At 74.5% G+C, this 57,671-nt stretch carries 49 protein-coding genes (2 of these 49 cut by a window edge); 21 read left to right on the top strand and 28 right to left on the bottom strand.

Going from position 1 to position 57,671, the window contains the following annotated elements:
- The 3 genes from QNH85_RS14055 to glpK form a co-directional block, all read left to right on the top strand.
- Window positions 1–435 carry the 3' portion of a glycerol-3-phosphate dehydrogenase/oxidase gene (locus QNH85_RS14055; RefSeq protein WP_282947382.1) on the top strand. Its footprint begins 1,383 nt before the window's first position, so only the last 435 of its 1,818 coding nucleotides appear in the window; its start codon lies off the left edge, out of view; the stop codon is at window positions 433–435.
- 118 nt (window positions 436–553) lie between these two features.
- The gene (locus QNH85_RS14060) at window positions 554–1,300 is read left to right on the top strand and encodes an MIP/aquaporin family protein (protein WP_428830411.1); all 747 of its coding nucleotides are present in this window, start codon (window positions 554–556) and stop codon (window positions 1,298–1,300) included.
- Window positions 1,301–1,416: 116 nt separating this feature from the next.
- The gene (glpK, locus tag QNH85_RS14065) at window positions 1,417–2,937 is read left to right on the top strand and encodes a glycerol kinase GlpK (protein WP_282947384.1); all 1,521 of its coding nucleotides are present in this window, start codon (window positions 1,417–1,419) and stop codon (window positions 2,935–2,937) included.
- A 99-nt stretch (window positions 2,938–3,036) separates the two neighbouring features.
- On the opposite strand, the gene eda is transcribed toward glpK, so the two are convergent.
- From eda to QNH85_RS14105, 7 genes are all read right to left on the bottom strand, one after another.
- Complete coding sequence (gene eda, locus QNH85_RS20060) at window positions 3,037–4,926, bottom strand: bifunctional 4-hydroxy-2-oxoglutarate aldolase/2-dehydro-3-deoxy-phosphogluconate aldolase (RefSeq protein ID WP_428830412.1); 1,890 nt, start codon at window positions 4,924–4,926, stop codon at window positions 3,037–3,039.
- Between the two features lie 171 nt (window positions 4,927–5,097).
- A complete protein-coding gene (locus tag QNH85_RS14080) occupies window positions 5,098–5,886 on the bottom strand; it encodes an IclR family transcriptional regulator (RefSeq protein ID WP_282947387.1) in 789 nt (262 codons plus the stop codon).
- Between the two features lie 31 nt (window positions 5,887–5,917).
- Entirely contained in the window at window positions 5,918–7,315 is a 1,398-nt protein-coding gene (gene mgtE / locus QNH85_RS14085) for a magnesium transporter (protein WP_282947388.1), read from the bottom strand.
- 454 nt (window positions 7,316–7,769) lie between these two features.
- On the bottom strand, window positions 7,770–8,594 hold the full coding sequence (locus tag QNH85_RS14090) for an ABC transporter ATP-binding protein (RefSeq protein ID WP_282947389.1): 825 nt from the start codon (window positions 8,592–8,594) through the stop codon (window positions 7,770–7,772).
- Entirely contained in the window at window positions 8,591–9,670 is a 1,080-nt protein-coding gene (locus QNH85_RS14095) for a FecCD family ABC transporter permease (RefSeq protein WP_282947391.1), read from the bottom strand. The genes QNH85_RS14090 and QNH85_RS14095 overlap by 4 nt, the downstream gene beginning before the upstream one ends.
- Window positions 9,667–10,659: a FecCD family ABC transporter permease gene (locus QNH85_RS14100; RefSeq protein WP_282947393.1), complete on the bottom strand. Its 993-nt coding sequence runs from the start codon at window positions 10,657–10,659 to the stop codon at window positions 9,667–9,669. The genes QNH85_RS14095 and QNH85_RS14100 overlap by 4 nt, the downstream gene beginning before the upstream one ends.
- Window positions 10,652–11,698 carry an iron-siderophore ABC transporter substrate-binding protein gene (locus QNH85_RS14105; RefSeq protein WP_282947394.1) on the bottom strand — a complete coding sequence of 349 codons (1,047 nt, stop codon included), beginning with the start codon at window positions 11,696–11,698 and terminating at the stop codon, window positions 10,652–10,654. Before QNH85_RS14105 ends, QNH85_RS14100 begins: the two co-directional genes overlap by 8 nt.
- A gap of 188 nt (window positions 11,699–11,886) precedes the next feature.
- Here QNH85_RS14105 and recQ point away from each other — a divergent pair, with 188 nt between their 5' ends.
- Window positions 11,887–13,953: a DNA helicase RecQ gene (recQ, locus tag QNH85_RS14110; RefSeq protein ID WP_428830413.1), complete on the top strand. Its 2,067-nt coding sequence runs from the start codon at window positions 11,887–11,889 to the stop codon at window positions 13,951–13,953.
- The gene (locus QNH85_RS14115; protein ID WP_282947395.1) at window positions 13,953–14,921 is read left to right on the top strand and encodes an AEC family transporter; all 969 of its coding nucleotides are present in this window, start codon (window positions 13,953–13,955) and stop codon (window positions 14,919–14,921) included. Before recQ ends, QNH85_RS14115 begins: the two co-directional genes overlap by 1 nt.
- Window positions 14,922–14,929: 8 nt before the next feature.
- Here QNH85_RS14115 and QNH85_RS14120 read toward each other — a convergent pair whose 3' ends face one another.
- Entirely contained in the window at window positions 14,930–15,853 is a 924-nt protein-coding gene (locus tag QNH85_RS14120; RefSeq protein WP_282947472.1) for an alpha/beta hydrolase, read from the bottom strand.
- Window positions 15,854–15,855: 2 nt separating this feature from the next.
- Window positions 15,856–16,896 carry an L-glyceraldehyde 3-phosphate reductase gene (gene mgrA, locus QNH85_RS14125; protein ID WP_282947396.1) on the bottom strand — a complete coding sequence of 347 codons (1,041 nt, stop codon included), beginning with the start codon at window positions 16,894–16,896 and terminating at the stop codon, window positions 15,856–15,858.
- A 129-nt stretch (window positions 16,897–17,025) separates the two neighbouring features.
- On the opposite strand from mgrA, the gene QNH85_RS14130 reads away from it, so the two are divergent.
- The 3 genes from QNH85_RS14130 to QNH85_RS14140 all read left to right on the top strand — a co-directional run bounded on the left by QNH85_RS14130 (window position 17,026) and on the right by QNH85_RS14140 (window position 19,714).
- On the top strand, window positions 17,026–17,490 hold the full coding sequence (locus QNH85_RS14130; RefSeq protein ID WP_213280729.1) for a tRNA (cytidine(34)-2'-O)-methyltransferase: 465 nt from the start codon (window positions 17,026–17,028) through the stop codon (window positions 17,488–17,490).
- A 107-nt stretch (window positions 17,491–17,597) separates the two neighbouring features.
- Window positions 17,598–19,121, top strand: coding sequence for an amino acid permease (locus QNH85_RS14135; protein WP_282947397.1), 1,524 nt, complete (start codon window positions 17,598–17,600; stop codon window positions 19,119–19,121).
- 8 nt (window positions 19,122–19,129) lie between these two features.
- A complete protein-coding gene (locus tag QNH85_RS14140; protein ID WP_282947399.1) occupies window positions 19,130–19,714 on the top strand; it encodes a YdeI/OmpD-associated family protein in 585 nt (194 codons plus the stop codon).
- 48 nt (window positions 19,715–19,762) lie between these two features.
- Here QNH85_RS14140 and QNH85_RS14145 read toward each other — a convergent pair whose 3' ends face one another.
- On the bottom strand, window positions 19,763–20,407 hold the full coding sequence (locus tag QNH85_RS14145) for a hypothetical protein (RefSeq protein ID WP_282947401.1): 645 nt from the start codon (window positions 20,405–20,407) through the stop codon (window positions 19,763–19,765).
- Between the two features lie 73 nt (window positions 20,408–20,480).
- On the opposite strand from QNH85_RS14145, the gene QNH85_RS14150 reads away from it, so the two are divergent.
- The 6 genes from QNH85_RS14150 (at window position 20,481) to QNH85_RS14175 (ending at window position 27,466) form a co-directional block, all read left to right on the top strand.
- Window positions 20,481–21,485 carry an ATP-binding cassette domain-containing protein gene (locus QNH85_RS14150; protein ID WP_282947403.1) on the top strand — a complete coding sequence of 335 codons (1,005 nt, stop codon included), beginning with the start codon at window positions 20,481–20,483 and terminating at the stop codon, window positions 21,483–21,485.
- Window positions 21,482–22,369 (top strand): ABC transporter permease, encoded by an 888-nt coding sequence (locus QNH85_RS14155; RefSeq protein WP_282947405.1) that lies wholly within the window; start codon window positions 21,482–21,484, stop codon window positions 22,367–22,369. Before QNH85_RS14150 ends, QNH85_RS14155 begins: the two co-directional genes overlap by 4 nt.
- A 135-nt stretch (window positions 22,370–22,504) precedes the next feature.
- On the top strand, window positions 22,505–24,346 hold the full coding sequence (locus tag QNH85_RS14160; RefSeq protein WP_282947474.1) for a gamma-glutamyltransferase family protein: 1,842 nt from the start codon (window positions 22,505–22,507) through the stop codon (window positions 24,344–24,346).
- 144 nt (window positions 24,347–24,490) lie between these two features.
- The gene (locus QNH85_RS14165) at window positions 24,491–24,976 is read left to right on the top strand and encodes a MarR family winged helix-turn-helix transcriptional regulator (protein WP_282947407.1); all 486 of its coding nucleotides are present in this window, start codon (window positions 24,491–24,493) and stop codon (window positions 24,974–24,976) included.
- 120 nt (window positions 24,977–25,096) lie between these two features.
- Window positions 25,097–26,806, top strand: coding sequence for an MFS transporter (locus QNH85_RS14170; RefSeq protein ID WP_282947409.1), 1,710 nt, complete (start codon window positions 25,097–25,099; stop codon window positions 26,804–26,806).
- Between the two features lie 192 nt (window positions 26,807–26,998).
- Window positions 26,999–27,466, top strand: a complete 468-nt coding sequence (locus QNH85_RS14175; RefSeq protein WP_282947410.1) for a MarR family winged helix-turn-helix transcriptional regulator — start codon at window positions 26,999–27,001, stop codon at window positions 27,464–27,466.
- Between the two features lie 59 nt (window positions 27,467–27,525).
- Here the strand turns inward: QNH85_RS14175 and QNH85_RS14180 are convergent, their stop codons facing one another.
- The 4 genes from QNH85_RS14180 to QNH85_RS14195 all read right to left on the bottom strand — a co-directional run bounded on the left by QNH85_RS14180 (window position 27,526) and on the right by QNH85_RS14195 (window position 31,457).
- A complete protein-coding gene (locus QNH85_RS14180) occupies window positions 27,526–28,437 on the bottom strand; it encodes an NERD domain-containing protein (protein ID WP_282947412.1) in 912 nt (303 codons plus the stop codon).
- A 65-nt stretch (window positions 28,438–28,502) separates the two neighbouring features.
- Window positions 28,503–28,919, bottom strand: a complete 417-nt coding sequence (gene msrB, locus QNH85_RS14185) for a peptide-methionine (R)-S-oxide reductase MsrB (RefSeq protein WP_282947414.1) — start codon at window positions 28,917–28,919, stop codon at window positions 28,503–28,505.
- 206 nt (window positions 28,920–29,125) lie between these two features.
- A complete protein-coding gene (locus tag QNH85_RS14190) occupies window positions 29,126–30,733 on the bottom strand; it encodes a DEAD/DEAH box helicase (protein ID WP_282947416.1) in 1,608 nt (535 codons plus the stop codon).
- 82 nt (window positions 30,734–30,815) lie between these two features.
- Window positions 30,816–31,457: a PilZ domain-containing protein gene (locus tag QNH85_RS14195; RefSeq protein WP_282947417.1), complete on the bottom strand. Its 642-nt coding sequence runs from the start codon at window positions 31,455–31,457 to the stop codon at window positions 30,816–30,818.
- A gap of 323 nt (window positions 31,458–31,780) precedes the next feature.
- Between QNH85_RS14195 and QNH85_RS14200 the strand changes: the two genes are divergently transcribed.
- The 4 genes from QNH85_RS14200 (at window position 31,781) to QNH85_RS14215 (ending at window position 36,366) form a co-directional block, all read left to right on the top strand.
- Window positions 31,781–33,682: a putative bifunctional diguanylate cyclase/phosphodiesterase gene (locus QNH85_RS14200; RefSeq protein ID WP_282947419.1), complete on the top strand. Its 1,902-nt coding sequence runs from the start codon at window positions 31,781–31,783 to the stop codon at window positions 33,680–33,682.
- Between the two features lie 151 nt (window positions 33,683–33,833).
- Entirely contained in the window at window positions 33,834–34,460 is a 627-nt protein-coding gene (locus tag QNH85_RS14205) for a hypothetical protein (protein ID WP_282947420.1), read from the top strand.
- 24 nt (window positions 34,461–34,484) lie between these two features.
- On the top strand, window positions 34,485–35,219 hold the full coding sequence (locus QNH85_RS14210; protein ID WP_282947422.1) for a S24/S26 family peptidase: 735 nt from the start codon (window positions 34,485–34,487) through the stop codon (window positions 35,217–35,219).
- Window positions 35,220–35,703: 484 nt separating this feature from the next.
- Window positions 35,704–36,366, top strand: coding sequence for a phosphoribosyltransferase (locus QNH85_RS14215; protein WP_282947424.1), 663 nt, complete (start codon window positions 35,704–35,706; stop codon window positions 36,364–36,366).
- Here QNH85_RS14215 and QNH85_RS14220 read toward each other — a convergent pair.
- From QNH85_RS14220 to QNH85_RS14245, 6 genes are all read right to left on the bottom strand, one after another.
- Window positions 36,359–37,378 (bottom strand): glycosyltransferase family 2 protein, encoded by a 1,020-nt coding sequence (locus tag QNH85_RS14220; protein WP_282947426.1) that lies wholly within the window; start codon window positions 37,376–37,378, stop codon window positions 36,359–36,361. The genes QNH85_RS14215 and QNH85_RS14220 overlap by 8 nt on opposite strands.
- A complete protein-coding gene (locus QNH85_RS14225; protein WP_282947427.1) occupies window positions 37,375–38,031 on the bottom strand; it encodes a hypothetical protein in 657 nt (218 codons plus the stop codon). The genes QNH85_RS14220 and QNH85_RS14225 overlap by 4 nt, the downstream gene beginning before the upstream one ends.
- A gap of 20 nt (window positions 38,032–38,051) precedes the next feature.
- Window positions 38,052–40,451: a glycoside hydrolase family 3 C-terminal domain-containing protein gene (locus QNH85_RS14230; protein ID WP_282947429.1), complete on the bottom strand. Its 2,400-nt coding sequence runs from the start codon at window positions 40,449–40,451 to the stop codon at window positions 38,052–38,054.
- 138 nt (window positions 40,452–40,589) lie between these two features.
- Window positions 40,590–43,601 (bottom strand): glycoside hydrolase family 3 protein, encoded by a 3,012-nt coding sequence (locus QNH85_RS14235; protein WP_282947431.1) that lies wholly within the window; start codon window positions 43,599–43,601, stop codon window positions 40,590–40,592.
- A 166-nt stretch (window positions 43,602–43,767) separates the two neighbouring features.
- Entirely contained in the window at window positions 43,768–44,187 is a 420-nt protein-coding gene (locus QNH85_RS14240) for a hypothetical protein (RefSeq protein ID WP_282947433.1), read from the bottom strand.
- Window positions 44,188–44,304: 117 nt separating this feature from the next.
- A complete protein-coding gene (locus QNH85_RS14245) occupies window positions 44,305–46,704 on the bottom strand; it encodes a glycoside hydrolase family 3 N-terminal domain-containing protein (RefSeq protein WP_282947435.1) in 2,400 nt (799 codons plus the stop codon).
- A gap of 405 nt (window positions 46,705–47,109) precedes the next feature.
- Here QNH85_RS14245 and glf point away from each other — a divergent pair, with 405 nt between their 5' ends.
- Window positions 47,110–48,276: a UDP-galactopyranose mutase gene (glf, locus tag QNH85_RS14250; protein ID WP_282947438.1), complete on the top strand. Its 1,167-nt coding sequence runs from the start codon at window positions 47,110–47,112 to the stop codon at window positions 48,274–48,276.
- A gap of 3 nt (window positions 48,277–48,279) precedes the next feature.
- On the opposite strand, the gene QNH85_RS14255 is transcribed toward glf, so the two are convergent.
- The 4 genes from QNH85_RS14255 to QNH85_RS14270 all read right to left on the bottom strand — a co-directional run bounded on the left by QNH85_RS14255 (window position 48,280) and on the right by QNH85_RS14270 (window position 51,635).
- The gene (locus QNH85_RS14255) at window positions 48,280–49,608 is read right to left on the bottom strand and encodes an ATP-binding protein (RefSeq protein WP_282947440.1); all 1,329 of its coding nucleotides are present in this window, start codon (window positions 49,606–49,608) and stop codon (window positions 48,280–48,282) included.
- Window positions 49,605–50,318 carry a LytR/AlgR family response regulator transcription factor gene (locus QNH85_RS14260; protein ID WP_282947442.1) on the bottom strand — a complete coding sequence of 238 codons (714 nt, stop codon included), beginning with the start codon at window positions 50,316–50,318 and terminating at the stop codon, window positions 49,605–49,607. Before QNH85_RS14260 ends, QNH85_RS14255 begins: the two co-directional genes overlap by 4 nt.
- Window positions 50,319–50,535: 217 nt before the next feature.
- Window positions 50,536–51,270, bottom strand: coding sequence for an alpha/beta fold hydrolase (locus tag QNH85_RS14265; protein ID WP_282947443.1), 735 nt, complete (start codon window positions 51,268–51,270; stop codon window positions 50,536–50,538).
- 95 nt (window positions 51,271–51,365) lie between these two features.
- Window positions 51,366–51,635, bottom strand: coding sequence for an acylphosphatase (locus QNH85_RS14270; protein ID WP_282947445.1), 270 nt, complete (start codon window positions 51,633–51,635; stop codon window positions 51,366–51,368).
- A 227-nt stretch (window positions 51,636–51,862) separates the two neighbouring features.
- Here QNH85_RS14270 and QNH85_RS14275 point away from each other — a divergent pair, with 227 nt between their 5' ends.
- Window positions 51,863–52,114, top strand: coding sequence for a DoxX family protein (locus QNH85_RS14275; protein ID WP_346016326.1), 252 nt, complete (start codon window positions 51,863–51,865; stop codon window positions 52,112–52,114).
- A 70-nt stretch (window positions 52,115–52,184) separates the two neighbouring features.
- On the opposite strand, the gene QNH85_RS14280 is transcribed toward QNH85_RS14275, so the two are convergent.
- Window positions 52,185–53,588 (bottom strand): FAD-binding oxidoreductase, encoded by a 1,404-nt coding sequence (locus QNH85_RS14280; protein WP_282947447.1) that lies wholly within the window; start codon window positions 53,586–53,588, stop codon window positions 52,185–52,187.
- 136 nt (window positions 53,589–53,724) lie between these two features.
- Between QNH85_RS14280 and QNH85_RS14285 the strand changes: the two genes are divergently transcribed.
- Window positions 53,725–54,849 (top strand): LuxR C-terminal-related transcriptional regulator, encoded by a 1,125-nt coding sequence (locus QNH85_RS14285; RefSeq protein WP_282947449.1) that lies wholly within the window; start codon window positions 53,725–53,727, stop codon window positions 54,847–54,849.
- Window positions 54,850–54,851: 2 nt separating this feature from the next.
- Here QNH85_RS14285 and QNH85_RS14290 read toward each other — a convergent pair whose 3' ends face one another.
- The 3 genes from QNH85_RS14290 to QNH85_RS14300 form a co-directional block, all read right to left on the bottom strand.
- Window positions 54,852–55,289 carry a hypothetical protein gene (locus tag QNH85_RS14290; RefSeq protein WP_282947451.1) on the bottom strand — a complete coding sequence of 146 codons (438 nt, stop codon included), beginning with the start codon at window positions 55,287–55,289 and terminating at the stop codon, window positions 54,852–54,854.
- Window positions 55,290–55,312: 23 nt separating this feature from the next.
- Window positions 55,313–56,449: a GNAT family N-acetyltransferase gene (locus QNH85_RS14295; protein ID WP_282947453.1), complete on the bottom strand. Its 1,137-nt coding sequence runs from the start codon at window positions 56,447–56,449 to the stop codon at window positions 55,313–55,315.
- A gap of 295 nt (window positions 56,450–56,744) precedes the next feature.
- On the bottom strand, window positions 56,745–57,671 hold the end of the coding sequence (locus tag QNH85_RS14300) for a glycoside hydrolase family 15 protein (RefSeq protein WP_282947455.1). Its footprint extends 936 nt past the window's final position; the window shows 927 of its 1,863 coding nt (coding positions 937–1,863); the start codon falls outside the window, past its right edge — the gene reads right to left on this strand; its stop codon occupies window positions 56,745–56,747.

Below are 57,671 nucleotides of genomic sequence, written 5' to 3' on the forward strand. Positions count from 1 at the left end.
GAGATGGTCGACGACGAGCCCGGTCTCGGTCAGCCGCTCGCCGGGGCGCCCGCGTACATCGGCGCCGAGATCGCCTACGCCGTCACCCACGAGGGCGCCCTGCACCTCGACGACGTGCTGATGCACCGCACCCGCCTGAACTACGAGCAGGCGGACAAGGGCGTCGGCGCGCTGGACGAGATCGCGGACATCATCGCGCCGCGGCTGGGCTGGGACGCCGCCACGCGCGAGCGGGAGATCGCCGCGTACCGCGCCCGCGCGGCCGCCGAGGAGGCCGCCGCGCAGCAGCCGGACGACGCCGCGGCACGCGCGGCCCGGGAGGCGGCGGAGGACATCGCGCCCCTGCTGCCCCTGGACGCCGCGCCCGTCCACGGCGGCCACAAGCCTGGTTCCTCGCACCAGACCCCTGCCGCTCCCGGGCCGGCAGGGACATGATCAGGTCCTAGGGCCGATCAGACCCCAGGGCCCGCGGTCCCCCGGCCGCACTCCGGTTCGCCGGAACCCCTGAGCGAGACAACGACAACGACGTCCGTCTACACGAAAGAGGTCGACCGTGGAGTCCATCTCGATCGGAGAGGCAGTCCTCTCCGAGTTCCTCGGCACCGCCGTCCTGCTCCTGCTCGGAGCCGGCGTGGTCGCCAACGTCATCCTGCCGCGGACGAAGGGGTTCGGCGGCGGATGGCTGCTGATCAACTTCGGCTGGGGCCTCGCGGTGTTCACCGGCGTGTACGTGGCCTTCAAGTCCGGTGCGCACCTCAACCCCGCGGTCACCCTCGGCCTCTGGGCCGCGGGCAAGGACGAGTTCGCCCCGGGCGTCGAGGTCAACGCCGTCAACGGCTTCCTCTACATCGCGGCGCAGTTCGCCGGTGCCGCGGTCGGTGCGGCGCTCGCCTACCTCACCTACAAGAAGCACTTCGACGAGGACGCCGAGCCGGGCATCAAGCTCGCCGTCTTCTCCACCGGCCCGGAGCTGCGCTCCTACGGCTGGAACTTCTTCACCGAGGTCGTCGGGACGTTCGTGCTGGTGTTCTGGGTCGCGATCAGCGGGAACACCCCGGCGGACATCGGCCCGCTCGGCGTCGCGCTCGTCGTGGTCGCGATCGGCGCGAGCCTCGGTGGCCCCACGGGCTACGCCATCAACCCGGCGCGTGACCTCGGTCCCCGCCTCGCGCACGCGCTGCTCCCGATCCGCGGCAAGGGCTCGTCGGACTGGTCGTACGCGTGGGTGCCGGTGCTCGGCCCCGCCGTCGGCGGCATCCTCGGCGGCCTGCTGGCGAACGTCATCAACTACGTCGCCTGACGCGCACGGGGTGCTCGCCCCCGCACCGCTGCCGGGGCGAGCACCCCACCCGCGGCACCGCGCCGCCCTGCGGCACCCGCCGCGGGGGCGGGACCGAACGACGCGAAGGAAGCACCATGTCCGAGCAGTACGTCATGGCGATCGACCAGGGCACCACCTCGACCCGCGCGATCATCTTCGACCACGGCGGGCAGATCGTCTCCGTCGGCCAGACGGAGCACCAGCAGATCTTCCCGCGGGCCGGCTGGGTCGAGCACGACCCCAACGAGATCTGGACCAACACCCGCGAGGTCGTCGGCCTGGCCCTGTCGCGCGCGAACAAGACGCACGCCGACCTCGCCGCGGTCGGCATCACGAACCAGCGCGAGACCGCGGTGGTGTGGGACCGGACCACCGGCCAGCCGGTGTACAACGCCATCGTCTGGCAGGACACCCGCACCCAGAAGATCGCCGACGACCTGGCGGCCCTGGGCGGCGGCGCGGACCGGTACAAGGAGCGCGTCGGCCTGCCGCTCGCGACCTACTTCTCCGGCCCGAAGATCCGCTGGATCCTGGACAACGTCGAGGGCGCCCGCGAGAAGGCGGAGCGCGGCGAGCTCGCGTTCGGCAACACCGACTCCTGGGTGCTGTGGAACATGACCGGCGGGGTCGAGGGCGGCGTGCACGTCACCGACGTCACCAACGCGTCGCGCACCATGCTGATGAACGTCGACTCCCTCACCTGGAACGAGGAGATCGCGGCGGAGATGGGCGTGCCGCTGTCGATGCTCCCCGAGATCCGCTCCTCCTCCGAGGTGTACGGCCACGGGCGTCAGGGCGGGCTCGTCCCGGGCGTGCCGATCGCGGGCATCCTCGGCGACCAGCAGGCCGCGACCTTCGGCCAGGCGTGCTTCGAGGTCGGCACCGCGAAGAACACCTACGGCACCGGCAACTTCATGCTGCTGAACACCGGCACCGAGCCCGTGCAGTCCAAGAACGGCCTGCTCACGACGGTCGCCTACAAGATCGGCGACGCCCCGCAGGTCTACGCGCTCGAGGGCTCGATCGCCGTCACCGGCTCGCTGGTGCAGTGGCTGCGCGACAACCTGGGCATGTTCACCGACGCCCCGGACATCGAGTACCTGGCGAGCAAGGTCGAGGACAACGGCGGCGCGTACTTCGTGCCGGCGTTCTCGGGCCTGTTCGCGCCGCACTGGCGGTCGGACGCCCGCGGCGCGCTGGTCGGGCTCACCCGGTTCGTCAACCGCAATCACATCGCCCGCGCGGCGCTGGAGGCGACCGCCTTCCAGACGCGCGAGGTGCTCGACGCCATGAACGCGGACTCCGGCGTCGACCTGACCGAGCTGAAGGTCGACGGCGGCATGACCGCCAACGACCTGCTCATGCAGTTCCAGGCCGACATCCTCGACGTCCCCGTCATCCGGCCGCAGGTCGCGGAGACCACGGCGCTCGGTGCCGCGTACGCCGCGGGCATCGCCGTCGGGTTCTGGAACGGCGAGCAGGACGTCATCGACAACTGGGCCGAGGGCAAGCGCTGGACCCCGAACCTGGACTCGGGCGAGCGCGACCGGCAGTACCGGCTGTGGAAGAAGGCCGTGACGAAGACCTTCGACTGGGTGGACGACGACGTGCGCTGACGCGCCCGGGTCCTCCCGCCGACGCACGACGGCCCCGTCCCTCCGCGCGAGGGGCGGGGCCGTCGTGCGTGCCCGTGCGGGCTGTGCGCGCCGTGCGGGTCAGCGGTCGACGCGCGCGCCGCCGCCCGCCGCGAGCTTGAGCACCTCGGCCTTCGACGCCATCGTCGTGTCCCCCGGCGTCGTCATCGCCAGCGCGCCGTGCGCCGCGCCGTACTCCACGGCCGTCTGCAGCGGCTGCCCGTCGAGCAGGCCGTAGATCAGCCCGGAGGCGAACGAGTCGCCGCCGCCCACGCGGTCCAGGATCTCCAGCCCCGGCCGGTGGGTGGCCTGGACGAGCCCGGACTCCCGCGACCAGGCGATGGCGCCCCAGTCGTTGACCGTCGCGGTGCGGACCGTGCGCAGGGTGGTCGCGATGACCTGGACGTCGTCGAAGTCCCCGGCGACGCGTTCGATCATCCGGGCGAACGAGTCGACCTCGATCGACGAGAGGTTCTCGTCCACCCCGTCGACGGCGAACCCGAGCGCCGCGGTGAAGTCCTCCTCGTTGCCGATCATCACGTCCACGTGGCGCGCGATCTCGCGGTTGACCTCCTGCGCGCGGGCCTGCCCGCCGACCGAGCGCCACAGGCTCGGCCGGTAGTTCAGGTCGTACGAGACGACCGTGCCGTGCCGCTTCGCCGCGGTGACCGCCTCCAGCGTCGTCGCGGCCGCCGTGTCGGACAGGGCCGCGAAGATCCCGCCGGTGTGCAGCCAGCGGACGCCGAGCTCGCCGAACAGGTGGTCCCAGTCGACGTCCCCCGGGGCGAGCCGGCTCACCGCGGTGTGGCCCCGGTCCGAGACGCCGACCGCGCCCCGCACGCCGAACCCGCGCTCGGTGAAGTTCAGGCCGTTGCGCGCCTCGCGGCCGATGCCGTCGTACGGCAGCCACCGGATGAGCGACGTGTCGACGCCGCCCTGGAGCACCAGGTCCTCCACCAGCCGGCCGATCTCGTTGTCCGCCAGCGCGGTGACCACCGCGGCCCGCAGCCCGAACGCGCGGCGCAGGCCACGGCTGACGTTGTACTCGCCGCCGCCCTCCGAGACCCGCAGCTGGCGGGCCGTGCGGATCCGCCCCTCCCCCGGGTCGAGGCGGAGCATCACCTCGCCGAGCGAGACGGCGTCGTAGCGGACATCAGCGACGGGGCGGATCTGCAGGGGCACGGGTTCCTCTTCCAGGCGGGCGGTGGCGGGTCGGCGGTGGCGAGTCGGGGTGGCGGGTCGGGGGTGGCGGGTCGGCGGTGGCGGGTCGGGATGGCGGGTCGGGGGTGGCGGGTCGATCAGGGCGACCGCGGTCAGGCGGGCGTCAGCACGTCCGGGCGCAGGCGGGTGGCGAGCGCGACGGCGTCGGCGACCAGCGCCTGCACCCCGTCCAGGTCGCCCGCCGTCGTCGCGGCGGTCGCGCGGGACCATCCACGAGCCGCCGACCGCCGCGACGCACGGCAGGGCGAGGTACTCGTGCAGGTTCGACGGGCCGACGCCGCCGGTGGGGACGAAGCCGACGCCGCCGAACGGGGCCGCGAGCGCCGCGATCGCCCCGCTCCCGCCGGACGTGCCCGCGGGGAAGAACTTCACGGTGCGCAGTCCCAGGTCGAGCGCGGCCTGCACCTCGGTCGCCGTGACGGCCCCGGGCAGGACGGGCACGCCGTGCTCCTGGGCCCGCTCGACCACGGCCCGGGAGGTCCCGGGCGACACGAGGTACCGGGCCCCGGCGGCGACGGCCGCGTCGACCTGCTCGGGCGTGACCACGGTGCCCGCGCCGACGAGCACGTCGCCCCGGTCCGCCATCGCGCGGATCGCGTCGGGTGCCGCCGCGGTGCGGAACGTGACCTCGGCGACGGGCAGCCCGCCGGCGACGAGCGCCTGGGCCAGGGGACCCGCGTCGCGCGCCTCGTCGAGGACGACCACCGGCACGAGCCGGTGCGCGGCGAGCTGGGTCAGGACGTCGGTCATGCGAGCCTCCGTTGCGCTGAGCGCAACATTCGCTGCGCTCTCCGCAACGGATCGTGGCACAGCACGACCCCGCGGATCAACGTCGGCGCACGGCGAGGACGCGCATGCCGACGGCGCGCACGACGAGGACGCGCGCGCCCCGAGGGGCGTGCGCGCGGGACGCGGGGTGCGTCAGGCCGGGAGGGCGAGGCCGTCCGGCAGCAGGGGCGGCAGGACGCGCAGCACCTCGGCGTGCAGGGCGGCCATGCGGCGGGGGTCCATCCGGTCCGCGGGGGCGGTGATGCTCAGCGCCGCCGCGGGCCGGCCGCCGCGCAGCAGCGGCACGGCGAGGCAGGCGATCCCGGGCTCGTTCTCCTGCACCTCGACGGCGTAGCCGCGCTCGCGCGCCCGGTCGAGCTCCGTGGCGACCTGGTCCAGGGCCACCCGGCCGGCCGGCTCGACCGCCCGCACGTACCCGTCCAGGGCGGCGCGGGTGGTCCCGGCGAACGCGAGCATCGCGCGACCGAGGGCCGTGGTCGCCGCCCAGTTGCGGCGCCCGACCGCGGACCACACCCGCACGGCGCGCTCCGGCTCCACCTTGTCCAGGTAGACCACCTGCACGCCGCTGAGGACGCCGAGGTGCACGAGCTCGTCCGTGGCGGCGCACACCGCGACCAGCGCCCCGTGCAGCCGGGCGGGCAGGTCCTCCTCCGCGAGGTACCGGTCGGCGAGCCGCAGGGCCGCGGCACCGAGCGCGTACCGCCCGGTCCCGGGGTCCTGGGCGACGTAGTCCCGGTGCCGGAGCGCCGCGAGCGACCGGTGCACGGTCGTCTTGTGCACGCCGAGCGCCGCGGACAGGTCGGCGAGCGCCGCCCCGGCGGGACCGGCGGCCGCGACGACCTCGAGCACGCGCAGGGCCCGGTCGACGCCCTCCACCGGCGGCGTCGCGCCGGCGACCCGGTCGTCCGTCTCGTCCTGCACGCGCCCACCCTAGGGTCTCGGCGCGGGTGCCTCAGCCGCCCAGCGCCGTGATGAGGACCCGCGCGACCGAGAAGTAGATGATCAGCCCGGTGCCGTCGACCAGCGTCGTGATGAGCGGGCCCGAGCCGACCGCCGGGTCGACCCCCACCCGCCGCAGGACCAGGGGCAGCACCGACGCGATGAGCGAGGACCACACGATGATCGCCGCGGCGGAGACCGCGACGGTCAGCGCGACCTCGCCCCCGACGCCCTGCCACCAGGCGCGCAGCCAGCCCGCCCCGGCGATCGTCACCGCGACCATGACCCCGGTCGTGAGCTCCTTGCGCACCACCCGGCCCGCGTCCCGCAGCCGGACGCTGCCGGTCGCCATCGCGCGGATCACCGTCGCCGTGATCTGGGTGCCGGCGTTCCCGCCCGCCCCGATGAGCAGCGGCACGAAGAAGCTGAGGGCCAGGACGGTCGCCAGCTCGTCCTCGTACGCCTCCAGCACGCTGCCCGTGATCATCGACGCGACGAACAGCACGAGCATCCACACGATCCGCTTGCGCCACAGCAGGAACGGCGAGGCCCGCAGGTACGGCACGTCCATCGGCTCCGCCCCGCCCTGCCGGACGGCGTCCTCGGTGGCCTCCTGCTCGACGATCTCGGCGACGTCGTCCGGCGTGAGCACGCCGAGCAGCCGCCCCTCGTCCACGACGGGCAGCGCGGCCAGCCGGTGCCCGTGCAGCAGCCGGGCGGCGTGCTCCCGGTCCGCGGTGGGCTCGACGGCGACGAGGTCCTCCCGCATCAGGTCCGCGACCAGCCGCCCGGGCGCGGCGAGCACCAGGTCGCGGAACGACACGACGCCGAGTAGAGCCGCCCCCGCGGCGTCCGCCGGGGCGGTCGTGACGTAGACCTCGCCGCTGCGGGCCGTCGCGTCGGGCTGCGCCCGCAGGGAGTCGACGGCCTCCCGCACCGTCATCGTGGGGCGGACGGTCACGACCTCCGGGTTCATCCACGCGGCGGCGGCGTCCGCCGGCCACGCCAGGAGCCCGCGCACCACGGCGGACCGGGCCACGGGCATGGCCCCGAGCAGCCGGGCGCGCACGTCGTCGGGCAGCACCCGCAGCACCTCGGCCGCCTCGTCGGCGCCGAGGCTGTCCACCAGCCCGGCACCGACCGCGGCGGGCACCACGAGCAGCACCTCGGCGGCGGCGTGCGGGTCGAGCGAGCCCAGGAGGTCGGCGGCGGTCGCCGGGTCGAGCAGCCGGACGAGGTCGCGGACCTGGGCGTCGGACAGGTCGGCGACCTGGTCGGCGGGGGCGCGGCGGTCGGTGGTCGACGCGAGCCAGAGCTCCACGGCGCGCGGGGTGCCGACGGCGACGACGTCGTGCAGGTCGAGGGCGGGCGCCGGGCGGCGCGCGTGCAGGACGGGGGTGGGCAGGTTCATGACGAGCTCCTGACGGGGCGGGCCACGCGACGGGGCGTCCCGGCGCTCCGCGGGCGGGACCCGGTGCGGCACCGTCATCGGCGCGGCGGCCCGCTGCTGCGGGGCGGCGCGCCATCGGCGGCACGGCACGGGACACCGGTGGGCGGTGGCACGGCGGACGTCACGGCGCGTCGTCGATGACGGGGGCCGGTGACGGGTGAGGGCGCCGCGCGGTGGCGGCGCGGGTGCTCCGTCGACGCCGCGACGACCGGCGCGGCAGGAGCCCGTCCGCCGTCGAGGACGGCTCAGGCCTGCGCGCGCAGCACGACGGGCGTCGACGGATGCCGACTGCTCGCGGTGTCGTCCATCGCGTCCACCTCCTCGCCGTCGTGCGGGCGGGCCGGTCGGCCCGACCCGAACCCTAGACTCCGGCCGGGAGCCTGCCAACCCGTCGCGGTCCGCGTCGACGCGCGGGTCAGCGTCGGCGTGCCGTCCGGGCGAGCGGCACCACCAGCGGCGCGCCGACCTGGGGGTCCGGCACGATCTCGCACGCGAGGCCGAAGACGTCCTGCACGAGCTCCGCGGTGATCACCGCGGCGGGCTCCCCCTGCGCGACGACGGCGCCGTCGCGCATGACGACGAGGTGCGTCGCGTACCGGGCCGCCTGGTTGAGGTCGTGCAGCACCGCGACGACCGTGCGGCCGTCGTGGTGCAGGTCCTGGCACAGGTCCAGCAGGTCGATCTGGTTCGCGATGTCCAGGAACGTGGTCGGCTCGTCCAGCAGCACGTACCGCGTGTCCTGCGCGAGCACGAGCGCGAGCCAGACCCGCTGCCGCTGCCCGCCGGACAGGTCGGCGACCGGCCGGTCCGCGAGGTCGGCGACCCCGGTGGCGGCGAGGGCCGCGTCGACGATCCCGGCGTCCTCGGGGCGCCACTGCCGGAGCACGGAGTGGTAGGGGTGCCGCCCGCGCCCGACGAGGTCCCGGACCCGCACCTGGTCGGGCGCGACGGGCGACTGCGGCAGGAACGCGAGGCGGCGCGCGACCTCCTTGCTGCGGTACGTGCCGATCGGCCGCCCGTCCAGCAGCACCTCCCCGGCGTCGGGCCGGTGCGTGCGGGCGAGCGCCTTGAGGAGCGTCGACTTGCCGCAGCCGTTGGGGCCGACGATCGCGGTGAAGCCGCCGGTCGGCACGTCGAGGTCCAGGTCCCGCGCCACGACGAGCCGGTCGTACGCGAGGGTCAGCCCCCGCGCCGCCAGGCCCGCGGTCCTCGTCCCCGCGTCGGTCGCCGTCGTCGTCACATCCGTCCCTTCCGCCACTCCGCCAGGAGCAGGAACCCGAGGTAGGCCCCACCGACCGCGCCGGTGAGGATGCCGACCGGCAGCCCGTCGGCCCAGGGCGCCTGCTGCACCACCAGGTCGGCGACCACCATGACCAGCGCGCCGGTGACCGCCGCCGCGAGGACCCCGGCGCCGGCCGAGCCGGTGAGCCGGCGCGCCACCTGGGGCGCGGTCAGCGCGACGAAGGCGATCGGGCCGGCGACGGTGGCGGCCGCCGCGGCGGCCAGCACCGCGACCAGGATCGCCAGCGCGCGGGTCCGCCGGGCCTGCCCGCCGAGCGTGTCGGCCAGCTCGTCGCCCATCTCGATCAGCCGGAGCCGGTCGGACAGCACCAGGGCGAGCGGGAGGACCACCAGCAGCGCGAGCCCGATCAGCCGCGCGTCCGCCCACGACGCGGCGGCGACCGACCCGGTGAGGTACGCGGCGAGCTGCGCGGCCTGGTCCCGCAGCACCGTCGAGACCACGTACTGCGTCACGGCGCTGGCCATCGCCGCCACGCCGATCCCCGCGACGATGACCCGGCCGGGCGAGCCGAAGCCCGTGCCGGTGGCCAGCGCGACCAGCAGCATCGCCACGCCGGCGCCGGCGAGCGCCCCGAGCGGGACCGGGACGACGCCCGGCCAGAGCAGCGCGGCGAGCGCGGCCCCGGCTCCCGCGCCCGCGCCGAGCCCGATGACGTCCGGGCTGCCGAGCGGGTTCCGCGTCACCGTCTGGAACAGGGCCCCGGAGAGCCCGAGCGCGGCGCCGACGCCGGCGGAGACGACGAGCCGCGGCCCGCGGAGCCGGTGCAGCACGAAGCCCGCCTTGCCGCCCGGGTCGTGCAGCAGCGTCCCGGGCAGGTCCGCGAGCGGGATGCCGAGCCGGCCGAGGGTCAGCGTGGCCACGCCGGCCGCCAGCAGCGCGAGCACCAGCACGCCGCCCCACGTGAGCGCGCGCGGATTCACCGGCAGCGCGAGCACGCGGCCCACGCGCAGCACCCGGGCGGGCCGGCCGGCCGGCGGCGCGGCGGCCCGGGTCACCGGGGGCGCCGCGGTCACGAGCCCACCCGCGCGCGCCGGACGGCGTGGAGCAGGAACGGCGCGCCGACGAACGCGGTGACGACGCCGACCATGAGCTCCTCGGGACGCGCGACCACCCGGCCGACGATGTCGGACCCCACCAGCAGCACGCCGCCGAGCACCACCGCGAACGGCAGCTGCCACCGGTGGTCGGCACCGGCCACCGCGCGCACGACGTGCGGCACCGCCAGGCCGACGAACACGATCGGGCCGATGGCCGCGGTCGCGGCGGCGCTGAGCACCGCCGCGGCGAGGATGCCGCCGGCGCGCACCCACGCCGTGCGGGCGCCGAGCGCGGTCGCCGTGGCCTCGCCGAGCGCGAGCACGTTGAGGCCGGACGCGAGCACGGCCGCGAGCAGCAGGCCGGCGACCACGAACGGCGCCACGTCCGCGAGCGCCGACAGGTCCCGCCCGGCCAGCGACCCGACCACCCAGTACCGGTAGGAGTCGAAGACCTGCGGCCGCTGGAGCGTGACGCCCTGGATGTACGAGCCGAGCACCGCGGACACCACCGCCCCGGTCAGCACGAGCGGCACGGCGCTGCCCTCGGTGCGCCGCCCGCCGACGAGGTACACGACCAGGACGGTGAGCAGCGCACCCGGCAGGGCCACCCACACGGTCGCGCGCCCGCCGCCGAAGCCGAGGAACGCCGTCGCGGTGACCACGGCGGCCGACGCCCCGACGTGCACGCCGAGCAGCCCCGGGTCGCCGAGCGGGTTGCGGGTGATGCCCTGGATGAGGACGCCGGACACCGCGAGCGCCGCGCCGACGACGACGCCGAGCAGCGTGCGAGGGATCCGGCTGTCCACGACCGTCCGGACGTACTCGTCGCCGTGGCCCTGCAGCGCGGCCAGCACGTCGGCGACCGACGTCACCCTGCTGCCGGCCACCAGTCCGACGAGGCAGACCGCCACCAGCAGCAGGGTGCAGCCGAGGAGGGCGGCGGTCCGCCTGCCGGTGTCAGCCAAGCTTCGCGACGGCCTCGTCGATCAGCGCGGTGTACTCGTCGATCCCCCACGGCACGGTCAGCGGCGTGATGATCGAGGAGCCGGTGACGAACGGCTGGTCGGACGGCGCCACGACGGAGTCCCGGGCGATCGCGGGGATCGACTGGTACAGCGGCTGGGCGACGACCTCCTCCTTCGACTCCGGGCTGGAGTAGAAGGTGAAGACCAGGTCGGAGTCCTTCAGCTGGTCCGCGTTCTCCAGGCCGATGACGGCGGAGTCGGTGCCCTCGGTCTCCTCGAAGGTCTCGACGACCGGGTCGACCTGCAGGCCGAGGCCGCGGACCATGGCGACGCGCTGCTCGTCGGGCAGGAAGACGCCGAGCGTGCCGGGGCCGGTCGTGTAGATGAACGAGAACGTGAGGTCGGCGTACTCCGGGTGCTCCGCCGCGGCGTCCGCCCACTCCTGCTCGATGCCGTCGATGAGGCCCTGGGCCTCGTCCGCGTGGCCGAGGGCGGTGGCGACCGTCTCGATCTGCTGGTCCCAGTCGGTGCTCCACGGCAGGTCGGGGTAGGCGACCGTCGGGGCGATGTCGGACAGCAGGTCGAACTGCTCCTGCGTGATGCCGGACCACGGGGCGAGGATCACGTCGGGCTCGAGCTCGAGGATCGTGTCGACGTCGATCTCCTCGCCGCCGGTGAACTGGACCGGCAGCTCCGCGCCGAGGTCCTCGACGGCGTCGTGGATCCAGGGCAGGTACCCGGTCTCGTCGCTGCCCCAGGGGTACTCCTCGATGCCGACCGGCACCACGCCGAGCGCGATGGCCGTCTCCGCGGAGCCCTGGCCGAGCGTGACGACGCGCTCCGGCTGCTCCTCGATGACCGCCTCGCCGAGCGCGCTCTCGATGGTGACCGGCTCGAAGTCGCCGGACGCCGCGCTGCTCGCGTCGCCCGAGGCCGGGTCGTCGGAGCCGCCGCAGGCGGTCAGGGCCAGGGCGCCGACCACGAGGGTGACGGCGAGCGCGGGGCGGCGGCGCAGCGAGCGCGCAGAGGTCGGGTGCATGGAGAGCCTTTCGGTGCAGGGGCGCTGGTCGGGAGCGTGGCTGCCCGCCGCGGGCGTCCGGCCGGCGATCCGCCCGGAGCGCCAAGGTTAGCGTCGCCTTACCTTACTCATGGCCGGCGCGGTGGAGAAGCCCGGCTCCCGCGACGCCCCTGGGGACGACGGGGGCGGGTCGTCCTGCCGCCACTAGGCTGGACGGCGTGACGCAGGCATGGGACGACGAGTGGCCGCTGCCCGAGGAGCCGCCGTACGACCCGGCCGACGAGCCGCCGTACGAGCCGGCGTACTCCCGCGCGGCCGCAGCCGCCGGTGACCCGGCCGAGCCGCGCCCCGTCCCCCGCCCGGCGCACTCCACCACCGCCGGCCGGCCCGCCGTCGACGTGCTGCGCGAGGTCTGGGGCTACGACGCGTTCCGCGGCGAGCAGGCCGAGATCATCGACACGGTGGTCGCGGGCGGCGACGCGCTCGTGCTCATGCCCACCGGTGGCGGCAAGTCCCTGTGCTACCAGGTGCCCGCGCTCGTCCGGGAGGGCACCGGGGTCGTCGTCTCGCCGCTGATCGCCCTCATGCAGGACCAGGTCGACGCGCTCTCGGCCCTCGGGGTGCGCGCCGGGTTCCTCAACTCCTCGCAGGACCTCGCCCAGCGCCGGGCGGTCGAGCGGGCCCTGCTCGACGGCGAGCTCGACCTGCTCTACCTCGCGCCGGAGCGCCTGCGCGTCCCGGAGACCCTCGCGCTGCTCGACCGCTGCGCCCTCAGCCTGTTCGCGATCGACGAGGCGCACTGCGTGTCGCAGTGGGGGCACGACTTCCGCCCCGACTACCTGGGCCTGTCCGTGCTGCACGAGCGCTGGCCCGGCGTCCCCCGGATCGCGCTCACCGCCACCGCGACCGACGCCACCCGCACCGAGATCGCCCAGCGCCTGGAGCTCACGGACGCCCGGCAGTTCGTCGCGTCCTTCGACCGGCCGAACATCCAGTACCGGATCGTGCCGAAGGCCAGCCCCCGGCAGCAGCTGCTCGAGCTGCTGCGCACCGAGCACCCCGGCGACTCCGGCATCGTCTACTGCCTGTCCCGCAGCTCGGTGGAGCAGACGGCCGAGTTCCTCTCCGCCCAGGGCATCACCGCGCTGCCGTACCACGCCGGTCTCGACCGGCAGGTCCGCGCGCGCAACCAGTCCCGGTTCCTGCGCGAGGACGGCCTGGTGATGGTCGCGACCATCGCGTTCGGCATGGGCATCGACAAGCCCGACGTGCGGTTCGTCGCGCACCTCGACCTGCCGAAGTCCGTCGAGGGCTACTACCAGGAGACCGGCCGCGCCGGACGCGACGGGCAGCCCTCGACGGCGTGGCTCGCGTACGGCCTGCAGGACGTCGTGCAGCAGCGCCGGATGATCGACACCTCCGACGGCGACGCCGCCCACCGCCGGCGGCTGTCCGCGCACCTCGACGCGATGCTCGCGCTCTGCGAGACCGTCAGCTGCCGCCGCGTGCAGCTGCTCGCCTACTTCGGGCAGGACGCCGAGCCGTGCGGCAACTGCGACACGTGCCTCGCACCGCCGCAGACCTGGGACGGCACCGTCCCGGCGCAGAAGCTGCTGTCCACCGTCGTCCGCCTCGAGCGCGAGCGCGGCCAGCACTACGGCGCCGGCCACCTCGTCGACATCCTGCTCGGCAAGCACACGCCGCGGATCGACCAGCTCGGGCACGCCTCGCTGCCGGTGTTCGGCATCGGGTCCGACCTGAGCGACACCCAGTGGCGCGGCGTCGTGCGGCAGCTGCTCGCCCAGGGGCTGCTCGGCGTGGACTCCGACGGCTACGGGACGCTGCGCCTGACCGAGGCGAGCGCCGCGGTGCTGCGGGGCGAGCGCCCCGTCCCCCTGCGGCACGACACCGCCGCCCGCTCGGCGCGCGGCTCCCGCTCCTCGGGCGGGGGACGCCGCGGGGGCGCTGCCGGTGGGGCCGCGGGTGGGGCCGCCGCCCCGGAGCTCGGGGACGACGCCGCCGCGCTGTTCCAGCGGCTCCGCACCTGGCGGGCCGCCGCGGCCAAGGAGCAGGGCGTCCCCGCGTACGTCGTGTTCCACGACGCGACGCTCCGGGACATCGCCGTCGCCCGGCCCGCCGACCTCGACGCGCTGTCGCAGGTGAGCGGCGTCGGCGCGGCGAAGCTCGACCGGTACGGCCCCGGCGTCATCGCGACGGTCGAGGGCCGCCCGGCGGGCGAGGACGACGTGGAGGCGGCGGGCGGCACCGACGCCTGATGCTGGCCGTCCTGTCCGCGCTCGGCACGATCGCCGTCGTCGTCGCCGCGGGCTGGTTCGTCGGGCGGACCGGCGCGCTCGGTGAGGGCGCGCAGCGGGTGCTCGCGGGCACCGCGTTCACGGTCGCGACGCCCGCGCTGCTCATCGACACGCTGGGGCGGGCCGACCTCGGCCTCCTGGTGTCCCGGTCCGCGCTCGTCACGTTCGCCACCACGACCGTCGTCGCGCTGGTCGCGGCGGCGGTGCTCGGGCTGGTCCGCCGCCGGCCCGCGGGCGACCTCGTGGTCGGCGTCCTGGCGTCGTCCTACGTCAACGCCGGCAACATCGGCATCCCGCTGACGGCCTACCTGCTGGGCAGCATCGTCAGCGTGGTGCCGCCGACGCTGTACCAGCAGCTCGTCCTCGGGCCGCTGGCGCTCGTCGTCCTCGACGCCCGCACCCGGCGCGCGCGGGCGGTCGGCGACGCGGCCGTCGCCGAGCCGGTCCCCGCCGCCCGGCTCGGCACCCTGCGGTCGGTGCTGCGCCGCACCCTGCGGAACCCGGTGATCATCGGCACGCTCGTCGGGATCGCCCTGGCCGCGCTGCCGTGGACCCTGCCGGACGTCGTGCTCCAGCCGTTCGCGCTGCTCGGGGCCGCCGCACCGCCGCTCGCGCTGCTGACGTTCGGCATGTCGCTCGCCGTCCCCCGGGTCGGGGCGGAGGCCGCGCCGCGCGGGGACGTGGCGCTCGTGGCGGTGCTCCGCTCCGTGGTGCACCCGGCGCTGGCCATCGGGCTCGGCACGCTGCTCGGGCTGCGCGGCGAGGCGCTGCTCGCGGTCGCGGTGGTGTCCGCGCTGCCGACCGCCCAGAACGTGCTGGTCTACGCGATCCAGTACCGGCAGGGCACCGCGCTGGCCCGCGACGCCGGGCTGGTCACCACCGTGCTGGCGATCCCGTCGCTGCTGGTGATCGCCGCGCTGCTGGGCTGACCCCCGGATCAGCCGCGCGGCCCGGACCCCGCCGCGGCGTCCCCTGCTGCTGCGGCGTCCGCGGCGGCGACGGCCGCGTCGAGCGCCGCGAGGTACACGTCCAGCGCCTCGCGGCGGATGTTGTGCCCCGCCCCGGCCACCGGCACGTGCGTGAGCAGCCCGTCGGGCGCGGCGCCGAGCACCTCGACCGCCCGTGCGGCCTGCCGCGGCGTGACGACGCCCCGCCCGGGCTCGGCGGTGAGCAGGGTGACGGGCACCCGGACGCCGTCGAGCGCCTCGACCCAGTCCCGGCCCACCCAGTCGTGCGGCACCTCCGCGAGCCTCGGGTCGAGCTGGCTCTTGGCCTCCGCCCAGCCCAGCACCTCCGCCTCGGACCAGCCGGGGTTGTCGATCCGGCCCCGGGCGGCGATCTGCTCGACCGTGCGCCCGGCGACCTCCGCGATCGCGGGCGCGAGCCACGCGGGACGCCCGCCCACCGGTTCGCCACCCTCCGGCTCGCGGCGCTCCGGCGCACCGGCGTCGCCCGCGATCCCGACCACCTCGGCGCCGTCGCCCACCGTGCGGGCCGTCCCGCGGTCGTGCCACGCCGGGTCCTCCAGCACCAGCCCCGCGACGAGCTCCGGCGCGACCAGCGCGAGCTCCTGCGCCGTGACCCCGCCCATGGAGTGCCCGACGACCAGCGCGGGCCCGAGGTCCAGCGACCGGAGGGCCAGCGCGGCGTCGGCCGCGAGCGCGGCGATCGTGAACGGCTCGTCGGGCAGCGTGCTGCCGCCGTGCCCGCGGGCGTTCAGCGCGACGACGGTCCGCCCGGCGTCCTCGTACCGGTGCAGCACCGTCGGCCAGCACGCGGCCGAGTCCGTGAGGCCGTGCAGCAGCACGACCGGCACCGGCGCACCGGGTGCCGGCGCACCCGGCGCACCGCCCGCCGCCATGCTCACCGGCGGGCCGTGCCGTCGACGGCGTGCGGCTCGATCGCGGCGATCTCCTCGTCCGTGAGCGGCGCGGCGGTGAGGGCGGCGACGTTGTCCTCCAGCTGCTCGACCGACGACGCGCCGATGATCGCGGACGTGGCGCGCTGGTCGCGCAGCACCCACGTGAGCGCGAGCTGCGCCAGGGACTGGCCACGCGCCTCCGCGATCGCGTTCAGGGCCCGCGCCCGGGACAGGTACGTCTCGCTGATCGCGTCGGCGGACAGGAACCGGCTGGTGGCGGCGCGCGAGCCGGCCGGGACGTCGCCGGAGAGGTAGCGGCCGGTCAGCAGCCCCTGCTGCAGCGGGGAGAACACGATCATCCCGACGCCGAGGTCCCCGACGGCGTCGAGCAGCGACTCCGACTCGCCCTCGGCGACCCGCTCGACGTGCCGGTTGAACATCGAGTAGCTGGGCTGGTGGATCAGCAGCGGGGTGCCGAGGTCCGCCAGGATGCGCGCGGCCTCGCGGGTGCGGGACGGCGAGTAGTTCGAGATGCCGGCGTACAGCGCCTTGCCGCTCGTCACGGCGGTGTGCAGGGCGCCCATCGTCTCCTCGAGCGGCACGGACTCGTCCGGGCGGTGCGAGTAGAAGACGTCGACGTAGTCGAGCCCGAGCCGGGTGAGGGACTGGTCGAGCGAGGACAGCAGGTACTTGCGGGAGCCGCCGTCGCCGTACGGGCCCGGCCACATGTCGTAGCCCGCCTTGGACGAGATGACGAGCTCGTCGCGGTACGGCGCGAGGTCCTGGGCGAGGTGCCGGCCGAAGTTCGCCTCCGCGGAGCCGTACGGCGGGCCGTAGTTGTTCGCGAGGTCGAAGTGCGTGATGCCGAGGTCGAACGCCCGCCGGATGACCGCGCGCTGGGTCTCCATCGGGGTCACGTCGCCGAAGTTGTGCCACAGGCCCAGGGACAGCGCGGGCAGGTCCAGCCCGCTGCGGCCGGTGCGGCGGTACGGCATCCGGTCGTACCGGTCGTCGGCGGCGCGGTACGGGGGCATGGTCGGCATCGAGGTCCTCTCGGGCAGTGCACGGGGTCGTCAGCTGCCCACGCTAACGCCCACCTGCGACATCACCCACCGTCCGGTGCCGGTGGGGTGCCGGTGGGTGCCGGCCGGCGCCGGTGAGAGGATCGCCCGGTGCTGCACGTCGTCTTCTTCGAGCCCCGCATCCCCGGCAACACCGGCAACGCCATCCGGCTGGCCGCCGCCACCGGGGCGACCCTGCACCTGGTCGAGCCGCTCGGCTTCGTCATGGACGAGCCGCGGCTCAAGCGGGCGGGCCTGGACTACCACGACCTCGCGCACGTCGTCGTGCACCCGGACCTCGACGCGGCGATGACGGCGCTGGCCGGCTCGCGGGTGTTCGCGTTCACGACGCACACCGAGCAGCGGTTCACCGACGTGTCCTACCAGGACGGGGACGCGCTGCTGTTCGGCCCGGAGCCGACCGGGCTGCCGCCGGAGGCCCTGGAGCACCCCGGCGTGACCGCGCGGCTGCGGATCCCGATGCTGCCCGGCCGCCGCTCGCTGAACCTCACCAACGCGGCCGCCACCGCTGTCTACGAGGCGTGGCGGCAGCTAGGCTTCCCGGGCGGTATCTGACAAGTCGCCCGATCGGGTCTCACGTGTCGGACCTCGGCGCGCGAAGGGGCGCGGGCTCCGACATGCTCACGCGGCCCGTCCACCTCAGCCGACCGAGGAGCCCCCCGGTGCCCATCTCGAACCGCAGCGTCCTGCGCCGCAAGTCCGTCGAGCACGCGCTCGCCACGACCGACGACCCGGACCGGTCGCTCCGCCGGGACCTCACCGCGTGGGACCTCGCGGTGCTCGGCGTGGCGGTCGCGGTCGGCGCGGGCATCTTCTCCGTCGGCGCGACGGCCGCCGCGAACTACGCCGGCCCCGGCGTGATCATCTCGTTCCTCATCGCCTCCGTCGTCTGCGCGCTGGCGATCATGTGCTACGCCGAGTTCGCGTCGACCCTGCCGGTCGCCGGGTCCGCGTACACGTTCTCCTACGCCACCGCCGGTGAGCTGGTCGCGTGGATCATCGGCTGGGACCTCATCCTCGAGATGCTGCTCGCGGCCGCCGTGATCGCGAAGTTCTGGGGCGTGTACCTGTCTGACGCGTTCGGCCTGTTCGGCGTCGACCTGCCCACCACCCTGGAGCTCGGGCCGGTCGACCTCGAGTGGGGCCCGGTGCTCGTGGTCGGCGTCTTCACGACGCTGCTCGCCGTCGGCACCAAGCTGAGCACCCGCGTGAACAGCGTGTTCACGATCATCAAGGTCGGCATCACGCTGTTCGTCATCGTCGCCGGCTTCTTCTACGTGCGGGCCGAGAACTACTCGCCGTTCATCCCGCCGTCGCAGCCGGCGGAGTCCGCCTCGGGCCTGCACCAGCCGCTGTTCGCGTTCCTGTCGGGCCTCGAGCCCTCGACCTACGGCGTCATGGGCCTGCTGTCCGGCGCGGCGCTCGTGTTCTTCGCGTTCATCGGCTTCGACGTCGTCGCCACGACGGCCGAGGAGACCAAGAACCCGCAGCGCGCGGTGCCGCGCGGCATCCTCGGCGGCCTGGCGATCGTCACCGTCCTGTACATCCTGGTCACCGTGGTGGTCACCGGCATGGTCTCCTACACCGACCTCGCGGCGTCCGAGTCGCCGTCGCTGACCACCGCCTTCGTGCTGGTCGGCGCGGACTGGGCGGGCAAGGTCATCTCGGTGGGCATCCTCGTCGGCCTGACCTCGGTGATCATGGTGCTGCTGCTCGGCCTGACGCGCATCGTGTTCGCGATGAGCCGTGACGGGCTGCTCCCCCGCGGCCTGTCCCGCACCTCGGCGAAGTACAAGACGCCGATCCGCCTGCAGGTCGGCACCGGCATCGTGGTGGCGCTGATCGCCGGGCTGTCGAAGGTCGAGCTGCTGGAGGAGATGATCAACATCGGCACGCTGTCGGCGTTCGTGCTGGTCAGCTTCGGCATCCCGATCCTCCGCCGCACCCGCCCCGACCTGACCCGCGGGTTCAAGGTGCCGTGGTCGCCCGCGCTGCCGATCATCTCGGGCGTCGCCTGCCTGTGGCTGATGTCCAACCTCACGACGCTGACCTGGCTGCGGTTCGCCGCCTGGCTCGCGGTCGGCATGGTCATCTACGCCGTCTACTCCTACCGGCACTCGCGCATCGGCCGCGGGGAGGCCCCGGACGCGGCGGACGAGCTGCCCGCCCCCGCCGGCGGTCACTGAGGCCCGGCGTGCCGACCGGCCGGCTCGCGGACGCCCCGCGGTTCCACGCCGAGACCCCGGAGCAGTGGCGCGACTGGCTCGCCGCGCACCACGCGACCTCCGACGGGGTGTGGCTGGCCCGGTGGAAGCCCGCGACCGGCCGGCCGACGTTCGGCTACGAGGAGCTCGTGGCCGAGGCGCTGGCCGTCGGCTGGATCGACGGGCAGGCGTGGTCGCCGGACGACGAGGTCACGATGCTGTGGTTCACCCCGCGCCGGCCGGGGAGCGTCTGGTCGCGCCTGAGCAAGGAGCGGGTCGCGCGCCTGGAGGCCTCGGGGCGCATGCAGCCCGCCGGGGCGGCGGTCGTCGCGGCGGCGCAGGCGGACGGGTCCTGGACGCTGCTGGACGACGTCGAGGCGCTCGTGGAGCCGGACGACCTCACGGCGGCGCTCGACGCGCTGCCCGGGGCGCGGGCGCACTGGGACGCGTTCCGGCCGGGAGCCCGCAAGGCGGTGCTGCGCTGGCTGGCTGACGCGCGGCGGCCGGAGACCCGGGCCCCGCGGGTGGCCGAGGCGGCCCGGTCGGCCGCGGAGGGCGTGCCCGCCCGGCGGTGAGGGCGGTGAGGGCGGCGAGGGCGGTGCCGGCGCCGCGGTGACGGCGCCTCAGGCCCCCGGCGGGTCCGCGGACCGGTCCGCGTCGCCGACGCGCTCGCGCAGGTCCGCCACGATCCGCGCCTCCGCGTCGTAGTACGCCAGCCCCCAGTCGGCCACCATCGCGGGGTACCGGACCTCCTCGCGGTCCCCGAGCATCTCCCGGACGGCCTCGAGGTCCCGCCGGTGCTCCGCGAGCGCCGTCACGTAGTCGTCGAGCATCGTGCGGACGGTCTCCGGGTCGCTCAGGTGGCCCATGAGCAGCCGCAGGGCGACCGGGTGCTTGAGCACCGGGAAGTCCGCGGGCGTGCCGGTCAGCCAGTCCCGCAGCACCCGCTCGCCGTCGTCGGTGATGACGTACCGGGTGGTGCGCCGCCCGGCGGGAGCGCCCGCGTCCGGCTCGTCCTCGTGCACGGCTGCCGCGAGGCCGGCGCCCACCAGGCGCGTGACCTCGGAGTACACCTGGCTCATCGCGGGCGCGACCCAGTAGTAGCGCAGCGTCCGGTCCGCGCGCTGCTTCAGCTCGTAGGCCGTCACCGCCGTGTCCGTGCGGCCCGCGAACATCAGCAGGCCGAGCAGCGCGTACCCCGTCGGCGTGAGGGGGCCGGACCCCGGCCGCTCCGCAGATCCACCGGGGAAACCCATTGCCGTCGTCACAGGCGCCAACCTACGCTGGCCTCGACCCTGTTCCTAACAGGAATAGTCATCGAGCCGGACGAGGGGTGCACGCATGACGACCGCGATCGAGACCGAGGGGCTGGTCAAGCTCTTCCAGGACACCCGCGCCGTGGACGGGATCGACCTCCAGGTGGCCGCGGGCGGCGTGCACGGGTTCCTCGGACCCAACGGCGCCGGGAAGACCACCACCATCCGGATGCTGGCCACGCTGCTGCGCCCCGACGCCGGGACCGCCCGCGTCCTCGGCCACGACGTCGTGCACGAGGCGGAGGCGGTGCGCGGCAAGGTGGCGCTCACCGGCCAGTTCGCCTCCGTCGACGAGGACCTCACCGGAGTGGAGAACCTGGTCCTGGTGTCCCGCCTGCACGGGTACTCGCGCGCCGCCGCCCGGGCCCGGGCCGACGAGCTGCTGGACGCGTTCGGGCTCGCCGACGCCGCGGACCGGCAGGTCAAGAAGTTCTCCGGCGGCATGCGGCGGCGCATCGACATCGCCGCCAGCATCGTCGTCACGCCGGAGCTGATCTTCCTCGACGAGCCCACCACCGGGCTCGACCCGCGGAGCCGGAACCAGGTGTGGGACATCGTCCGCGCGATGGTGTCGTCCGGGACCACCGTGCTGCTCACCACGCAGTACCTGGACGAGGCGGACCAGCTCGCCGACCGGATCTCCGTCATCGACTCCGGCCGGGTCATCGCCGAGGGGACGCCCGGGCAGCTGAAGGGGTCGGTCGGGGCCAGCGCCCTGCACGTCCGGCTGATCAACCCCGACGACCGCCCCCGCGCCCGCGCGGTCCTGGAGCGCGCGCTCGGCACCGATGTGACCGACGACCCGGACCCGTCGGCCCTGACCGCGACCGTCGACTCGTCCGCGCCGGCCATGCGGGGCATCGCGGCGCTGGAGGCCACCGACATCCCGGTCGCGCAGTTCTCCCTCGGGCAGCCGAGCCTCGACGAGGTGTTCCTGGCCCTGACCGGCCACCCGGCCGAGACCACCGACGGCGCCGGGTCCGGCGACGCGACGCAGACGCAGACGCAGACGACGCAGGGGGCGGCATGAGCATCGACGACACCCGGTCCGCGACGGCCGGCACGACGACCGGCACGACGGGCACCGCCACCAGCGCCGCGTCGACCGCCGACGCCGTCGCCGCCGTCCGCGGCGTCCTCGCCTCGGGCACCCGGCCGGAGCGGCCCAGCGGCCTGACCACGTCGCTGACGTTCGGCTGGCGCGCGCTGCTGAAGATCAAGCACGTGCCCGAGCAGCTGTTCGACGTCACCGTGTTCCCGGTGATGATCACGCTGCTGTTCACGTACCTGTTCGGCGGCGCGATCGCCGGCAGCGTCGACGACTACATCCAGTTCCTGCTCCCCGGGATCCTGGTGCAGGGCGTCATCATGATCACGATGTACACCGGCGTCACGCTGAACACCGACATCGAGAAGGGCGTGTTCGACCGGTTCCGGTCCCTGCCGATCTGGCGGCCGTCCGCGCTGGTCGGGATGCTGCTGGGCGACGCCGTCCGGTTCACGATCGCGTCGACCGTCGTGCTCGCGCTCGGGCTGCTCATCGGGTTCCGGCCGGCCGGCGGCCCGGGCGGCGTGGTGGCCGGCGTGGCGCTGCTGCTGCTGTTCGCGTTCTCGTTCGGCTGGATCTGGACGTTCCTCGCCCTGGTGCTGCGCACCCCGAACGCGGTCATGGGCGTGTCGATGATGGTGATCACGCCGCTGACGTTCGGGTCGAACATCTTCGTCGACCCCTCGACCATGCCGAGCTGGCTGCAGGCGTTCGTCGAGGTCAACCCGGTCTCGGACCTGGTGACGTCGGTGCGCGGGCTGATGAACGACGTGCCCGTCGGCAGCGAGATCCTCACCGTGCTGGGCTGGAGCGCGGCGCTGGTGCTGGTGTTCGGGCCCCTGACGATGCGGCGCTACGCGCGCTGAGCCCCGCGTGCCGGGCGGGCCCGGGCGGCCGTTCGCGCGCCCGCCCGGCGTGGTTACGGTGGACGCCCGTCGTCACCGTCGCCCGAGGAGCCGTCCGTGTTCACCACCCGTCCCGAGATCGTCGGCACGCACGGCATGGTCGGCTCGACGCACTGGCTGGCGAGCGCCGTGGGCATGTCCGTCCTCGAGGCCGGCGGCAACGCGTTCGACGCCGCCGCCGCGGCCGGGTTCACGCTGCAGGTCGTCGAGCCGCACCTGAACGGGCCGGGCGGCGACGCGCCGATCATCGGGCACACCGCGCGGGACGGGCGCACCTTCGTCGTCTGCGGCCAGGGCCCCGCCCCCGCCGGCGCGACAATCGACGCGTACACGGGCCTCGGGCTGGACGTCGTGCCGGGGACGGGCCACCTGGCGGCGGTCGTGCCCGGGGCGTTCGGGGCGTGGCTGGACCTGCTGGCCCGGTACGGCACCCTGCCCCTGGCCGACGTGCTGGCGCCCGCGATCGGCTACGCCCGCGACGGGTACCCGCTGCTGCCGTCGGCCGTCCGGACCATCCGCACCGTCGGGCAGCTCTTCGCCGAGCACTGGCCGACGTCCGCCGCGGTGTACCTGCCGGACGGGCAGGTGCCGGAGCCCGGCGCCCGGTTCCGGAACCCCGCGCTGGCCGACACCTACACCCGCGTGCTGGCCGAGGCCGCGGCCGCCGGGGGCGACCGGCTCGCGCAGATCGAGGCCGCCCGACGGGCGTTCTACGAGGGGTTCGTCGCCGAGGCGATGGCCGACTACGTCCGCACGCCGGTGCTGGACTCCTCCGGCGAGGCGCACGCCGGCGTGCTGACCGGTGACGACCTGGCCGGGTGGCGGGCGACCGAGGAGCCGACCGTGTCCGTCGACTTCGCGGGCGTCCAGGTGCACAAGACCGCCGCGTGGGGCCAGGGCCCGGTGCTGCTGCAGCAGCTGCGGCTGCTCGAGGCGCTCGGCGTCGCCGACGCGGAGCCCGGGTCCGCCGACCTGGTGCACACGTCGCTGGAGGTGACCAAGCTCGCGTTCGCCGACCGGGAGGCCTGGTACGGCGACCCGGCCGACGGCGACGTGCCGCTCGACGCCCTGCTGTCGCGGGAGTACGCGGCGGAGCGGGCGCGGCTCGTCGGCCCGGACGCGTCCGACGACGTGCGGCCCGGCACCCCCGGCGGGCGTGCGCCGCGCCTGTCCGCGGTCTTCGGCACGCCCGCCGCCGACCCCGGCGGCGCGCCGGTGTGGCCCGGCCGGTACGAGGACGACCTGCCGGCCGGCGGGCCGGCCGCGGGCACCGGCGAGCCCACCCGCGGCCCGAGCGGCCCCGACGCGCTCGCCGTCGACGGGCCGGCGCTCGACGTGCGGCCCTCCGGCGAGACCCGCGGCGACACGTGCCACGTGGACGTCGTCGACCGCTGGGGGAACATGGTCTCGGTGACGCCGTCCGGCGGCTGGCTGCAGAGCTCCCCCGTCGTCCCCGGCCTCGGGTTCGGGCTGCCCACCCGCGCGCAGATGTTCTGGCTCGAGCCCGGGCTGCCGTCGTCGCTCGCCCCGGGCCGCCGCCCCCGCACCACCCTGAGCCCCGGCCTGGTGCTCCGGGACGGCGGCGGGTTCGCGTTCGGCACCCCCGGCGGCGACCAGCAGGACCAGTGGACCGTGCCGTTCCTGCTGCAGCACCTGCTGTTCGGGCTGGACCTGCAGGCGGCGATCGACGCCCCCGCGTGGCACTCCACGCACGTGCCGTCCTCGTTCCACCCCCGCACGAGCATCCGGCGCGGCGTCGAGGCCGAGTCCCGCCTGGGCGCCGACGTGCTGGCCGAGCTGGCCCGGCGCGGCCACGCCGTGCACGACGCCGGCCCGTGGTCGCTGGGCCGGGTCAGCGCCGCGGGCGTCCGCCCGGACGGCCTGCTGCACGCGGCGGCCAACCCCCGCGGCATGCAGGGCTACGCCGCCGGCCGCTGATCCCCCGGCCCGGTCCCTCGCCACTCGGGTTCTCTCGCGACGGCCCGGTGGGCACGAGAGGCACGTCACATCCCGCGCGGAACAAGTTGCCCTGCGCAACCGTTGTGATAGTTTGCCTGCTGCAACCAATGAAAGGACCGGCCCGTGCCCGCCGCCCCCGCGTACCGCGCGCTGATCGACGCGATCTCCCGTCTTCAGCGCGTCCAGCGTGAGGCGGCGACCGAGCTGGCGCGCGAGCTGGACTGCCCGCGCGCCGCGATGAGCCTGCTGTGGCTGCTCGACAAGCGCGGCGAGACCGGCATCGGGGACATCGCGCAGCTGCTGCACGTGGACATCTCGGTGGCCAGCCGGCAGGTCAGCACCCTGGTCGACTCCGGGCTCGCCGAGCGCACCACCCCGGACGGCCCCGGCACCGACCGGCGCGTCCGGACCGTGCGCCTCACCGAGCGCGGCCGGGAGTTCACCGCCGGCACCAGGCGGTCGATGGACGCGCGGGCGGCCGCGGTGTTCAGCGGGTGGACCGTCGAGGACCTCGAGCTCGCGACCGCCCAGATCGAGCGGGTCACCGACACCGTGTCCGGCCTCGTCGGCGCCCCGGTCGCCGCCGGGCTCGTCGCCACGGCGACCTGACAGACCCCCGGCCACGCAGCACCGGCCGGCACCAGCACGCGTCCCCGGGCGCGCAGCACCACCACCACCACGTCCCGCCGACGGCGCCGGGCACCGCACCACAGTCGAAAGCAGAGACACATGACCAGCACCACCCGGGCCGAGAGCCCCGCCGTCGCGAGCGGCGCCGACGCACCCGCGATGACCCACAGGCAGGTGATGGAGTCCCTCTCCGGGATCCTCCTCGGCATGTTCGTGTCCATCCTGGCCACGAGCGTCGTGTCGAGCTCCCTGCCGAAGATCGTCAGCGACCTCGGCGGCTCGCAGTCCTCCTACACCTGGGTCGTCACGGCGACCCTGCTCACCACGACGATCACCACCCCGATCTGGGGCAAGCTCGCCGACCTGGTGAACCGCAAGCTGCTCATCCAGCTGGCGCTCGCGATCTCCGTGATCTCCTCCGCGGCGGCCGGCTTCTCCCAGAACGTCGAGTTCCTGATCGGCATGCGCGCGATCCAGGGCATCGGCGCCGGCGGCCTGACGGCGCTGGCGACGGTCCTGCTCGCGGACATCCTCAGCCCCCGCGAGCGCGGCAAGTACATGGGCCTCATGGGCGGCATCATGGGCATCGGCATGGTCGGCGGCCCGCTGCTCGGCGGCGTCATCACCGACGCGATCTCCTGGCACTGGAACTTCTTCGTCGGCCTGCCGTTCGCGATCGCCGCGATCATCGTGCTCCAGCGGACGCTGCACCTGCCGCGCCTGCCCCGCAAGGTCGTGAAGATCGACTACTGGGGCGCCGGCCTGATCTCCGCCGGCATCGCGACGCTCCTGCTCTGGGTGACGTTCGCCGGCAACAGCTACGACTGGCTGTCCTGGCAGACCGCCGTCATGGTGATCGGCTCGCTGGTGATCCTCGCGGTCGCCTGCGTCGTCGAGACGAAGGTCGCCGACCCGATCATCCCGATGCACCTGTTCAAGAACCGCACCCTCGTCCTGTCCGTCATCGCCAGCGTCGCGGTGGGCGTGGCGATGTTCGGCACCTCGGTGTTCCTCAGCCAGTACATGCAGGTGGCGCGCGGCAAGACGCCGACGCAGTCCGGCCTGCTGACCATCCCGATGATCCTCGGCCTGTTCATCTCGTCGACCATCAGCGGGCGGCTGATCACCAAGTACGGCCGCTACAAGGGCTTCATGGTCGCCGGCGCGGCCACGCTGACCGTCGGCCTGGCGCTCATGGGCACCATCCGGTACGACACGAGCTTCGTCCTGGTCGGCCTGTTCATGTTCGTCATGGGCGCCGGCATGGGCATGCTCATGCAGAACCTCGTGCTCGCGGTGCAGAACACCCTGGACGTCACCGAGGTCGGCTCCGGCACCTCGACCGTCGCGTTCTTCCGCAGCCTCGGCGGCGCGATCGGCGTCTCGGCGCTCGGCGCGGTGCTCGGCTCCCGGATCACCACCCTCGTGACCGACGGCCTGACCGAGATCGGCATCGACCCGTCGGCCCTGGGCGGCGGCACCAGCGCCGTCCCGGACGTCTCCACCCTGCCGGAGCCGATCAAGACGATCGTCGAGTCGTCGTACGGCGAGGGCATCGCGGACCTGTTCCTCATCGCGGTGCCGCTGGGCGTCGTCGCGCTCATCGCGGTGCTCTTCCTCAAGGAGGTCCCGCTCGGCCGCCGCTCCGGCGTGGAGCAGCTGCTCGACCAGGAGCAGACGTCCGAGGCCGCCGTGGCCGAGGCCGGCACCCCCGGTGCGCAGCAGGCGGTGGGCCAGCAGGCCGACGCCGAGCTGCCCGAGGGCGACCCGGCCCGGGGCGCGCTCTCGGAGAGCACGCCGCGCGCCTGACGCGTCCCGCACGACCGGCACGACCCGCACCACCCCAGCGGCGCCCGACCGTCCCCGACGGCCGGGCGCCGCTGTCGTGCGCGGCGTCGTGCGCGGCGTCCTGCACCGTGTCGCGCACCACGGCGCGCGCCGTCCGGTCCGGCGCGCGCCGATCGCGTCGTCCCGCGCGCCCGCGTCGTCCACAATGGGCCCGTGGAGACCCCGACCGACGACCCCGTCGCCCGCATCGAGTCCGAGCTCGGGCTGCTGCTGCGGCGTGCGCGCGCCTCGTCGGAGCGCCTCGCGCGCCTGGTGCACCCGGACCTGGAGCCGTCGGCGTACCCGCTGCTGGTGCGGATCGAGCGGGAGCCGGGGGTGCGGGCGAGCGAGCTGGCCGAGCACATCGGCGTGGGGCGCGGCACGATGTCGCGCCAGCTGAGCCGGCTCGAGCAGCTGGCGCTCATCGAGCGGTCCCCGGACCCGGAGGACTCCCGCGGCCAGCTGATCCGGGTCACCGCGGAGGGCGCGCGCCGGGTGGACGCCGCCCGCGTGGCCCGCCGCGGCTACCTCGGGTCGGTGCTCGACGGCTGGTCGGACGACGAGCAGGCGCTGCTGGCGGAGCAGCTGCACCGGCTGAACGAGGCGATCGCCGCGTCGCCCACCCGCCCGCAGGAGGACTGAGCCGCCCGCCACGGCCCCCACGCGAGGCACGCGCCCGGGGACCCGGTGGCCTCAGCGCGTCAGAGCGCCCAGGTGAGCGCCCAGGTCGTCCGGCGGCGCGCCACCGCGGCGACGGCGTCCACCCGGCCGGTCGACCAGCGCGCGGCCATGGCCGTGAACACGTCGGGGACGGTGCCGTCGGCGATCACGAGCGCGTCGAACGGCGAGGGGTCGCGGACCTCGACCGGCCCGTGCACCACCAGGACGCCGCGCACGGCGACCGTCGACCCGACCGCGGTGCGCAGCAGCGACCCGGCGCGCGCGGCGGTGAGCCGCACGTCCCGGAGGTCCGCCACGCCGTGGCCGTCGACGCACAGGTGCCGGCCGTCCAGCACGAACCGCTCCGGCGTGCCGTCCCCGGCCGGGCGCTCGGCGACGGCGAACGCACCGGGAGGGCCGACCAGCAGGTGCGACACGACGGTGCCCTGGCGTCCGACGGGCACGTCGTGCAGGACGTGCCAGCCGTCGAGCACGAGCCGGTCGAGCCGCTCGCACAGGGTCTCGCGCAGGCCGCGGGGCTCGCCCTCGGGTCGCGGGCTGACCAGGTCGTCGGCGCGGTGCCGGCCGCGGGCCGCGGACTCGCGCGGCGCGGGCTCGGGGGCCTCCGCCGCGTCCGGGTCGCCGGGCCGCGCGCGGCGCCCGTGGGGCCGGGCCTCGGCGGCGGCCGCCGCGGCCACGGGGGCGGGTGCCTCGGGCAGGACGTCGGCCGTCGCGACCACGAGCTCCGGCACGTCGGCGCGGAGGTACGCCTGCGCGGCGGCGCGCACGGCGTCCTCCAGGCCGGGGCCCTCGAGGGGCAGCGCGTCGGCCTCCACGTCCACCTGACCGGTGGCCAGGTCGACGCTGCCGAGGGGGGCGCCGGTCTCGGCCGTGACGTACAACCGGTCGGCGCCGTAACGGCGCCACCGGCGGACGATCAGGGCCTGCTCCACGTCCGGGATATCGGCACGTCGGGCCCGACCCTGAAGCATCGGCGCTCCCCTCCCCCACATGGGGGTCAGCCTACGGTCGGCTCGAACGTCAGGCTGACGGAGTTCATGCAGAAACGGTCACCCGTCGGGGTCTGCGGCGCGTCGTCGAAGACGTGCCCCAGGTGCGACCCGCAGCGGGCGCAGCGCACCTCGGTGCGGACCATCCCCAGGCTGCGGTCCTCGATCAGCTCGACGTTGTCACCGGCGAGCGGCGAGTAGAAGCTCGGCCACCCGCAGTGCGAGTCGAACTTGGTGTCGGAGCGGAACAGCTCGTTGCCGCACGCCCGACAGCGGTAGACGCCCTCGCGCTTCTCGTCGAGCAGCGCGCCGGTCCACGGCCGCTCGGTGCCGGCGAGCCGCAGCACCTGGAACTCGGCGGGGTTCAGCTCGACCCGCCACTCCTGCTCGTCCTTGGTGACCTCGTAGGTCCTCTGCTCCGTCATCGCGGCACTCCTCTCACCCGGGCACCCCGGCCGGTCGGCCGCGGCGGTCCCGCGGCAGCAGAACGTCCCCGGGGGGCGCGGTGTTCCGCGGTGCCAGCGTGCCCCGTGCGCGGCCCGGCCGCCACACGCACGACGGGCGGCGCCGGCACCCGTCGCACGTGGCGAACGGGTGCCCGCACCGCCCGTCGGCGTGCAGCGTGCGTGGGCTACTGGGCCGCGCGGGCCCCGGCGGAACGGCCCTGGCCGCCGCGGTGCCGACGCCGGCCCTGGCCCTCGGCGGAGCCGCCGGAGCGGGCCGGGGCGCCGGAGCGGGCCGGGGCGCCGCCGGTGCGCGAGCCGCCGCGGTCGCCCGCGCCGCTCGAGGGGGCGTCGCCGCCGGAGCTCCACCGGACCATCGAGCCGCCGAGCGCGGGGACGCCCTGGCCGCGGCCACGGCCGCCGGAGCGCGCGCGCCCGCCGCCGTCCGCGGGGCGGGATCCGCCCTCGGCGGAGCGGGGAGCACCGGCACCGCCACGACCGCGGGACCCGCCCGCGCCGCCACGACCGGCACCCGCGGCACCCGCCGGGCGACCGGCACCGCGACCGCCGCCACCGCCGGCCGGACGCTGCCGGGCCGGGGCCTGGGCGACCGGGGCGGCCGGCGTGACCAGCGGCGCCACGTCGCCGACCAGCGCGGCCACGACGGACGAGCCGGGCGCGACGCGCTGCGGGGTGACGGTGATCTTCGCCTTGCGGGTCAGGTCCCGGACGTCGCCGGCCTGCTCGGGCAGCTGGACGGTGACGACGTCGCCGCCGGAGCCCGCCCGCGCCGTGCGGCCGGAGCGGTGCAGGTACGCCTTGTGCTCGGCCGGCGGGTCCACGTGCACGACGAGCTCGACGTCGTCGACGTGGATGCCGCGGGCCGCGATGTCGGTCGCGACCAGCACCTTGACGGCTCCGCTGGTGAACGCGGCGAGGTTCTTCTCGCGGGCGCCCTGGCCGAGGTTGCCCTGCAGGTCGACGGCGGGGATGCCGTCCTGCGTGAGCTGCTTCGCGAGCTTCTTGGCCTGGTGCTTGGTGCGCGTGAACAGCACCCGGCGGCCGGTGCCGGAGGCGAGCTCGCGCACGACCTCCTTCTTGGCGTCGGCGTCCGCGACCGCGAGCACGTGGTGCGTCATGGTCGACACCGGCGCGACCTCGGGGTCCACCGAGTGCGTCAGCGGCTTGTCGAGGTACCGCTTGACCAGCGCGTCGACGCCGTTGTCCAGCGTCGCGGAGAACAGCAGGCGCTGGCCGCCGCGGGGGGTGCGGTCGAGCAGGCGCTTCACGACGGGCAGGAACCCGAGGTCGGCCATGTGGTCGGCCTCGTCCAGCACGGTGATCTCGACGGCGTCGAGCGCGCAGAGGTTCTGCTTGATGAGGTCCTCGAGCCGGCCGGGGCAGGCCACGAGGATGTCGATGCCGGCGTTCAGCGCGGACACCTGGCGGCTCTGCGCGACGCCGCCGAAGACGGTGGTGCTGGTGAGGCCGGCGGCGACGGCCAGCGGCTCGACGGTCGCGTGGATCTGGGTCGCCAGCTCGCGCGTCGGCGCCAGGATCAGCGCGCGGGGGCGGGCCTTGGCGCGCTGCGGCTTGGAGTCCGCGAGGCGCGCCACGACGGGCAGCGCGAACGCGAGGGTCTTGCCGGAGCCGGTGCGGCCGCGGCCGAGCACGTCGCGGCCGGCCAGCGTGTCGGGCAGCGTCGCGGTCTGGATGGGGAACGGGTCCGTGATGCCGTTGCCCGCGAGGGAGCGTGCGAGGGCGGCGGGGACACCGAGGTCGGTGAAGCTGGGCATGTCGAGATCGCCTTTCCGGCGTCGGATGGGGTGCGTCCCGCGGACCCTGCGTACGGGGCGGCGACCGGCGCCGGCGGCTCGGTCAGGCGAGCGTCTGCTGGCGGCGCTGGGCGCCCTGCGTGCGCAGGACGTAGCGGAACAGCTCGTCCGTCTCCCGCGGGGAGGTCTCCGCGAACCGGCAGCCGTAGTGCGTGCCAGAGCGCGAGGGCTGGGCACGGACGACGACCGCCTGCAGCCAGAACGCGGCCGACAGCTCGGGGAAGACGAACCTCACCGTGCTGCCGGGGGGCAGCGCGGTCTGACTCATCATACGCATCCCGTGCGCCGAGACGTCGAGGACGGTGAACTTGAGCGGGATCTCCTCGCCCGCACCGGCGCCGTCGGCGGCCTCGTCGTCCCCCTCGTCACCGGCCGCGAGCACCGCGAAGCCCTCGCACTCGACCGTCACGGAGACCCGCGCGACGGCCCGCTTCTGCAGGGTCGACAGCAGCTCGACCCCGGTGAACGCGGCCGTGTCGGCGGTGACGCGCGCGCAGTCGCCCTGGTAGACGCACTCGCCGCGGACCTCGTCCAGCACCCGCAGGACGTACGTCTCCCCCTCCGAGACGCCGCGGACGATGTCCTCGGTGCCGACCCAGAGCACGCCGTCCTCGAACGTGCGGACGTAGCCGCTCAGGACGGTGGCGGCGTCGGTCTCGACGGAGCACAGCGCGAGCTCGTGCATGGGATCCATCCGTGGGGGGTGCGGCGGGGGCGGGGCGAGGGCTGCTGGAGGTTACCCCGGTGCCCGGCGCGCGGTCATGACCCGAACGGGTAGTGCCTGACGTGTCGTCGATGACCGGGGTGCCGGCACCCGCTTCCGGACGAACCCGACGAAACGCCCGGAAAGGATGATCTCGCCATATCCGGCATCGCGACCCTACTCTCAGCGCAGGTCGTCGAGCTCCCGGCGGCCTGCTTCCCTGCGAGCACGCGAGGCCCGAGCTGGCAACCGCACACCGCCGCTGGCCCCTGACCCGGTACTTCGCCGTCGTCAGTGTCGTCGCCATGCTCGCGCTCGGCGTCGCGCTCGTGCTGGTCACGTCGAACGTCATGCAGGCGCAGGCGCAGCGGGACGGCATCGCGCTGGCGCGCAGCATCGAGTCCTACGCGTCGCAGTCCGTGCCCGAGCAGGCGTTCACCGTCGGGGTGCTCGGCCCGGCCGAGTCGGCGGTCGTGACCGACCAGGTCGACGGGTTCCGCGAGCTGCGCCGGCTGCGCATCTGGACGGTCGACGGGACGCTGCTCTACGACTCCCAGGCCGACGCCACCGGCTTCCCCGACGGCGACCGGCTCGACGCCGCGACGCGTCAGCGCCAGCCGGTCGCCGAGGTCGTCACGGAGGTCCGCGGCGAGGAGTTCGGCGGCACGGAGACCACCCTGCTCGACGTGTACGTGCCCGTGCAGCACGAGGGCGTCGTCGTGGGGGCGGCCGAGGTGATGCTCGACTACCAGGGCACGTCCGACGCGGTGGCGGCCGCGACCCGCACCGTGACGCTCGTGGTCGTCGGCGGGCTGGTGCTGCTGTGGCTGCTGCTGTTCCGCACGGTGTGGAACGCGTCGCGCCGGCTGCAGTCCTCCGCGCTGGAGAACGCGCGGCTCGCCCTGCTGGACTCGCTCACCGGCCTGCCGAACCGGCGCATGCTCGCCGACCGGCTCGAGCGCGCCATCGGCGAGCACCGCGAGACCGGGTCCATCGTCGGGCTCGCGCTGCTCGACATCGACCGGTTCAAGGACATCAACGACTCGCTCGGGCACGACCGCGGGGACGAGCTGCTGCAGCAGGTCGCCGACCGCCTGCGGGGCGACCTGCGCGAGGAGGACGTCGTCGCCCGGCTCGGCGGCGACGAGTTCGCGATCCTGCTGCCGGACGTGCGGTCCGTCGCGGACGCCGACGCCGCGGCCCGGCGCGTGCGGCAGCTGTTCGTCCCGCCGTTCATGCTCGGGGAGCTCGCCCTGCACGTGGACACGTCGATCGGCGTGGCGTGCCTGCCCGACCACGCCGACGACGCCTCCTCGCTGATGCGCATGGCGGACGTCGCGATGTACACGGCCAAGACGCACAGGCTGGGGGTGTCCGTGTACTCCCCGGAGGAGGACGACTCCTCGCCCGCGCGGCTCGTGCTGCTCGGCGACCTGCACCGGGCGCTCGGCGTGGAGGACGAGCTGGAGCTGCACTACCAGCCGAAGATCGACCTGCGCACGGGGCGGACGGTCGGGCTCGAGGCCCTCATGCGCTGGCGGCACCCGACGCGCGGGATGCTGCCGCCCGACCTGTTCGTCCCGCTCGCCGAGCAGTCCGGCCTCATCCACGACCTCACCAGGTACGCGCTGCGCACGTGCGTCGCGCAGCTCGAGCGGTGGCAGGCCATGGGCGAGCCGGTGCCGGTCGCGGTGAACCTGTCGGCGCACGACGTCACCTCGCACGCCGTCGTCGAGGTCATCGAGGCGCTGCTGGCGGCGCACGACGTGCCGTCGGCGCTGCTCGAGGTCGAGATCACCGAGACCGCGCTGGTCAGCGACCCGTCCCGCGTCGTGCCGGTGCTGCAGCGGCTCGCCGACCTCGGGGTGCACGTGTCCATCGACGACTTCGGCATCGGCAACACCTCGATCTCCCAGCTGCGGGACCTGCCGGTGCACGGCCTGAAGATCGACCGGCTGTTCGTGGCCGACATGTCCGGCACCGGCCGCGAGGGCTCGGAGGTCATCGTCAAGGCGATGGTCGACCTCGCGCACTCGTTCGGGCTGCAGGTGGTCGCCGAGGGCGTGGAGGACTCCGCGACCGCGGAGGCGCTGCGCCGGCTCACCGTCGACCAGGCCCAGGGCTACCTCTACTCGCCCGCCGTGCCCGCCGACCGGCTGCGCGCCGAGGACCTGCCCCGGCACAACCCGGTGACCACCACCCCGTGACACCTCCGTGCCACCTCGTGACACCTCCGTGCGACACGCCGTCACACTCGTCACCCGAGAAACGGGCAGAACGCCTCAAGGTGCGCGACGATCTGACCGATACCACCCGTTAAGACCACTTCTGACTCACCCGTGAGGACGACCACCTGCGATGGACGAGCTGCTCCGCGAGATGATCACGCCCCCCGCCCCGCGGCGGGACCCCGCCCGTCGGCGTCGGCTGGTCGCCACCGTGGCGATCCTCGGCATGGCCGGGCTGGGCATGACGTCGCTCGTGACCTCAGCGATCTTCACGGACAACGACGACGCCGGCCGCACGGGCATCACCACGGGCTCGGTCGACATCACCGCCGGTGAGGACGCCGCGTTCGTCCTCCCCCCCGGGAGCCTGGCCCCCGGCGACGAGGTCTACAGCCCCGTCACCGTGACGAACGCCGGCTCGCTCGCGCTGGTCTACGGCGTGCAGTACGCGGCCACGAGCGGCGCGGGCGGCCCGCTCGCCGACGCCATCAGCCTCGACCTGTTCGCCGTCCCCGCGGCGTCGTGCTCCGAGGCGGGCCTCGCCGGTGCGACGCCGCTCGGCACCGCCGGACCGGGCCTCGCCGGCACGCCGACGGAGATCGTCCCGCTCGGCCGGAGCCTGTTCGCCGCGGCCGCCGAGGAGCTGTGCGTGCGCGTGTCGCTCCCGGACACGCTGGACAACACCTACCAGAACAGCACCGCGGACCTCGCGCTGACGTTCGTGGCCGAGCAGGACCCCACCGACCCGCACCGCTGACCGAGCGGAGGCTCTGGTACGCCGATGAGCAGGAGGCCGCCCCCGACGGTCGAGCGCCGGGCTCCGCACGCGGAGCGCCCCCGGCACGCGGCCCAGGAGTCGACGCCCCGGCGCGCCCTGCGGACCGCGCTGTGGACGGTGATCGTCGTCTGCGGGCTCGCGTACGCCGGGTCGCTCGCCGTCCCGCTGTGGTTCCAGGCCAACGGGCAGCGGCTGCTCATCGTCACGTCGGGCTCCATGTCCGGCCCGGAGCAGGGCTCGTTCGACGCGGGCGACGCGGTCGTCATGCGGCGGATCGACGACCCGTCGCAGCTCCGGGTCGGCCAGGTGGCGACGTTCTGGCCCGCCGGCTCGGACCAGCTCGTGACGCACCGCATCGTCGCGCTGAAGAACCTGCCGGTCATGCAGCAGGACGCCGTCACCGGGAAGATGGTCCAGACCGTCGACCCCGAGACCGGCGACCCGCTGACCAGGCCCTACATCTTCACCAAGGGCGACGCGAACGCCGAGCCGGACCCGAACGCCACCCCGCTGGCCCAGGTCCGCGGCATCATCCTGCACGTCTACCCGCGCTGGGGCTGGGTGCTCGACTGGGCCGGCTCGCCGCAGGGCCGCATGGTCATGCTGGTGCCGCCGCTCGCCGCCCTGGCCGCGCTCGAGCTCATGTCCCTGCTCGACGACCGCCGCTCCCGCCGGGCCGCCGGCGAGCACCGTGCGGGCGCCCGCGAACGGCACGACGATGCGCTCCTCCTCGGCTGAGGCGCCCGCGGTCGACGCCGCGGACGGACCCCTGCTCGGCCCCTGGGGCCGGCTGGTGCTCGGCACGCTGCTGGTCGCCGCGGCGTTGCTCGGCCCGGCGGTCGGGTTCGCGTCCGCGCAGTTCGGGGATGCCGCGACGGTGACGATCTCGATCCCCGTCGGCCCCCCGGCCCCGGCCCCCACCCCCCCGGCCCCCACGGCAACGCTCCCGGAGCCGGCGCCGCTCCCCTGCCCCGCTCCGCCGAACCCCGCTCCGCCGAACCCCGCTCCGCCGAGAGGGCAGACGATGCTGGCTCCGGGAGCGTCCCACCCGCACTGCTGCCCATTCGGCGCTCGGGGGCGGGGGGGGGGGGGGGGCGGCGGGGGCGGCGGGGCGAGGGCGGCAGGCCGAGGGCGGCAGGGCGGGGGCGGCAGGGCCAGGGCGCGGGGCGAGGGCGCGCGCGGGGGCAGAGGGCGCACGCAGGGGCGCGAGTAGCGTCGGGGGGTGGCCGTGTCGCAGCCGTTCGCCGACCGGGCGCAGGCCGGGGCCGCGCTCGCGGGGCGGCTCGCCGCGTACGCCGGCCGCCCCGGGGTGCTGGTGCTCGCGCTGCCGCGGGGCGGGGTCCCCGTCGCGGCGCCGGTGGCCGCGGCGCTGGGTGCCCCGCTGGACGTCGTCGTGGTCCGCAAGCTCGGGCTGCCCGGGCATCCGGAGCTCGCGATGGGGGCGCTCGCCGGGCTCGGCGGGGAGGTCGACGTGGTGCTGAACGAGCGGGTGCTGCGCGCCGGGCACGTCCGCCCGGCCGACCTCGACGCGGTGCGTACTGCGGAGCTCGCGGAGCTGCGCCGTCGGGAGGCGGCGTTCCGGCGGGACCTGCCGGCGCTGCCGGTCACCGGCCGGACCGTGCTGGTGGTCGACGACGGCGCGGCGACGGGCGCCACGGTGCGCGCGGCGGTCGCGGCGCTGCGGCGGCACGGGGCCGCGTGGGTGGTGGTCGGGCTGCCGGTGTGCCCGCCGGACACCGCGGCGGTGCTGGCGCGCGAGGCGGACGAGCTGGTGTGCGTCCGCGTGCCGCGGCGCTTCCAGGCGGTCGGCCTGGAGTACCGGGACTTCGAGCCGCCCGCGGACGCCGACGTCACGGCGCTGCTGCGGGCGGGGCGGCCTAGCTGAAGCCGATCGCCCGCTGCGCGACCCGGTACGCCAGCACGGACACGCGCCGCCCGGCCGGGCCGGGCAGGTTCGAGATCTGCCCGAGCACCGACCAGCGCACCTTGCGGTACAGCCACGGGTCCTGCCGGCGCAGCTCCGACCACAGCCGGTCCTTCTCCGCCAGCGACTCCCGCGAGCCCGCCCGGATGAGCAGGATCGACGACACCGCGCAGATGATCTCGACGTAGTGCAGGCGGTAGGCGCGCAGCCGCCGGTCGGCGACCCGGACCTGGCCCACGTGGTCGAGCATCAGCCGGTTCACCCGGAGCTGCTGGTCGAGGCGGCGCAGCATCACGGACTCCTGCACGGACTGGTCGGCTCGCCCGATGAAGTACCGGTACAGGTCGACGTCCAGGTAGAACAGCGTGCGCACGTGGGCCAGCGGCACCAGCGCGTACAGGTTGTCGACGTAGAAGGTGCGCTCCGGCAGCCGCAGCCCCGCCGCCCGCAGCACGTCCGTGCGGTAGGTGAGCGCATGCATCATCAGGTACTGCCGCTTGGCGAACCGGCGGGTCGCGGACCAGCCGATCACCCGGTCGCGGGGCAGCGCGCCGGCGTACCGGACGGCGGTCTTGTTCTTCTTGCCCTGCTTCTCGTAGACGAAGTTCGACACGAGCAGGTCGACGTCGCGGCCGTCGGCGACGAAGCCCCGGAGGGTCGCCAGCACCCGGGCCAGGGCGTCGCGGTCGAGCCAGTCGTCGGCGTCCACGACCTTGAGGTACGTGCCGCGCGCGTGGTCGAGCCCCGCGTTGATCGCCGAGCCGTGGCCGCCGTTGGGCTTGCGCAGCAGCCGCACCTGGTCCGGGTACCGGTCGACGTAGGTGTGCGCGAGCGCGGCGGTGCCGTCCGTGGAGCCGTCGTCGACGACCAGCACCTCGACGTCCGGGCCCACGCCGACCACGGAGTCGAGCGCGCGGGCGAGGTACGGCTCCGCGTTGTACGCGGGCACCACCACGGACAGCACCGGGCTCATGACGCGCGCACCTCGCTGGCGGGCGGGACGGGCGCGGCGGGTCCCGTGGTCCCGGCGCCCGGGTCCGCGGGGTCGGACCGGAAGATGACCTTGAAGATCGGGAAGAACACCCAGAACGAGATGGCCGCGTTGATGATCATCGTGGCGAAGTCGGCGAGGGTCTCGCCGGTGCTGCCGAGGCCCCAGGTGTCGATGAACAGATCGTAGACGGGGGCCTTGTACAGCCCCTGCAGCGCGGCGGCGGCGATCGTGATGATGACGTAGGCGATCGCGTACCAGGTCGCGGCCTTCGCGACGGAGCTGGTCGACTTGAACGTGATGCTCCGCTGCGCGAAGAAGTTGATCACCTGCGCGACCAGCAGGGTGATCTGCACGGCGAGGAAGTAGGCCAGCCCGCCACCGCCCTGCGGCAGGGCCCCGGCGGCGTAGTCGAAGACGTAGTACTGGGAGCCGTCGGGGTTCGAGCCGACGGGCCAGACCTGGAACGCGGTGTCCACGAGCGCCGTCATGCCGAACAGCCACTTGATGAGGGGCATCATCGCCAGCTGGAGCACGGTGATGCCGTTGCTCAGGACGAGGAACACGACGAACTGGGCGACGCCGGGGCGCTTCTCGGCGAACCGGCGCCAGGCGGCTCTCGGACGGGTGAGCATGGGGGTCTCCCTCTCGGAGGTCAGGCGTCGCCGCGCAGGGCGCGGGCGCTGGCGCGGTTGGCGCGCCGGTTGCGGGCGAAGGCGCGGGCCGTGGCCCCGGCGCCGGAGAAGAAGCGGCCGTTGACGATGCGGACGATGCCGTCGACCATCTCGGCGCTGACCATGCCGTTCGTCATCTTCCCGATGGCCCGGAACGGCATGTTCAGCAGGAACAGGGTGTTGAGGTCGGGCGCCCCCTTGCGGTCGGCCGCGTCGCGTCGCCACGCCAGGACGCGGTACGCGAGCCGGGCGAGGGGCGACCGGGCCTCGGCCATCCGGCCCAGGGCGTCGTTGGCGGTGAGCGGCCCGGACCAGGTCGACGGGGGCAGCCGGCGGCCGAGCAGGGCCGCGAAGTCCGCGTCCGGCACCCGGCGCACGTCGCCGGTGCGGTAGCGCTCCGGCACGTCGTCGACCCGGGCGGGGACCGTGCCGGTCACCTCGACCGGCACCGCGAGCGGCAGGTCGTCGACGTGCGCGCCGGCCAGCACCTCGTACGTGCCCTGCGCGACCTGCCAGGCGCCCGTCGCGGTGTCCCAGTGCCGGAACGCGGCGTCCCCGAGCGGGACGGTCACGGTGGCGGACTGCCCCGGCGCGAGCTCGACGCGGGCGAACCCGGCGAGGGTGCGGTCGGGCCGGTGCACGCCGGGCGTCAGCCGCCGCACGTACACCTGCACCACGTCGGCGCCCGCGACGTCGCCGGTGTTCGTGACGGTGACGGTGGCGGCGTCCGCGGTCGCGGCCAGCGCCGAGTGCGCGAACGTCGTGTAGGAGAGCCCGTACCCGAACGGGAAGGTCACCGGCACGCCGGCGGTCGTGTAGTACCGGTAGCCGACGTACAGCCCCTCCCGGTACTCCGCGGTCCGCCCGGTCGCGGGGAACGCGTCCGCCGTGGGGGTGTCCGCCAGGGTGACGGGCACGGTCTCCGCGAGGTGCCCGGAGGGGTTCACCGCGCCGGTCAGCACGTCGAGCAGGCCGCCCGCGCCCGCCTGGCCGGCGAGGTACCCGTGCACGACCGCCCGCGCCGACGGCAGCCACGGCATCTCGACGACGCCGCCCCCGGACAGCACCACGACGGTGGCCGGGTTGGCCGCGGCGACCGCGTGCAGCACCTCGACCTGCGCGGCGTGCAGGGACAGCGTGGACCGGTCCAGGCCCTCGGACTCGGCGATCTCGTCCAGGCCCAGGAAGAGCAGCGCCACGTCCGCGTCCCGGGCGGCCTCGACGGCCTCGTCCCGCAGCGCGGCGTCGGGCGTTCCGTCACGCCGGAACCCGGCGGCGAACGCGGTCGTCTTCAGGCCGGAGTCGCCGATCACGTCGAGCACCGAGTCCAGCCGGGTCGGGTTCACCGCCGAGGAGCCGGAGCCCTGGTAGCGGGGCGTGCGCGCGAAATCGCCGATGACCGCGACGCGGGCGCCGGGCGCGAGCGGCAGCACCGCGTCGTCGTTCTTGAGCAGCACCGCGCTGCGGGCGGCGACCTCGCGGGCGAGGGCGTGGTGGGCGTCGGCGTCCACCGCCGGGGCGGTGCCGGGCACCCGGGCGTCGCGCACGACGCGCAACAGCTCCGCGACGCGGGCGTCCAGGTCGGCCTCCGCGAGCCGCCCCTCCTGCACGGCGCGCACGAGCTGGCGCGCGGAGTCGAGGCCGGCGGCCGGCATCTCGAGGTTCGAGCCCGCGGCGACCCCCGCCACGACGTCGTTCGAGCCGCCCCAGTCGGTGACGACCGCGCCGTCGAAGCCCCACTCCTCGCGGAGCACGTCCGTCAGCAGGAACCGGCTCTCGTTCGCGTACACGCCGTTGACCAGGTTGTACGCCGACATGACGGTGCGGGGGGCGGCCTCGGTGACGACGATGCCGAACGCGGTCAGGTAGATCTCCCGCAGCGTGCGCTCGTCGACCACGGAGTCGGAGACCATCCGGCGCAGCTCCTGGGAGTTGGCCGCGTAGTGCTTCGGGCAGGCCGCGACGCCCCGGGACTGGATGCCCCGCACGTACCCGGCCGCCATCGTCCCGGCGAGCAGCGGGTCCTCGGAGAAGTACTCGAAGCTGCGACCGCCCAGAGGCGAGCGCTTGATGTTCAGGCCCGGGCCCAGCAGCACGTCGACGTCCTGCGCCGCGGCCTCCGCGCCCAGGGCCGCACCGACCCGCTCGGCGAGCTGCACGTCCCAGCTGTTCGCCACCGCGGCGGCCGTCGGGAAGCAGGTGGCGGGCTCCGAGGCGTTCAGCCCCAGGTGGTCGGCGGAGCCCACCTGCTTGCGGACCCCGTGCGGGCCGTCCGCCAGCCACAGGGAGCGCACGCCGTGCCGCGGCAGGTCGTGGGTCTCCCACACCGACTTCCCCGTGAGCAGGGCGGCCTTCTCCAGCAGGGACAGGTTCTCGGTCATGACGTCCTCGATCGTGCGGCGGCCGGGAGGCCGTGGATCAGCGGTGCAGGGGGCGCGCGCGGGCGCACGGGGTCGTCGGGGCCGCCGCCGGGCCGGTGGTGGTGGGCGCCACCGGCCCGACGGCGAACCCGCGAGCCGCTACTCCCGGTCGGCGCGACCGGCGGGGACCGCCGGCTCGTGCTCGGGGGCGCCCTGGGGGCCGCCCGCCGTGGCGCCGCGGTGCCGCAGCACCCGGCGCGTCACCAGGAACGCACCGGCGACCACGAGCAGGCCGAGCACGATCGACGCGATGATCTGGATGGAGACCCAGGTCGGCGGCGTGTAGCTCACCGTCGCGCCGGGCGCGAGCCCGTTCATGGCGTTGGAGTTGGCGACCGTGAACAGGATGTTGTGGGTCGCCTCGCGGATGTCGCTGACCGCCTTGGCCGACGTGGTGTCCGCGAAGGACTTCGACGGCTGGAACGTCAGGGTGAGGTCCGTGCCCGCGCTGATGCCCTGGTTCGGGTTCATGTACGGGTACAGGTTGAAGTCCGAGATCGCGAAGCCCTCGAAGCCCCACTCACCCCGCAGCACGTCGGTCATGAGCGCCTCGGAGCCGCCGGCCCAGGTGGCGCCGATGCGGTTGAACGAGCTCATGACGCCGCCCGCGCCGATCGTGGTCTCCTCGACCGTGCCCTCGGAGTCCGCGATGTACTGCACGTCCATCGAGATGTTCTTGACGGCCATCTCGAACGGCTTGAGGTAGATCTCGCGGATCGTCTGCTCGGTGGCCCACGTCGCGATGCCGTTGTTGACCCGGTTGGTCTCCTGGTCGTTCAGCGCGAAGTGCTTGAGCGTCGTGTACATGCCCTTGGTCGCCGCCCCGTTCGCGACCGACGTGGCCATCGCGCCGGACAGGAACGGGTCCTCGGAGTAGTACTCGAAGTTGCGGCCGGCGAACGGCGAGCGGTGCAGGTTCATCGCCGGCGCGTACCAGCCGTTGATGTCCTTGAACATCGCCTCGTTGCCGAGCATCTCGCCCATCGCGGCGCCGAGCTCGACGTCCCACGTCTGCGCGATGAGGAACTCCGAGGGGTACGCGACGCCGTTGATCGAGGAGTTGATGAACGACGAGAACCCGGCGGGGCCGTCGGGCTCGACGGTCTGCGGCTTGGCGATCGAGCCGATCGCGGCCGTCTGGTACGCCCCGTTCAGCAGCATGTCGGTCATGTCGTCGACCGACAGGGAGTCGAGCAGCTCGTCCCACTGCGGGTCGTCCTTCGGCAGGCCGCGCAGGTCGATCAGCGCCAGGTCGGTGTCCGCGCCGGTCGTGGGCATCTCGCCCTCGAACTCGGCCGCCACCGCCTCGTGGTCCCACGCCTCGAAGCCCTCGGCGACGGCGTCGCTCGCGACCAGCTGGTCCGCGGTGGGCGCCGTCGGGAACGTCCCGGCGAAGTCCGCGCGGGACATCGACAGGATCTTGCCCTCGGCGGGCTCGGTGCTGAACTGCGCCGAGACGTCGTCGAACTGGTTGGTGACCTCGGCGAGGTCCGTGGAGCGGTGGTTCTCGCCGGAGTACACGACGTCGGAGTCGACGGTGTAGGTGATCGGCTCCGTGCCCGCGGCCACGGTGTGCGAGTCGGTGCGGACGCTCAGCAGGTAGTCGCCCGCCTCCAGGACGTAGGCGCGCTCGCCCAGGTGGTCGTAGGACGCCATGTCCTCGACCGCGACCTCCAGCGTCACGGTCTCGCTGGCGCCCGGCTCGATCACGCCGGTCTTCGCGAAGTCGCCGAGCACGACCTCGGACTTCTCGATGCCGCCCGGGGTGTACGGGGCGGTGTAGTACAGCTCGACGACGTCCTTGCCCGCCGCGGCGCCGGTGTTGGTGACCTCGACGTCCACCGAGACGGTCCCGTCGACGGCGCCCGCCTGCGTGCCCACGACCTCCCAGGTGAAGTCCGTGTAGCTGAGGCCGTAGCCGAACGGGTAGACCACGGCGTCGTCGTAGTCGAGGAAGCCCTCGGCGGCGGCGGTCTCGTAGTAGCGGTAGCCGACGTAGATGCCCTCGGCGTAGTTCACGAACGGCGCCTCGTCGGTGACGGTCGCGTTCGACGTGGCGGTCTCGATCGACGACACGGGGTACGACACCTCGAGGCCGTCGTACAGGAAGCCGCCGACGTTCACGTACGTCGGGTCGGCGGTGAAGTCCGCGGCCCACAGGTCGGCGGTGCGGCCGGACGGGTTCACGTCGCCGGACAGGATGCGGCCCAGCGCGTTCAGGCCCGTGGCGCCCGGCGAGCCGGCCAGCAGGATCGCGTCGACCTCGGGGTCGTCCTGCAGCGCGCCCATCTCCAGGGTGGTCGAGGCGTTGACCACGACGACCACGGTCTCGAAGCTGGCCTTCGCGAGGGCGACCAGGTCCTTCTCGTCCTGGTTCAGCTCCAGCTGGTGCTGGCCCTCCTCGGCGTTCTCGTCCCAGTCGGTCATGTCCGTGGTGAGGTCGCCGCCCTCGCCGCCGGGACGGCCGATGTAGACCACCGCGGCGTCGGAGTACTCGGCGAACGACGAGGACTGCGCCTCGTACTGGTCGACCGGCATCTCGCCGATCGTGTAGGTGGAGATGTCCGGGCGGTCCATCTCGATGAAGCCGCGCGGGTTCTCGGCCGCGTACGCCTCGATCGCCGCGAACACCTGGTCGTTGACCTGGAAGCCGGCGTTCTCCAGGCCCGCGCGGGCGGTGACGGCGGAGTTGGTGTCGACGGAGCCGGAGCCCGAGCCGCCGAAGACCGGGTCCGCGGCGGCGCGGCCCAGCATGGTCACGCTCGCGCCCGCGGCCAGCGGCAGCGAGCCGCCCTCGTTCTTGGCCAGCACGATGCCGGCGCCGGAGATCTCCTCGACGAGGGCCTGGGCCGCGGCGTCGACGTCGTCGATCGACTCGTAGTCGGCCGTGTAGTACTCGGTGTCCCAGTCGGCGGACTCGTCCGAGTTCGTGAACGTGTAGGTCCCGGACCCGAACTGGGACGCGACCCAGCCGCCGGCCACCGTGAGGGCCACGTTGGCCACGACGGTGACCACGGTGACCACCGCGAGGACGGGGACCCAGATCCAGAGGAACTTCTTGTTCGACATCGGCTTCTTCGCGCGATCGGCGTTCTTCGCCTTGGCGTTCACTGCAATCCTCCTCGAGTGCGGGCGGCGATCACGCTAGGGGCGGCGGCCGGAGCCGCCCGCCGCGGGCGCACGATCTGTCGGTTCAGCGGCACGGACGGTCACCGCCGGGGGCCGGGCGCCCGACCGCTCGGCAGCGGTGCGGGCACCCGGCCGGGTCTCCGGGTGACTACTCGGTGACCTCGGTGATGGTGCCGTCCTGGTCGATCTGCCAGGTCTTGTCCGTGGCGGCCGAGTCGCCCTCGATCGTGTACTTGCCGTCCTCGATGTCGATGGTCCCCTGGATCCGGGACGCGGCGTCGGAGAAGGAGTAGGGCACGACCAGCAGGCCGTACTTCACGGTCGGCGCCTGCACGTCGCTCGCCAGCATGATCTGCGCCCAGGAGTCGTCCTCGGCCAGCGCGTTCGCGACGGCGGTGCGCGCGTTCTCCAGGTCCTCCGCGATGTCGGACTCGCTGGCCGCCTGCTCCTCGGACGACGTCCCGCCGGCGCTGCCGCTGTCGTCGCTGGCGCAGGCGGTGAGCCCGAAGACGCCCGTGAGGGCCACCACGAGGCCGAGGCCGGTCGTCAGGGCGGTGTGTCGCTTCACTTCTGTGTGCTCCTTGATGAGTGCTGACCGCGGGCCCACCCCGCGGCCGGTCCCGCCCGGCCGGTGGCCGGCGACTGCGCGTCGCCGGCCACCGGTCCGGGCGGTGGTGCCGCGGGGTCAGTCCGCGATCGGCCCGGAGTAGTCCAGGCCGAAGCCGAACGCGTACGAGCTGCCCGCCGAGTCGACGTACGGCTCGGTGTCCTCCTGCACGTCCTCGAGCTGCTTCTCGACCGCGTCCATGGAGGCGGGGAAGGCGATCGGCAGCCGGCCCTGCGGCTCGGAGAGGCCGATGGCCGTCTCGATGAGCGCCTGGTCGCTGAGGCCGAAGCCGACCAGGATCGCGTCGGACCGGGACTCGAACTCGGCCGGCACGGTGGGGTTGGTGGCCTTGAGCACCGTGATCACCGGGATGTCCTTGCCGGACGCCTCGACGGCCGCCGCGGCGCGCTCGAACGCGTCGAGGTCCGACTCGTTCGCGGTCCGCGAGGTGTGACCGAAGTAGGACCGGTTCTCCTGCGTGCCGTCCGGGAGGATGTCCCCCGAGATCGAGACCTTGCGGACGTTCTCGCCGTCCGCCGTGTACGGGCGGTACTGCAGCGAGAGCGGGTACCACTCGCCGGTCTCGGTGTCGTGGCCGGAGTTCGCGAAGACGGCGCCGCTCTGCGGGCTGGTCATGCCGACCAGCACCAGGTCCACGTCGCTCAGGTCGGGAGCCGTGTAGCTCGTGACCTTGCCGTCGGCGTCCTCGACCGCCTCGTCGGTGACGACCGTGCCGAAGTACTGCTCGGCGATCTCGACGGTCAGCCCCGGGCCCTCGGTGTACTCCCCCGGGCCGAAGAGGCCGGCCAGGCCGGTGTTGTACGACCGCGGGATGTAGACGGTCTTGTCCTTCCAGGACTCCGCGTCCGACGCGGCGATCGTCCCGCCGTCGTTCTTCAGCATGACCACGGAGTCGAGCTGCGCCTCGTAGCCGGCGTCCAGCTTGTCCTGGCTCGCGACGATCTCGGTCGACTGCTCGAGGTCCAGGTAGGCGTTCTCGTACAGGCCCGGCTGGAACAGCATGCTCAGGACCCGGCTGCCGGTCTCCCGGAAGCGGGTGTCGGCGTCGACCTCGTTCACGCCGGCCTCGTAGTCCGCCTGCCACATGTCGTACGCCGCCAGGACGGGCTCGACCGCGTTGTTGCCGCCGAACATGTCGACGCCGTTCTTCAGGATCGCGTAGTGGCGCTGCTCGACCGTCAGGTCGTCGGCGCCCCAGGAGGTCCCGATCAGCGCGTCGGGGTCGGTCGTGCCGCCGGCGGTCACGCCCCAGTCGGTGACGACGACGCCGTTGAAGTTCTCGCGCAGCATGCCGGTGCGGGCCGAGTCGTACGCGCTGCCCATCCGGTCGCCGCCCAGGATCGGCTCGCCGTTCCCGTCCAGCGCGACGGAGTACGCGGTCATGACGGCCGCGGCGTCCATCGCACCGAGGAACACCTCGGCGTGCGCGTCGAAGTTGTCGCCCGGGTAGACGCCGTACTTGCCGGCCTCGGTGTGCGACTCGCGACCGCCCTCGCCGGGGCCGTCGCCCGCCCAGTGCTTGATCATCGCGTTGACGGACTCGTCGCCCCAGCCGTCCTCGCCCGGCGTCGCCTGGAAGCCGTCGACGTACGCCGCGGCCATCGCGCTCGCGAGCTCGACGTTCTCGCCGAACGTGCCGTCGACGCGCAGCCAGCGCGGGTCGGACGCGAGATCGATCTGCGGGCTCAGCGCCGTGCCGATGCCGAGGGCCCGGTACTCGGCCGAGACCATGGTCGCGAACTGCTCCATCGTCTCCGGGTCGAACGTCGCGGCCAGGCCGAGGTTCGACGGCCAGCGGGAGATGTCGCCGGACGCGTTGTAGTTGCCGCCGCTCGACGCCGTGGAGCGGGGGTCGGAGCTGAAGTTCACGGGGACGTACGGCTCGTCGTCGGTCGCGAGCGACTCGGCGTACGCCTGCAGCTCGTTCGACCACGTCACGTTGGCCTCGACGTCGTTCGGGCCGGCGTTGAGCACGTTCCGCAGGCGCGAGGAGGACATGTACTCCTTCTGCGCGTCCGTCAGGCCGTCGGCGGGCGAGCGCTCGTGGGAGCTGAACAGCATGAGGCCGGCGATCTGCTCGATCGACAGGTCCTGCGCCAGGTCGGCCGCGCGGTCCTCGGCGGTCTCCCGCCAGTCCTCCCAGGTGTCCAGCTCGCCGTTGGCGTTCATGTCCTTGAACGCGTACTCCTGGCCGTCGATCTGCTCGGTCAGGAGCTCGACCCCGCTGTCCTTCCCGTAGGACAGGACCGGTCCGTCGCCGGGGTTCGTCACGACGGTGAACGTCGTGGTGCCGTCCGTGACCTCGCGCGTCGTGAACGCGTCGCCCGACGCACCGTCCTCGTCCGAGGAGGAGGGCGAGCACGCCGTGAGCGCGAACAGGGCGAGACCCGCGACCGCGGCCGCGCTCTTGACGTACGCCGAGCTGCCGGCGCGCCGTGGCGCCGTGGTGGTTGTCATCATCGACCTTCCCTTGTCGTCCAGCGGCCGTGCTCACGCGCCGCCGGTTCCGCGCCGTCGTCGGGCGGAGGCCTGCGGTGGGTGCGCGACACGGCGCGTCTACGAACCGATCGCGACCCGGGACGTCCTCGTCCTGCAGCCGCGGCGCCAAGTTAGCCAGGGCCCGGAGCGCCCGGGACGGCAGGTGCACGGACTGTCGATCTCGGTCCACAAACGGCTCGGGAGGTCACGAGGAGGTCACGCCGAACGGGTCCCGGGCGGGGTGGCGCCCGGACGATCTGTCGGTTCCGGTGCACGTTCTGTCGCGCGTCCCGGCCGTCGTCCGCGCCGTCCCGCGGGGGTCCTACACTCGGGGCGCTCCGCTCCTCACGGGCCGCACGGCCCCCGCCCGGAAGGGTCCCCCGCATGGATCTGCTCGTCGTCGGCGCCGGGCTGTTCGGCCTCACGGTCGCCGAGCGCGCGGCCGAGGCGGGGCTGTCGGTCACCGTCGTGGACCGGCGCCGGCACCTCGGCGGCAACGCGTACAGCGACGTCGACGAGGAGACCGGGATCGAGGTGCACCGCTACGGGTCGCACATCTTCCACACGTCGAACGAGCGGGTCTGGGAGTACGTCCGCCGCTTCACGGCCTTCACCGGCTACCGGCACCGGGTGTACTCGACGCACGCGGGCACCGTGTACCCGCTGCCGATCAACCTCGGCACGCTCAACCAGTTCTTCGGCACCGCGATGGGCCCCGACGCCGCCCGCGCGCTCGTCGCGGAGCAGGCCGCGGAGGTCGACGCGGACGCCGCGAGCAACCTCGAGGACAAGGCGATCTCGCTGATCGGCCGGCCCCTGTACGAGGCCTTCGTCCGCGACTACACCGCGAAGCAGTGGCAGACCGACCCGCGGGAGCTGCCCGCGTCGGTGATCGCCCGGCTGCCGGTGCGCTACACGTACGACAACCGGTACTTCGGCGACACCCACGAGGGCCTGCCGGCGCACGGCTACCTGCCCTGGTTCGAGGCGATGGCCTCGCACCCCCGCATCGACGTGCGCCTCGGGACGGACTTCTTCGACGCCACGCAGCCCCTGAGCAAGCCCTCCGCGCGGGGCCAGGTGCCGATCGTCTACACCGGCCCGGTCGACCGGTACTTCGACCACCACGCGGGGCCGCTGGGCTGGCGCACGCTCGACCTGGAGACCGAGACCCTGCCGGTCCGGGACTTCCAGGGCACCAGCGTCATGAACTACGCGGACCTCGACGTGCCGTGGACGCGCGTGCACGAGTTCCGGCACTACCACCCGGAGCGCGAGGACCGGCACGCGCAGGACCGCACGGTGATCATGCGCGAGCGGTCCCGGTTCGCGCTGCCCGGCGACGAGCCCTACTACCCCGTCGCCACCCCGGCCGACCGCGACCGGCTCCGCGTGTACCGCGACCTCGCCGTCGACGAGCCGGACGTGCACTTCGGCGGCCGCCTCGGGTCGTACCTCTACCTCGACATGCACATGGCGATCGCCTCGGCGCTGTCCTGGTGGGACAGCGACGCCGCACCCGGGCCGGCCCGGACGTTCTCGGCGGCCTGAGCCTCAGCGGGCCGCGGGCCGGTCCGCGGGCATCGGCAGCAGGATCCGCAGGACGAACCACCCGTCCTCCGCGTTGACCGTCATGGACCCGCCGTACTTCTCCGCGGTGTAGCGGATGGACTTCAGCCCGTAGCCGTGCCGGTCGCGGTCGGCCCGCCGGGTGACGATGTGCCCGTCCTCGGTCCGGAGCTCGCCCGTGAAGTAGTTCTCGAACGTCATCACGACGAACCGGTCCCGGGCGAAGAGCGCGACCTTGATCACCCGCTTCTCCGGGTCCGGCACCGCGAGGACCCCGTCGATGGCGTTGTCGAGCGCGTTGCCGAACACCGCCGACACGTCCATCGCGGACATGAAGTCGATCGCCGAGCCGTCCGCCACGTACGTGAGGTCGATGCCCCGCTCCGCGCACTCCAGGCTCTTGGTCGTGAGGATCACGTCCAGCACGCCGTTGCCCGTGTCCGCCTGCGCCGCGTAGCCGGAGACGCTCGCCTCCAGGCTGTCGAGGTACGACGCGCGCAGCCCCGGGTCGCCCTCCGCGCGGATGACGTTGATCTGGTGCTTGAGGTCGTGGTACTTCCGGTTGACGATCTCGATGCTGCGCTTGGACTGCAGGTACTGGCCGTGCTGGCGGCGCAGCATCTCGTCGATGGCCTTCACCTCCGCACGGGCCCGGTGCTGCAGCCGCTGCCCCTGCTGCGCGTACAGCGCGACGAACCCGCACAGGTCCACGAGCGTGCGGATGTAGAAGATCTCCAGGCCCAGCCGGCCGCTGAACGGCGTGTTCGCGTTGAGGAAGCTGATGTTGCTCATGAAGAACGTGACCAGCGCGATCGCGATGGCCGAGGCCAGCTCGCCGTACGTGACGTCGAGCGGCTGCGCCGGCCGGAAGTGCCGGGCCTCGATCAGGTACGCCCCGACGAACGCGGCGCCGTACGCGGCCACGCCGAACGCCACCTGCCAGCCCGTGCCCGGGCGGCCCTCGGCCAGGAAGAAGAAGCAGTGGATCTGCCAGTGCGCCGCGGCCACCAGCTCCGCCAGCACCAGCGCGCGCGCCGCGAAGTAGCCCGCGTCGCGCGCCGACACCCGGGCGGCCGTGACGATGAAGCCGTACATGGCGGCCACCGCCGCCGCCATGCCCGCCGACCACAGCGCGAGCGGCAGCCGGTCCGCGAGCTCCTGCACCCCGACGAGCACCACGAGGGCCGTGCCCGCCACCACGACCAGCCGCCCGGTCGGCAGCCTGTGCCGCAGCAGCACGTACACCAGGCACGCCGCCCACTCCGCGACCCCCGTGAGCAGCCGCGGGATGTCCGGCAGCGTCTCGATGATCACGCCGTCCGCGCCCCGAGGTAGTCGGTGAGCGCCGCGAGGAACGCCTTCTTGCGCGGCCGGCTGATCAGGAGGTCGTGGCCGCCCATCATCAGCGCGCTGCTGCCGTGCACGCCCAGCACGTGCCGCAGGTTGACCACGTACCCGCTGTTGCTGCGGAAGAAGCCCTTGCCCTCGAGCTGGGCCTCCAGCGCCTTGAGCGGGCCGACCACGGAGTACCGGCCGTCGACCGTGTGGACGGTCGTGCGGTGCTTGGCGCTCTCCAGGAACACGATGTCGTCGGTCGCGACCCGCACCAGCCCGCCGTCGACGGCGAGCAGGAGGTAGTCGGCGGACCGGCGCCGCAGGCGGGCCACGGACTTCTTGATCTCCTGCGAGAACGCGAAGTAGGACACCGGCTTGAGGACGTAGCTCAGGGCGTCGACCTCGTATCCCCGGATCGCGTACTGGGTCATGTTGGTGATGAACACGATCACCACGTCGCGGTCCACGAGCCGGATCCGCTCCGCCGCGCTGAACCCGTCGAGCCCCGGCATCTCGACGTCGAGCAGCAGGATGTCGAACACGGGCCGGTAGCCGGCGACCACGTCCGCGCCGTCCGCGAACGTGGTGATCGCGAACGACTCGTCGTGCTCCCGCTCGTACCGGCGCAGGTGCTCGACGAGCAGCAGGGCGCTCGCTGCGTCGTCCTCGACGATGCCGATCCTGATCACGATGCCGTTTCCCGGGGTCTGGTCCCCCGCGGGCGCGGGGCACGTCGACCGGCCGGAGCGGTGCTGCGGCGGCGCGTCCCCTGGTCGCGGCCGCGGCTCCGGCAGGTCGCGCCGATGCTAGGCGACGCGCGCCTGACGTGTCACCCACGGCGCCCGTCGCCGAGGCGGCACGACGACCGTCCAGGAGCTCGACCGCCGGGGCGCGCGACCGGCCCGCTCACGTCGGGACGGCCATCGCCTCCTCCGCCTCGGCCTCGCCGTCGACCGCGCGCACGACGGCCGCAGCGAGGTCGTCGGGCCGGCTGAGCTGCGGCCAGTGCCCGGTCGGCAGCTCGACGATCGTCACGTCCGTGATCCGGCCGAGCTCCCGGACGTACGGGTGGTCCTTGGCGAGGAGGTCGCGCAGCACTGACTCCGGCATGGTGGAGGAGATGATCGTGACGGGGACGTCGTAGCGCCGCTCGTCGTGCAGGCGCTGCGGGCCGTTGGCGACCAGCGGCGGGACGCTTACGGCGCGGGCGCGGAAGTCGGCGCGGATCTGGTCGGTGAGGCCCTCCAGCTCCTCCTCCTCGAACGCGCCCCAGTCCGGCAGCGGCACGACGCCGTCCACCAGCGGCAGCTCGTCGTTGACGACGCCGCCCTCCCCGAGCGGCCCGCTGTCCACGTAGACCACGTGCTCGACGCGGTCCGGCCGGAGGTCCGCGACGGCGTGCGCGACCGCTCCGCCCCCGCTGTGCCCGACGACGGTGACGGGCCCGTCGAGCCCGTCGATCAGCTCGGCGACCGCGGCCGCCTGGTCGGCGAGCGTGATGCCCGCGACCTCGTCCGCCGCACCGCCGGCGCCCAGGGGCGTCACGGGGTGCGGGGTGTGTCCGGCGGCCGCGAGGGCCTCGGAGACCGGCGCCCAGGAGGACGCGTCGAGCCAGAACCCGGGGATGAGGACGACGTTCATGCTCCGACCGTAGACGTGACCTGTGACACACGCCCAGACCTGCCGGGCGCGGGCGCGACCATGGCGGCGCGCGGCCGCCGAGCCTCAGCCGGGCCTCAGGGGGCGATCGAGAAGTCGCCGGACCCCTCCGGCTCGGCGTCCTCGACCCGCACGCCGCTGACGTCCGCGAACCGCGGGCCGCGCCGGGCCCAGTCCGTGAGCCGCGCGACCGCGTCCTCCGGCCCCTCCAGCAGCGCCTCGACGGACCCGTCCGCGCGGTTCCGCACCCACCCGGCGACGCCGAGCCGGCGCGCCTCGGCCGCGAGCGACGCACGGAAGCCGACCCCCTGGACCTGGCCCTCGACGACCAGACGGCGCGCAGTCATGCGCCCAGTCTGCGCGGGCGGTCCCGGACCGCGCCAGGATGGGCCGGTGACCCGCCCCCGCGCCGCCCGCCCCGCCGCCCGGCCTGCGCTCCGGGTGCAGCCGCTCGGCCGCGGGGCGCGCGGCCTCGTCGCCGCGTTCCTCGTGTCCGGGACCGTGCACCTGGTGCGCCCGCAGGTCTTCGAGGGCACCATCCCCCGGGCCCTCCCCCCGGCCGCGGGATCTCGTCGTGTGGTCCGGGGTCGCCGAGCTGGTGTGCGCCGCCGGCCTGCTCGTCCCGGCCACGCGACGACCCGCCGGCGTCGCGAGCGCGGCGCTGCTGGCGGCCGTGTACCCGGCGAACGTGCAGATGGCGGTCGACGGAGTCCGTGGTGTGCGACGCGCCCGCACCCCCGCCGCCGTCGCGCGGGCCGTCCTCACGCTCGCGCGGCTGCCGCTGCAGTGGACGCTCGCGCGCTGGGCCTGGCGCGCCGGACGCTGACGACACGCCGGTCGCCTGAGCCCCTGCCGGCCGGTCCCTCCCCCTGCGCGGGACCGGCCCGGACGCGCCGTCAGCGCACGCCCGCGGCGACCGGCCGGTTGCTCCGGAACAGCCCGGACGGGTCGGCGGCGGCCTTCACCGCCCGCAGCCGCTCGATCGTCGCGGCGGGGTAGCAGCGGTCGATCGCGTCGTCGCGGTCCAGGAACGTGAGCGGCGCGGTGCCGGTGCTCCAGGGCTCCACCACCGTGAACAGGTGGTCGAGCGCCGCGGTGACCAGCGGGGCGAGCTCCGGCACCGGGACCATCGCCATCCCGGTGAGCAGGAACGGCTCCGCGGCCGTGCCCGCCGCGCCCGGCAGCGCCTCGCGGGCCAGCGCGCCACCGACGTGCCGCACCTGCACCTGCATCAGCGGCGAGCGCCCCGGCTCCCCCGCGAGCTCGAGCACCGCGTCGATCGCGGCGTCGTCGAACGTGTGCAGCCGTGTGCCCGCGAGGACGGCGGGGCTCGGGTCGACCGGCTCCTCGGCGAGCAGCCCGACCTCCCCCGGCTGCAGCGGCCGGAACGTGTCGCGGAGCACCGGTCCGGCGGCCCGCACCGGCGCGAGCAGCCGCTCGGCCTCGGCGGGGTCGCCCAGGAACGTCGCCAGCACGACCGCCAGCGAGGCGCCGCGCAGGGGCTCGGGGATGAACGGCGCGTCGGGCAGGTGCAGCACGGACACCCACGTGCTGAGCTCCTCGGGCGCGGTCGCGGTGACCGCGGTGAACGCCCGGAACACCGCCGGGGCCGCCGCCGCGGGGAACGCCAGCATCCCGCCGTAGATCTGCGGTGCCGGGAACAGGTCGAGCTCGACGGCGGTGACGAGCGCGAAGTCGCCGCCCCCGCCGCGCAGCGCCCAGAGCAGGTCGGCGTCGTCCGGCGACTCGTCGCTGACCCAGCGGTGCGCGCCGGTCGCGTCGACCACCTCGAACGACCGGACCGCGCCGGCGCCGCTGCCGAACGCCCGGCTGAACCAGGAGAGCCCCCCGCCCAGGCAGTACCCGACGACGGTGACGTCCGGGTTCGACCCGACGAGCCCCGTCAGGCCCGTGCCGTCCAGGGCGACCTGCAGGTCGCCCCACTTCACGCCGGCGCCGACCCGGGCGACCCGGGCGCCGGCGTCGACCCAGATGTCGTCGAGCGCGGACGTCCGCACGAGCACGGCACCGTCGAGCGAGCGGCTGGCGCCGTGCCCGTTCGGCTGGGCGGACAGCGGGACGCCGTGCGCCGCGGCCCACCGCACCGCGGCGGTGACGTCGGCGGCGTCGGCGGCCTGCACGACCGCGAGCGGGTGCTGGTCGACCAGGCGGTTCCACGCGAGGCGCGCGGAGTCCCAGCCGGCGTCCCCCGGCGCCACGAGGGAGCCGGTCAGGGCGGAGCGGAGGTCGTCGAGGGCGGTCGTGCCGAGCGGCGTCGGTGCCGTGAGATGCGTCGTCATGCCGTCGAGCGTCCTCGGGGCCGCACGGCCGGCGGTATCCCAGGAACCTGGGGAACATCGCCGCGAGGCGCACGCGGGACGAATCCCCACAAACATGGGGGTACCGGGACGAACCCGACAGCGGGACCATCGGAGCATGGCGACTCTGCGGACCGAGCCCGTGCAGCAGGGCCTCGACTCCCTGTCGCGCTCCGGGCTCGGCTGGCGCGAGTTCGTCCGCGAGGCGATCGAGCTGCTCGGCACGGTGATCCCGAACGACGCCGCCTGCATCGGACCGGTCGACCCGGGCACCGGCCTGCTCACCGGGTCGGTGAAGCGCAACATCGGCGACGAGCGGGACGCCGAGTTCCTCGAGCACGAGTACGTGACCGACGACGTGAACCTGTTCCGCACGCTCGCGCGCCGGCAGAACCCCGTCGGCATCCTCGTCGACGACACCGACGGCGACCCCCGGCGGAGCAGCCGGCACCGGGAGATGTTCGTGCCGCACTGGTCGCTCGACCACGAGATGCGCGCGTCCGCCCGGTCGGACGGCCACGCCTGGGCCGCGATCGCGCTGTACCGCAACGGCGCCTCCAGCGGCTTCAGCCCGGCCGAGGCGGACTTCCTGGCCCGCGTGACCCGGTTCGTCGCCGTCGGCGTGCGGGCCGGGCTGGTGACCTCCGTCGCGGCCGCCTCCGCGCGCCGCACGCCCCTGCCGGCCGGGCCGGCCGTCCTGGTCGTGGACGCCGACAACACCGTCCGTCAGCTCAGCCCGGCCGCCGAGGAGCGGATCGCGGAGCTCGGCGGCTCCGGCTGGGGCGCGCTGCCGACGCCGGTCGCCGCCATCACGTCGGCGGCGCGGGCGCTCGGCGACGGCCGGCTCCGCACGGTCCCGCGCCTGCGGGTGCGCACCCCGGCCGGGCAGTGGCTGGTGGTGCACGCCGCGCCGCTCGCGGGCCGGGACGGCGGTCGGCGCGAGGTCGTCGTCACCATCGAGGAGGCCCGTCCGACGGAGATCGTCCCGCTCGTGGTGGCCGCCTTCGGGCTGACCGGGCGCGAGCGCGACGTCGTCGCGGGCGTGCTGCACGGGGACAGCACCCAGGAGATCGGGCGGGCGCTGCACCTGTCGCCGTACACGGTGCAGGACCACCTGAAGGCGGTGTTCGACAAGGCCGGGGTCGGCAGCCGGCGGGAGCTGGTGGCGCGGGTCTACTTCGACCACTACGCCCCGCGGTACGCGAGCGACCTCGCGCCGTCGGGCTGGTACGCCGGGGTCTGACGTCAGCCGTCGGTGCGCCGCAGGGGGACGCCGAGCACGCTCGGCTCGGGCGCCGGGAGGGTGTCGGTGCCCGCGGGCGTCGCGGGGACCCCGCCGCCCGGGACCGGCCCGACCCACACCCGCCACACGTCGCCGTCGCGGTGCAGCAGCCCCGGCGCGACGAGGCGCGCGCGCCGGCCCGCCCGCTGGCGCTGGTCGGCGAGGGGCGCGGCCCGGTCGGCGGGGACGAACCCGACGACGACGTTCCGGCACACGACCACCACCCGGCCGTCCCGCCCGGGCTCCAGGAGGAGCTCTACCGGGACGTCGGCGCCCGTGGCGCGCTCCGCGGCCGCGAGGACGCCCACCAGGGAGACCTGGAGCGCGCGGGCCTCCGTCGCGTGGAAGCCCGCGGCGACCTCGGCAGGCTCCTGGGCGCGGGCTCGGCGGGAGAGGATCACGGGCACCAGCGTGCCACCTCGGGTCACACCGCCGCGGGTCGCACCGGGAGCGCCCCGCGCCGCTGCGCCACCCGCAGCGCCGTCGCCGCGGGCCGCCCCGTCGCGACGAGCAGGTCCACGTGCTCCCGGCAGTCCGGGAAGATCCGGGCGCCGGTCGCGTACCGGGAGTCGAAGGCGGGGTCGAAGAACGGGGCGTCCGTCGTCGCGAACAGGTACGTCATGCTCGCCACCCGGCCGATCGAGCCCGGGCTGAACCGCCGGTGGCGCTCGGCGTACGCATCGAGGAACCCGAAGTAGGCCCCGCCGGAGCGCAGCGCGTACCCGGTCCACACCGTCTCGCCGCCCGCCGCGAGCCGGACGACCAGCGCGTCCTTGTCCTGGCGGAACCCCGAGACGACCGCACGGAACCACCGTTCGGCGACGGGGTCGAGGCGCAGCGCGGCGCCACCCCGGCCGGTGTCGCCCTTCCAGCCCGCCGCCTGCAGGTCGAGGAACGCGTCGTCCGCCGCGGGGTCCTGGCTCACGTCGTGGAGCTCGAGGGGGCCGCCGGCCTCCCGCGCGAGACCGCGGACGCCGCGGCGCATGTTCCGGCGCTCGTCCGTCCGCATGTGGTCCCAGGCGAGCGGCGGGTCGACGACCGGCCCGGACCAGTCCGGCAGCGGGGGCAGCGTCGTGCTGCCCCGGAGCGCGAACGCGCTGGTCTCCCGGCGCCGCTCGACCACGTGCATCGACGTGCCGGCCACCACCTGCGTCAGCGCGGCGGCGAGCGGCCCGTCGGCCGGGACGTGCTGGAGCTGCAGCAGCCGCGGCAGCCCGAGCGTGCGCAGGCCGCGCAGCAGGGCCTCCAGCGCCGGGACCTCGTGGCCGGCGCGGACCAGCGGGTGGTGCCGGTCGGCGTGCGTCGTCATGAACCCGCCGCCGGTCGTCGCCACCCGCACGGGCGTGCGCGGCGCGACGCGCTTGGTGGTCACCGCGAGCGCCGCGAGCCACTCACCGCCGTCCTGGACGACGGCGAGCCGCAGGTCGGCGGCCTCGTCCCCGCGGTCGCGCGCCGGGACGAGGAACCGCGGGTCCAGGTACAGGTTGGGCTCGACGGCGTGGTCGGCGAGGCGCTGCCACGCCTCCGCGTCGGCGGCCGTGACGTCGGTCAGCGCGATCATCCGGACGTGCACGAGGGTCCTCCAGCGGGGGCGCGGTCCTGGGTCGTGCGGGATGGCGCGAGCGTATTGTCCGCTTTGGACGCATTTGTACGCTTTCCGGGGTGAATCGAATCCCGACCGCCGGAGCGGGATGCCGCCGCCCGCGGTGACCCCGCCGGGCACAGCGCACGTCCGGGCTGCTCACAGCGACGAGCGCCGCCGCCAGCCCCCGGCTCGGCCCGGCGTCACGGCCGGGACGCGGCGCCCAGGTGCACCCGTTCGGGCTACCCCGGTCGGCCTAGTGCCGCGCCCGCGGCTACAGCGACATCTCCTCCACGCGCTCCGCCAGGATGATCCGCGCCGCCGCCTCGATCAGCGCCAGGTGCGAGAACGCCTGCGGGGTGTTGCCCAGGTGCTGGGAGGTCGCGACGTCGAACTCCTCCGCGTACAGGCCGAACGGCGACGCGACCCGGAGCAGCCGCTCCATCAGGTCGACGGCGCGCTGCTGCTCGCCGACGACCATGAGCGCCGAGACCAGCCAGAACGAGCAGATGACGAACGTGCCCTCGCGCCCGGCGAGCCCGTCGTCCGTCTCGTCCGTGCGGTACCGGAGCACGAAGCCGTCCTCCGTGAGCTCGTCGGCGATCGCCAGGACGGTGCTGTGCAGCCGCTCGTCCGTGCGGGGCAGCAGGCCGAAGTGCGCGGCGAGCAGCGCCGACGCGTCGAGGGCGTCGGTGTCGTAGTGCTGCCGCAGGACCCCTCGCTCGCTCACGCCTCGCGCCAGGATGTCCACCTTGATCTCGTCGGCGGTGGCCGCCCAGGTCTGCTGCAGCCCCGGCTCGCCCCAGACGCCGGCGAGCTGCGCGGCGCGGTCGAGCGCCACCCAGCACATGATCTTCGACGAGACGTAGTGCCGGGGCTCGCCCCGCGCCTCCCAGATGCCCTGGTCCGGCTCCTGCCAGACCGCGGTCGCGCGCTCCGCCTGGGCCTGCACCACCGGCCACAGCCGGGCGGGCAGCCGCTGGCTGCGCCGGGTGTGCAGCAGGACGGAGTCCAGCACGGACCCGTAGACGTCGTTCTGCCGCTGGTCGAACGCCCCGTTCCCGATGCGGACCGGGCGCGCGTTCTGGTAGCCGCTCAGGTCGTCCCGCGTCGACTCGGTGAGGTCCCGCCGCCCGTCGATCCCGTACATGATCTGCAGGCCGCCGTCCGGGTTCGGCTCGACGTCCGCGACGAACTGGAG

This window comes from Cellulomonas endometrii, assembly GCF_949769265.1.
Lineage (GTDB): Bacteria > Actinomycetota > Actinomycetes > Actinomycetales > Cellulomonadaceae > Cellulomonas > Cellulomonas endometrii.

Coding starts and splice junctions, on each gene's coding strand:
- QNH85_RS14120 (WP_282947472.1), bottom strand. CDS start 15,853: ATGGCGGCGGGCGGTGCGCCGGGTGCGCCGGCACCCGGTGCGCCGGTG.
- QNH85_RS14115 (WP_282947395.1), top strand. CDS start 13,953: ATGCTGGCCGTCCTGTCCGCGCTCGGCACGATCGCCGTCGTCGTCGCC.
- QNH85_RS14170 (WP_282947409.1), top strand. CDS start 25,097: ATGACCAGCACCACCCGGGCCGAGAGCCCCGCCGTCGCGAGCGGCGCC.
- QNH85_RS14280 (WP_282947447.1), bottom strand. CDS start 53,588: ATGACGACGCATCTCACGGCACCGACGCCGCTCGGCACGACCGCCCTC.
- QNH85_RS14285 (WP_282947449.1), top strand. CDS start 53,725: ATGGCGACTCTGCGGACCGAGCCCGTGCAGCAGGGCCTCGACTCCCTG.
- QNH85_RS14155 (WP_282947405.1), top strand. CDS start 21,482: ATGAGCATCGACGACACCCGGTCCGCGACGGCCGGCACGACGACCGGC.
- mgtE (WP_282947388.1), bottom strand. CDS start 7,315: ATGAACCTGCCCACCCCCGTCCTGCACGCGCGCCGCCCGGCGCCCGCC.
- QNH85_RS14220 (WP_282947426.1), bottom strand. CDS start 37,378: ATGAGCCCGGTGCTGTCCGTGGTGGTGCCCGCGTACAACGCGGAGCCG.
- eda (WP_428830412.1), bottom strand. CDS start 4,926: ATGACCGACGTCCTGACCCAGCTCGCCGCGCACCGGCTCGTGCCGGTG.
- QNH85_RS14205 (WP_282947420.1), top strand. CDS start 33,834: ATGGACGAGCTGCTCCGCGAGATGATCACGCCCCCCGCCCCGCGGCGG.
- QNH85_RS14245 (WP_282947435.1), bottom strand. CDS start 46,704: ATGACAACCACCACGGCGCCACGGCGCGCCGGCAGCTCGGCGTACGTC.
- glpK (WP_282947384.1), top strand. CDS start 1,417: ATGTCCGAGCAGTACGTCATGGCGATCGACCAGGGCACCACCTCGACC.
- mgrA (WP_282947396.1), bottom strand. CDS start 16,896: ATGCCGACCATGCCCCCGTACCGCGCCGCCGACGACCGGTACGACCGG.
- QNH85_RS14160 (WP_282947474.1), top strand. CDS start 22,505: ATGGTCGGCTCGACGCACTGGCTGGCGAGCGCCGTGGGCATGTCCGTC.
- QNH85_RS14225 (WP_282947427.1), bottom strand. CDS start 38,031: ATGCTCACCCGTCCGAGAGCCGCCTGGCGCCGGTTCGCCGAGAAGCGC.
- QNH85_RS14210 (WP_282947422.1), top strand. CDS start 34,485: ATGAGCAGGAGGCCGCCCCCGACGGTCGAGCGCCGGGCTCCGCACGCG.
- QNH85_RS14190 (WP_282947416.1), bottom strand. CDS start 30,733: ATGCCCAGCTTCACCGACCTCGGTGTCCCCGCCGCCCTCGCACGCTCC.
- QNH85_RS14200 (WP_282947419.1), top strand. CDS start 31,781: ATGCTCGCGCTCGGCGTCGCGCTCGTGCTGGTCACGTCGAACGTCATG.
- QNH85_RS14230 (WP_282947429.1), bottom strand. CDS start 40,451: ATGACCGAGAACCTGTCCCTGCTGGAGAAGGCCGCCCTGCTCACGGGG.
- msrB (WP_282947414.1), bottom strand. CDS start 28,919: ATGACGGAGCAGAGGACCTACGAGGTCACCAAGGACGAGCAGGAGTGG.
- QNH85_RS14270 (WP_282947445.1), bottom strand. CDS start 51,635: ATGACTGCGCGCCGTCTGGTCGTCGAGGGCCAGGTCCAGGGGGTCGGC.
- QNH85_RS14150 (WP_282947403.1), top strand. CDS start 20,481: ATGACGACCGCGATCGAGACCGAGGGGCTGGTCAAGCTCTTCCAGGAC.
- QNH85_RS14105 (WP_282947394.1), bottom strand. CDS start 11,698: ATGCACCCGACCTCTGCGCGCTCGCTGCGCCGCCGCCCCGCGCTCGCC.
- QNH85_RS14265 (WP_282947443.1), bottom strand. CDS start 51,270: ATGAACGTCGTCCTCATCCCCGGGTTCTGGCTCGACGCGTCCTCCTGG.
- QNH85_RS14295 (WP_282947453.1), bottom strand. CDS start 56,449: ATGATCGCGCTGACCGACGTCACGGCCGCCGACGCGGAGGCGTGGCAG.
- QNH85_RS14195 (WP_282947417.1), bottom strand. CDS start 31,457: ATGCACGAGCTCGCGCTGTGCTCCGTCGAGACCGACGCCGCCACCGTC.
- glf (WP_282947438.1), top strand. CDS start 47,110: ATGGATCTGCTCGTCGTCGGCGCCGGGCTGTTCGGCCTCACGGTCGCC.